Here is a 57,671-nt window from a genome sequence, read left to right as displayed (position 1 = left end):
GTATGGAAACCATGGTAGGTAGCTTTAGAAACACCACTGAAAGTTGGCTAGAGCAACGGTTAGCCGCTGATATTTATATACGTCCATCAATGAATATGGCACCACGTATCTCTAAGTGGTTACAAGACCAGCCAGAAGTTGCGCAAGTTTGGTGGAGCTGGCAAAAAGAAACGCCGTCTGACGCTGGTACTATTCAAGTCATGAGTATTGGTGATACTTCTGGCGAGAAAAAAGCGTTAGTCGTTAAAAAAACAGCTTATGACTATTGGAAGACACTGCATAAAAGCCGCTCGGTTATGGTGAGTGAGTCTATAGCACTTAAAAATCATTGGGATGTCGGAGATATCATTAATTTGCCCGCACCGATGAATAAAGGTTGGAAAATTGTCGGTATTTATTATGACTATGGTAACCCTTATGGTCAGGTATTAATTTCACAGTCTAAGTGGCAGCGTTTCTGGCCCCATTCAGGGCAAGTTGGATTAGCTATTCACCTTAATAAGAACGCAAACCCAGATAAATTACTTGCCGATCTTGGTGCTCGTTTCCGTTTACAACCTGAACGTATTCGTAATAATGCAGCCTTGATGAAAGAGGCGATGGGGGTTTTTGATCGCACGTTTGTTGTGACCTCAACACTGGGACATTTAACCTTGTTCATTGCGATATGTGGTTTATTTTTTGCCACAATAGCAGGGGAAGTATCACGTCAACGTCAGTTTGCGTTGCTACGTTGCATGGGAATGACTGGTCGAGAGCTGGCGTTACTTGGTGGTGGGCAGTTGCTGTTTATTGGCGTGATGACGTCGTTGATAGCATTGCCGCTAGGCTTGTTTCTTGCCCAGCTATTAATTGATGTGGTGCTTAAATATTCCTTTGGTTGGACAATGCCAGTGCAATATTTCCCTGTGGATTATTTGACGACATTGGGTACTGCCTTATTAGCCTTGTTGGTGGCTGGAGCGTGGCCTGTTTGGCGTTTGGTTCGTCGCTCTGCAATCTTGTCTTTAAGGGAGTCATTCTAATGAAGATGTCATTAATATGGCTCTGTCGCGTTGTAGTTACCCTAACGTTAGCGTTGCTTTTAAATGCTTGCGATAACCAAAAACCACCGAGCAAATCTGTGGAATCACTAACTCAATCAACCGACTATGTTTTTGAGCCTGTAGTGAAAGGTAACAAGCTGCAATTTCCTAAAGATTATGGTTCACATCCTGAATATCGTGCTGAATGGTGGTATTTCACCACTAACCTTGAATCTGAAAGTGGCAAGCAAATAGCGTTGCAATGGACATTATTCCGAATGGCGACGGGGGATGAAGAAACCAAAGGTTGGAAAACGCCACAAATGTATATGGCGCATGCGGTGATCACAACTGATAAGAAAACATGGCGAGCAGAGCGTTTTGCCCGCGGTGGAATAGGGCAAGCAGGGGTGGTATTAAACCCATTTCGAGCATGGTTAGATAATTGGACATGGCGCTCAAAAGATAATTCACCGTTTCCCGGTCGGCTTGAATTTGCTGATGATAATATGAAAGCAATTTTAGATATCACACAAGCGGGAACGATAGTTTTACAGGGTGATAATGGCTATAGCCGGAAACACCCACTGCTAGATATTGCCTCTTATTATTACAGTGCGCCCTTTTTGAATGTAAAAGGGATGCTAGAGCTTGATGGCGAAACCTATCGCGTAAAAGGCCAAGGTTGGTTTGATCGTGAATGGAGTAGCAGTATGCTTAGCTTGCAGCAGCAGGGATGGGATTGGTTCTCTATTCACCTTGATGATGGCAGTGCATTGATGGTTTCTCAACTACGTGAACACGGTGAAAAGCCTTACTTTTTTGGCTCTCGTTCTTGGAAAAATGGTAACGTGGTTAAGCTTGATAACCACCAGATCCGCATGAAACCGATTAAATATTTTTCCGTTAAAGGAAAGCAGTTCCCGTTAATATGGGAAATCGAGATACCATCACAATCCATAAAGATTAAAACAACAGTTGTTCGTCGAGAACAGTGGTTACCTTTTATTTTTCCTTATTGGGAAGGACCTATTCGGGTCAATGGTAGTCATAAAGGAAAAGGCTTTATGGAGCTTACCGGATACGAATAATATTGATAAAAGCCGACTCGTTCGGCTTTTTTCTTATCTGATATTTGTGAACAAGATCTAAGTTTAAATTCAGGGCACTGTTACTGTGATATTTTACTTGAAAGTGAGAGATTATTTGTGGAAATAAAAGCGCAATGCCAGTGTGGTCAGGTTTCTTATGTATTAAAAAATAAGCCATTAAAAGTCTTTGCTTGTCATTGCAAAGAGTGCCAAAAACTATCAACTAGCCCATTTAGTATTACAGCGGTGATTGCTGCAGAAGATATTACATTTAGTGGTGAATTAAAAATGTGGAGTCGTGAAGCCGATAGTGGCAACACCAATACGGCGGTATTTTGCCCTGAATGTGGTAATCGTATTTATCATTTTAACCCTGATGATCGCTCTACAGTTAAGCTTAAACTTAAGCCTGTTGCTTGCGTTGACGATGTTATGTTCAAGCCACAAATGCATGTTTGGGTAAGTGAAAAAGTGAGCTGGTATCAATTACCTGAAAATGTACCGTGTTATCCAAAGCAACCTCACTAAGCCCATTTAAAAGAGGTTTTAATGAATTTTACTTCTATTGATGATGGTGAAATCTTGCTGTTAGCAACACCTATAATGGATAACTTAATGGATGCGTCAACAAGGCAAGATCATTCAGCACACGTTCGCGATTTTACTCCGCGATTAAAGGCTATTGTGACGAAAGATTACCTTAAACAAGTGTGTGAACAGTACCAATCGGAAAAAGGCTTTTTTACTGAACGCTTTCCTGTTGCTGTGTTTAAAAGACCTGATTCTGTTGTTATTGTGTGGAAGCAATTTTTCAGCAAAGCAGAAGGTGAGTTTATGGCTGAAATGGTATTAGTTTGCCAAGAGGACCGTATTCTTTGCGACCATGTTATGGTGCTTTAGTCTCTCAATTTAAATCTTATCTGGCATGAGCAGTGAATGGTGCGTTTAGCGATATAATACGCATTCATTTAGTAATGTGTTGTATTCATGCCAAAATTTAACTTACATCGTCCGGATTATGTGACCTCCATGTTAGGTCAGCTTTCTTCTTCGCAATTACATCAACGCCTTGATCCCATAGTAAAACAATTAACAAAAAAGTTACCGCGTAACCCATATATCAGTGATCGTATCATCGCCAAACGCTGGGAAGTGTTGAATAACATTAACTCTCAAACTATTTTGTATGATACCGAAACTCAGCAACAACAGCATTGCTACGAAAAGAACATAGAAAACTTTATTGGCTCAGTAAAGTTGCCGTTAGGTATTGCAGGGCCTTTAAAAGTGAATGGTCTATTTGCTAGTGGTGAGTACTTTGTGCCATTAGCAACAACAGAAGCGGCATTAGTTGCATCTTATCATCGTGGGGCTCTTCTGATCAGTGAAGCAGGAGGAGCAAGTGCTATATTGTTAAATGAAGGCGTAACACGAGCACCAGGTTTTGCGTTTGAATCACTTGTACAGGCGAGCAAATTTATTACTTGGGTCACAACACAATACGATACTTTTAAAACGATTGCAGAATCAACCACGCGCTACGGTAAGTTATCAGACATTAATTTGAGCATGGAAGGTAATCATGTTTACTTGGTATTTGAATATCTAACCGGTGACGCATCTGGTCAAAACATGGTGACGATTTCAACTAATGCCGTTTTTGAATATATTCTTGCTAATACACCGATTAAACCTGTTGAAGCCTTTCTAGACTGTAATTTATCTGGTGATAAAAAAGCAACGGCACAAACGTTGCGTTCGGTTCGTGGGAAGAAAGTGACTGCTGAAGTACATTTAAGCCGTGAGCTAGTGAAGAAATATCTTCATACGACCCCTGAAAAAATGGTCGACTTTGGCAAAATGACCACAGTAGGCGGTGCGTTAAGCGGTACTATCGGTGTTAATGCACATTATGCGAATGCGCTTGCTGCATTTTATATTGCATGTGGGCAAGATGCGGCATGTGTTGCGGAATCTTCTGTTGGTATAACGCGAATGGAACTAAATCAACATGATGTTCTTTGCGTATCGGTGACATTACCCAATTTAATGGTAGGGACTGTAGGTGGAGGAACACATCTCCCTAGCCAAAAAGCGTGTTTAGAACTATTAGGTTTATATGGAAGTGGCCACTCTCAAGCATTAGCAGAAGTGTGTGCCGTATTATGTTTAGCCGGTGAACTTTCAATTATTGGAGCTTTTTGTTCAGGCCATTTTGCCAAAGCGCATCATCGGTTAGCACGATAAGCTTAATTAGATGGTATATTACATGGAGTATAGAATACTGTGTTACAAAAAAAGATAGAACAAATTAACTCGCAGAATAATTTCTTTTTTCTGACGATAGCTTTAATAAGCTTATTAATTAGTGCGTCACTAGAAAAAGTGATCCCGCATGGCATAGTTCAGTATGCGTTAGAGGCCTTTACTGTCATTACGTTTATTGTCTGCTTATTAAGCTTACGTTTTGATAGGTCATGGTTTCGTTTTTTAACATCTTTGGTCGGAATCTGGATTATGGCGATGATTGCTAGAATCCTATTAGGTATTGAAGAAATTGAAATTATTATGCTATCGCTGATGTTTGTATTCTTTTTTGGCACGTTTAAATCTATTATGCGTCAGATCCTGTTCACAGGCTCAATAAATACCAATAAGATCATTGGCTCTATGGCATTATTTTTATTGCTTGGATTAATGTGGGCGATTGCGTATTTGATTCTTGTTCGTGTTTTCCCCGATTCAATTCATGGTATCAATTCAGGGCCATGGCATGAAAATTTCTCTGATGCGGCGTATTTTAGTTTTGTTACCTTAACGACATTAGGTTATGGCGATATTTTACCGGTCTCTTCGATTGCGAAAGTTTTCGCATATTTAGAAGCTATTGTCGGCGTGTTTTATATGGCAATTGTAGTATCGAGTTTAGTCAGTTCTAGTGGCAGTAAGCATTTAGGTCGTGATGAGTAGTTAACTATCGTTTGATAAAAGCGATAGTCGTTGTTTTTGAACGTTATTGAGTATTTATAAACAATGAATCGTTTTTTCAAGAAAGTTTATGATTATATTAACCCAACGGTTAATCCAGAGCTTGAGCCCGCATTCGATGAATGGCAAAAGCATATTCCAACATTATGGCTTTTGGGTAAAACAGGTGCGGGTAAATCGACGGTTATTCAAACCATTACAGGAAGTAGTGCGGTTGAGATCGGTAACGGTTTTCAACCGTGCACACGTACTGCAGAAGTTTACCAATACCCAACAGATAGCCCATTAGTTCGTTTTCTAGATACCCGAGGTTTGGCAGAAGCTAATTATGATCCTGCTGAGGACATAGCGATGTGTAGCGGTAAAAGCCATGCACTGATCGTTATCATGAAAGCTGAAGAACCAGAACAATCATCGGTTCTTGAGGCGTTAAAAACCATTAAGCGTTCAGGCAAAATTAAACATTTATTGGTTGTTCACACGGCAATAAATAGCCTGAATGATAGCCAAGAACGCGAGCGAGCCATTTTTTATAATCATCAGCGTGTTATGGAAGTATGGGGTATTAAAGAGTCCGTATGGCAAGCGAAAAATACGGATGAACAATTAAATACTTATCAGCCAATTGGGGTTGATTTGATCCCTGATGAGCAACAGTACATCGGCTTAGATACCTTAAATGCTGTGCTTTCTGAAACGCTGCCTATGTTGAGCCTTCTCTCAAATAAACAGGCTCACAGTAATAGAGAAGAGCAAAACTTCGAGCGATTACGTAAAGAAGTCTTATGGTATGCAGGTGCTGCAGGCGCGAGTGATGCGATTCCAGCCATTGGCTTATTTACGGTTCCAGCTATTCAAGGAAAAATGTTACACAGCCTTGCCAATCAATATGGTGTGACGTGGAATAAGAAAGACTATGCAGAATTTATTAGTATGCTTGGATCGGGTTTCTTATTGCATTATATCTCCAAGTTAAGCGTTAATCAGTTAGTAAAATTTATTCCCGCTTATGGGCAAACTGTCGGTAGTGCGACGGCTGCCGCAATGAGCTTTTCATCCTCTTATGCGATTGGCCGTGCCGCCGCTATGTACCTCTACCACCGGAGTAAAGGTGAAACCGTATCGAAAGAGTTATTAAAGACAACGTATCAACAAGCGTTTAAATCAGTTAAAAAAGTGGCTGACCAGCAAGTTAATCAAAATAATCTTGATAGTAAGGATAGCCATGAAGCGCGTAAATAAGAGTTATCAACTTATTAGTCAGTTATCAGATGGTTTTATTCCGCTGGTGGCTGTTGCTATTTTATTGCCAGTTGTCGTGTTATCAGGCTTTGGTATTGTCGCATTAATCAATAATGGCCAATGGATACTGTTTTTCGCTTTAATTGCAATTTCGTGTTTGATTGTTTTTGTCCCTTATTGGTTTATTCGCCGAAAAAGAGTAGTGAGTGATGCTGTCAGTGATGATTTAGCCCCATTGCATGTGGAAGGTAATCCTCAATGGGGAGCGCATGAAAATCAGGTGTGGCAAGAAGTAACATTGATCATTCAGCAACAACTGAGTGATGCACCTGAGTGGGAGTCATTACAAGCGCATGCATATGTCTTAGTTGCAGAAGTCGCGGATCGTTTTAATAAAGGTAAATCAGCCCAACGCCTATCTTTTACTGCTCCTGAGTTTTTACTTATGGTGGAAGAAGTAAGTCGGCGTTATCGTTATTTTTTACAAGAGCATGTGCCATTTGCTGAGAAAATAACATTAAAGAGCCTTCAGCAAGGCTATCAGTTAAAGGATAAAGTGGGCTATGCGAAATCTGCCTATGATGTCTATCGATTATTTCGTATTGCAACACCAACAGGATGGTTAGCAGAAGCGCGCGGATTAGTGTTAGGTAAGCTGTTTGATGATGTCAGCTTAGAAGTGCAAACCAAACTAAAAATGACCTTGCTACAAGAAGTTGCCTCAGTCGCCATCGATCTTTATAGCGGTCATTTCAAACTTGATGATGCTTCCGTTCCGCACAGTAAAATGCATGACAAAGATCAACAGGCTGGAGCGGTTCCTATTGAACCACTACGTGTTGCAGTAATAGGGCAAATTAGTGCGGGTAAATCATCTGTGGTTAATGGTTTACTAGGGGAGATGTCGGCAGAAATTAGTGCGTTACCTTCAACAGATAAAGCAACAACCTATCGTTGCGAAGTCGAAGGAACCGATGTGATTAATTTAATTGATCTACCTGGTATTGACGGTACTGAAAGTATTAATCAAATGCTGTTAAAACAAGTTACGCAGAGTGATGTGGTGTTGTGGGTACTTAAAGCGAATCAATCATCGCGCCAAGCTGATATTACGTTAAAACAGATGATTGAAGATTTTTATACACAACCGAAAAATCAGCATCGTAAAGCACCAAAGATCATTGTTCTTGTTAATCAGGTGGATAAGCTGAAGCCTGTTGATGAATGGTTACCCCCTTATGATTTGAATGATATCCAAACCAAGAAAGGGGAAATCATTTTAGATGCCGTTAATTACAACCAAAACTTGATGAAAAGCGACACTATCATTCCATTATCTGTTAGTAGTGAAAGATTGACTTATAACTTAGATGTACTTCAAGAGACGATTCAAGAGGTGTATCAAGAGGGTATCAATACCCAGTTAAATCGTCGTCGTATTGATGGCGATCGTATTGATTATACCGAGCAAGCTCAACGATTGTATCGATTAGGCAAACTGGTTTTTGATGCTGCAGTAAAATAAAAATATGTAAATGAACAAAGCCCTCAAGTGTAAACGAGAGGGCTTTTTTCATGCTGTTAGCGAACTAATAGATACCCAAAAGGGAGTTTCCGTAAGAGCTTCACTAAGAGGAATGAAATGATAAAAGCAAAAGGTAATGCTAAAAAGCTGGATAATATCGGATTGATATTAAGCATGAAAACCAAATTAAAAAAGTAAATAACAATAAGTAAATGACAGAGGTATATACCTAAAATATCTTTACTAAATGCTGTTGGCTTTAACTGTTCTCCAAAATTAGACTTATCTTGAAGAAATAAGAAAATCCCTACAGCCCATACTGGTGAACTTAATAAGAAATCATGATAAAAGGCACCATTAGCAAAGAAATAGAGGTAATTTGCCTCTATTAAAAATACAGCAAAACCAATACTAGCAATAATTAAGCTTAGTTTGGTATTCAATGTTATCTGGCGACGATGTATTTCATAACCTAATACAACAAATAACGTACTAAAAAAGGGGCCGTTACGGGTTAAAATTGGTGCTTCTATATTTGTAATTGGAACATAGCTGCCTGCAGCACAACCATAAATGAATAATATTAAACCAACAGGTAATAGTAGGTTATCAAGGCGATATTTATGTAACAAGGTTATGATACTTATCGCGCAAATTAGAGCAGGGATGTACCACAAGTGTACAAGAGAACCTTCAAACAAAGTATTTATTGGGTTTGCAAGTAAACTATTCCAGTGATTACTGCGCTCGGCAAGGTAACCGTCACTGAGTAGTATCGAAAAGTTAAAAGGGATTATTAGAAAAACAACACTCCAACTTAACCACATAATGAGCAGAGGTTTTGCGTACTTTACTAAAACATCTTCTTTTGACGTGCTGGCGACTAATTTTGGGTAATAAAAATAACCTGCAATAATGAAAAATAGCGGCACAGCAAAACGACTCATTTGATTTAAGAACATCCCAATGAGGGGCTCTCCGAAAATCAACGGTGTTTTCATAAAGACTTGACTGTGTAAGCCTATAATTGCGAGTAAAGCAATGAGTCGCCCAGATTCAAAACTAGTAATACGCTTGTGTGTCATTACAGCATTCTCATCAAATAATTTCGCAAAGAAGGTAAACTTAAAAGTCTATTTTGTAAATTAAACTGAAGGGGAAAAGAGTGGTTAGCAGGAGGAATAGATATAAAATGTGACTAATATCTCACACCGATATTTGTTTTGAGAAAAGGCAATACATGAGAGTAATATATTGCCTATTAAATATTCATTAAAACCTATTAGATTAAATGCCTAGTTGATCAAAGAGATCTTGGTCGTTAATATCTTTTAACGTTTGATTTTTAGCATTTTCCTTTTGTTGTTCAAGCTTGGCTGATTCAAAAATGCTGTCGGTGTCTTGAGTGTCTTGTTCAAATTCTTCTAGTTGGATAAATTCGGTTTTATCCATAGCAAATTCAAGATAGAAAATGTTGTTCTTGGCTGTAGTAAAGCTAACACGACGAGCTTGAGGGCGATCTAAGTTGGTATCAACAGATAATAAGATTTGTTTGTTGAGTGCTAACATTTTTGGTTGGTTCTGAGTAATTGAGACTTTTAACTCACGTCCGATCTTACCCGTAAAATCCCCAACGACTTGATTCATTAATTCACCAAGAATATTCGCAACCTCATCAGAGGTATGATGTACAGCGAGCTCATCTTCAGAAATCCCCATACGTAGCATATATTCTTTATAAAGCTCCATTGCTGCTTGGTTGGTAAAGTTTGTAACGACTAAACCAGTAAAACCGCCATCAAATAGTACAAAGCAGCCAATATCAGGTTTTAAACTTGTTTTATTAATTTTTTGTACCATGGCGGAATAGGAAACGTCAGTTTCTGTTGCTTTAGATAAGACATCGGAAAGTGATTGGCACAGTTTTAATAGAATATCATCAGTAGTGACGGTTTTTAATTTTCTCATTGTACGTCCTGTTGTATCAAGATGTTGAAGGCAGCCACTAAATAGTTGCTTTAATAAAGTGGAGAAGATGCCGATAAAACAATAACGGTTGTTTATCGGCATCAAAAGAGGGAACTTTAGTCGTTGTTATTAAAAGGTTATTTGGGGAGGATTTTAACTCTGTAACCTAGCCATTAAAACGTTTTTGAAGATAGGCGATAATATCGCTAGACTCATACATCCATTCAACGCCGTCTTCTTTTTCAATGCGTAAACAAGGAACTTTGCGCTTACCGCCTTGTTCGATTAATTCTTGCTCCCAAGGTGATACTTTTGCATCACGTGTTTCTAACGGTAAGCTTAGTCGTTTAGCTTCGCGACGTACCTTTACACAAAAAGGGCATGCATCAAATTGATATAACTTGAGTTTAGCTACCGCTTTGTTGACCTCATTTTGCTGTTCGGAAGAGCGTTTTATCCCGCGAGGAGAAAAAATAAAATTTAGGACAAGAATAATACGCCCAAGAATCCAGCGAATAACCTTCATACTGACAAACCTTACATAATTAATATAGTGTTAATTTATTTTCATACATCCAAATGGACAGTATTAGAATACCGTGAAATTATGGTCATTTATAGTCATCTTATTATAACGGCAACATCACTTTACGAGTATAAATACAAGCTTATCCGAATATCATCGATAAACTTATCACTCTGTTGTAATGTAATTTTTGGAACCAAAGTCAAAAATTAGACCAATGTCACTTATCAACTAAATTTCATAACCAAATGATAGATATTTGTAACAATATCTCTATGATATTTTTATTAATGTTAAAAAGATCCTAATCTATTGTTATGGCGAAAAATATACTAATTTGTGATGACTCACCGCTAGTCCATAAATCAATGACGCGTTTGTTGAAGGATAGCTATGACATAAATTTATATTATGCTGAAAATGGTAGTGATGGCCTAGATAAAATAGCTAAAAATAATATTGATGTCGTTTTTCTAGATCTGACTATGCCTATCATGGATGGTTTTGAAGTATTAAAACGACTTCCGAGTTTCAGTTATAAGCCTACAATTGTGATTATTTCTGCAGATGTCCAAAAAGAAGCAGCAAGGCGTTGTTTGATGCTTGGTGCCGATTATTTTTTGTCAAAGCCATTTGACAAGAAAAAGCTCAAACAACTGCTATCGAATTTACAAATCACGGTGTTAACAAATACAACCGCGAACGATAACACTTTATCTGTTGATTATATTGAAGGTTTTAGAGAAATCGCAAATATCTCACTTGGTCGTGGTGCTGCAATTATTTCAGACCATCTTGGTGAGTTTATTAAAATGCCATTGCCATATGTCGCCACTATGCAAAGTAGCGATCTTGCTATGACAATTGCTGATATTCGTAGTGATCATCAATCAATTGCAATTGCTCAGCGGTTTGTCGGTGGTGGTATTCATGGTGAAGCTTTAGTTGATTTACGCGGTAAAGATATTCTTTCGTTTGGCGAAAAATTGGGTTTTAGTCAAACAAATGAAGATAAAAATGAAGTTGTTATTGATATTAGTAATATCATGGTTTCTTCTTTTCTCGTTGCTTTATCAGAACAAATAAGTATTCCATTCTCAGTTCGGCAGCCAATCATTTTAGAAGAATATATGAATTTGAGTCAGAAAGAGCATGAAGAGAGTGATTTTTTTACCGTGGAATACGTATATAAAGCTGAAACACTGGATCTTGAATGTGAAGTACTATTTATGATGGATAGTCACTCCACTAAAGTTATTCACCAGATTATGGAAACATTAAATTGAGTGATATTTCATTAGCTGATTTTCATTTAACCATGCAGGTCCTTGATCATTTGGATGCAGGGATTGTGATATTGGATAAAGATTACAATGTATATGCATGGAATACATTTATGCAGGCATATAGCGGTATATCAACCGATCAAATAATGGGTAAGCCTTTATTTGATGTTGTAGAGAATTTACCTAAGAATTGGCTAAAAAATAAAATATCATCAACATTTAAATTACGAATGCGCTCTTTTTCTGCATGGGAAGATCGTCCTTGGGTATTCAAGTTTAGTAATTTTAGTCCAATCTCTGGAGGTGCTGATTTCATGTATCAAAACATGACATTAACACCTTTGAAGTCTTTGACTGGTGAATATACTCATATCTGTTTAACGATTACAGATGTCACGGATATAGCTAAAAATAAAAACCACCTAAGGGAGTCAAACGAGCAATTAACTCATCTTAGTATCACAGATCGATTAACCCAGCTGTATAATCGTGGGCATTGGGAAAATTGTTTAGTTGAAGAGTTTGAACACTATCAGCAAATGCATCAATCGATGACACTAGTTATGTTTGATATCGATCATTTTAAAAATGTTAATGATACTTATGGCCATGTTGCTGGTGATGCCGTCATTAAAACGATTGCTGACATCGTTCGAAAAGCAAAACGGCAAAGCGATATAGCAGGGCGCTATGGGGGAGAAGAGTTTGGTGTGATTTTACCTGGAACTACGGCAGATATGACCAGCTATTTTACTGAAAGATTACGTAAAAAAGTAGAAAAGGCGAATGTTGTTGTTGATGGTAAGACAATTAATGTCACGATAAGTTTAGGTGTGTGCCAGTTACACCCAGGTATAACCAACTATGAATCATGGCTAGAACAAACTGATTCTGCTCTGTATGAATCGAAGAATAAAGGGCGAAATCAAACGACAGTAATGCAAGCGGATGGTAAATTTACTTCACTAGCGACAAATGTAAAAAATATCGATGAATTCAACAGAAATATTGGTTAATGAAAAAATAAAGAGTAAAGTATATAAAATTTTCTGATTATATATGGATAGTATTGTGGAAAATCTGGTCGTAAATACAGAAGGATATGAAGCTTTAGTTGAGTATTTAGCCTCAAGTTTAACCTTATTTGAAGGGTTATCCGTATCTGAAAAAAGCATTACTATAGAAGATGTCGTCACTGATTTAATCGCAACGCAATTGATGACCGTATTTTCGCAAAACCCTGATATTGAGCAAGATGTTCGTTTTCAGTTAATGCAAGAAGCTGATTTAGTTCTTGCTGATCTCAATCAAGTTCTTGAAGGAATTTGGTTATGTGAAGCTTCTGATGTGCAAATTAGTTTCTTAGAAGACTTTATTAGTTTAGTAAAAAACTTATTTGACTCAGCAATTTTAAAAATTTATTAAAAATTTTAATGTAGTTAATCCATTTAATAAATGCAGAAAAGGAATAAGGCATTTAATGTCATATTTTATTTCAACTTTATGCTGTATTTTGTCATATAAAAAACCATCAAAAATCCCTATATGGAATGTGAGTTAAGTAGAACTTAATTCATGTCTATTATCATTAAAAACACGAATATTAATAAAATAAATAATTGAAATATTTCTTTAACAATTAATTATTACCTTAATGCTCCATAGAGAGTATTCATAATATTAATAATTGGTAGTTAGCATTTTGCTTTTTACTTTTCTCTCTTAACAATGTTCTGAGGATAGGTTAATGAAGCAAGCACATCGCGCAAAAAAATTATCTGTTGTTTTAAGAATTCAGTTTGTTTTAGCAATACTGGTAACAATCAGTCTTACGCTTTCTTTTTCGGGTAATAATGGATTAAATAACATGACCCGAGAGTTTGATGTATTAAGCAACCAAGCGGTGCCAGTATCATTAAAAAACGCCGCGATTGTGACAAGTGCATTAGAAGTTGAGCAAAGCTTAAGTGATATGTTGATGAGTAATAATGAACAGTCACTGAATCAAACATTTGCTATTTATAAGAATATGCATAGCCAAGGTGAAGATGCAGGTAAAGAGTTAGAGATACTAGCAAAAACTTATAAGATAAACTGGTTAAAACAATATGCAGAAAAATACTTGTCTGAAGTTGAATCCATTAATCAATTAGCGTTTGATATTTATTCCATTCAAAAAGAAATTATTCTAAATAAAGAAAAGCTAGCAACTGAGCGCTCAACGATGAACTATGCGGTTTCATCTGTTCGTTCGGAAATGAGTCGTGTTGGTATAACGTTATATTCTGATAACGAGTATGCGATGAGTAATGTCACTAACTTTTTAAATCATGCTGTAGAGTTAAGCGGTAACTTGATGCTGTTAGTAACAGAACCTGATTTGGTTAAAGCAAAGTTGATAGCAAAAGATCTTAAACGTACGAATTTATCAGGGATGAAATATGCTTGGGGTGAATTGGTACGTGAAAATGGTGCGATAAATGATTTTTCAAGCCTCACTGTGCCATTTGAAATGGTAAAAAAGTTATTTGCCAAACAGGGATATATTGAACGTTATTTAAATGTATTGAAACTCAATGAAGAACAAAGCATTAAATATACCGAAGTTAAACACCAAACTAGTTTGATTATGGATTTACTCCAAGTGATTACCCAGCAATCACATGGCTTAATTAAAAATGGTGAAAATGGTTTTACACATGCAAGCAATGATGCACGACAAATGTTCCTAATTTTTAGCATCATTGGGTTAATTATTTCAGTGCTTGCAGGAACGTGGATAAGCCGCGTAGTGAAAAAGTCGATTGAACATATTAGTGACGTTGTAAATAAAATTAGTGAGGGGAATTTAACGGTTAAGGCAAATACTAATGCTGCTAGTGAATTTGCTCAGTTAGCACAAGTGCTCAACGATCTGTGTGAACATGATAGAGAATCACTACAGCAGTTAATTACTAACAGTAATGAGTTAACCAGTGCTGCTGAATTAAGCATGCACGCTTCTACAACTTCGCGTGTTGCGCTACAAAATCAAAGTGAGGAATTGGCTGTTGTAACAACATCGATGACACAACTTGAAGGATCTATTCGAGAGATCTCGCAAAGTAGCTCTGAATCAGAAAAACAAGCGCAAAAGGCTCAACAATTAGCTTTAAATGGTGTTGGGATTATTGAGTGCAGTACTCAAGGCTTATTAGCATTAGAAGAGCAATTCGCTATTAATGAAAAGCGAATGCAAGAGTTAGATAATTACGTAAAAGAAATTACAGAAGTCGTGGAGCTTATAAGTTCTATCGCGAATAACACTAACTTACTGGCTTTAAATGCAGCCATTGAAGCAGCAAGAGCGGGAGAACAAGGCCGTGGGTTTGCTGTTGTTGCAGATGAAGTTCGTCAATTGGCAAGTGAAACGAATCAACAAACAGAGTCTATTCGCAATACGATAGCCTCGCTTCATAAAGCGGCTGATGACGTCAATGAAGCGATGTTAGTGAGTCGTAAAGAAATGATGTCGTCTATTGAACGTAGCAGTGATGTGCAACAAGCTATAAATTTGATCAAAAATACTATTTCAGATATCAATCAACAAATGGTGACGATTGCCGTCGCGACACAACAACAAGAACGAGCGTCACAACATGTTGCCCAAAATTTGGAGCAGGTTGCAAGTCGTGCTCAACAAAATAATCACCAGCTTGATACGCTTGTTGATGAAGCTGAACGTGTCGCTGTCATCGCGCAACAACAACAAGGTATGTTGAGCCGTTATCATTTGGAAGATGAAAATGATCCCGTCTTAACATTTGAAACGCCAGTATCGACTAATTAATAATCAGAGACGAACTGGATAGAGTTAATTTTTGTATGTTGCGCATGGTATTCGGTAGAATGCGGCAGTTCATTTTGTCTCAGGTTATCCTTCATGCGCATACATGCTGTACATACTTTATATGACGAACGTTTAGCGCGTTCGACTCGTCCATTTTTAGCTCGCGGTTGTAAAGTTGAGCGTTGTCGTCAATGTATGCTGCGAACTCATCTTTGTATTTGTGAGTATCGACCATTAGCAACATCGAATGCTGCGTTTCTACTCATCATGTTCGATGACGAGATCTTAAAACCAAGCAATACAGGCCGTTTGATTGCTGATGTTTTTGAAGATACCTTCGCTTATATTTGGTCTCGTACTGAACCGAATACAGAGATGTTAGCACTGCTTAATGATCCACAATGGCAACCTTATGTGGTTTTTCCTGCTGAATATGCAGAGCCTGAACGTGTTGCCGAAAACGTTGAGCTGCCAGACGGCAAACGTCCATTATTTATCATGCTGGATGGTAGTTGGGCTGAAGCAAAAAAAATGTTTCGTAAAAGTCCTTACTTAAATAATTTCCCAGTCTTATCGATAAACCCTGATAAACCATCACGTTATAAAATGCGTGAGGCGTCTAAGGATAACCAATTAGGTACAGCAGAAGTTGCTGCTAAAATTGTTGATTTATTTGGTGAGCATGAAAATGCTGAAATGTTAGACCTGTGGTTTGATGTATTTCGTGAAAATTACATCACAGGTAAAATGAATCGACTATTGCCTGATGACTCTGCCTTAAAAACACTTCAAAGTTTTATGCTTGAGTACGGAAATTAAATGTAAACGTTACCTTGTCACTTGTTGTTAATGAGAGAGGTTGTCATTTAATCAGTGATGATTATGTAATTTAGCTAAATTTTTTCTTTAAACGAGATCTTTACACCTCATCATGAGGCTAAATTTGCTATTAGTCACAGATAGAGTGGTGCTTAGTGTGGATAATTTTCAAAGTAGTGAAAGTTTTGTACACTGGTCGGGTGTTGTTGAGCATTATTTGTGAGGTTATAGGATGTACTACGGCTTTGATATCGGCGGTACCAAAATTGAATTTGGGGCATTTAATGAAAAGCTTGAGCGTGTAGCAACAGAGCGTGTGGCAACACCAGGTGATGATTACAATAAGTTAATCGATATAGTTGTTACTTTGGTTCAACAAGCCGATGAAAAATTTGGTTGTGAAGGCTTGGTAGGCATCGGTATTCCTGGTATTGAAGATGCACGAAATGGCGTTGTATTAACGTCTAATATTCCTGCTGCAAAAGGGCGCACGTTACGTGCAGACTTAGAAGCGAAACTGGGTCGTAAAGTGGCACTTGATAACGATGCGAATTGTTTTGCATTATCTGAAGCGTGGGATGATGAACATAAAGATTCGCCATCAGTACTAGGTTTGATCCTTGGTACTGGCGTTGGCGGTGGTATGGTATTTGATGGCAAGGTGTTTTCTGGTCTAAACCATGTAGGTGGTGAACTAGGCCATGCTCGATTACCGTTAGATGCATGGTTATTTTTAGGTGAAAATGCACCGTTACTCGGTTGTGGATGTGGTCAAAAAGGCTGTATTGATAATTATCTTTCGGGTCGTGGTTTTGAATTGTTATACCAGCACTATTACGGTGAAAAGTTAAAAGCAATTGAAATTATTGGTCATTATCGTGAAGGTGAAGAAAAAGCAGTTGAGCATGTAGAACGTTTCTTAGAGTTGCTTGCTATCTGTTTCGCTAATATCTTTACTGGTTTAGATCCGCACGTTGTGGTACTTGGTGGTGGTTTATCTAATTTTGATGTTATTTACGATGAATTACCAAAGCGTTTACCTAAATATTTATTGTCTGTAGCTGTTGCGCCAAAAGTAGTGAAAGCAAAATATGGTGATGCGGGTGGCGTACGTGGTGCGGCATTCTTAAATATAAAATAATATTTTTTAGATTCAATCAAAAGGGCTCTTATAGAGCTCTTTTTTGTTAAACGAGCCTCATAATTTTACCTCTGTTTAAAATTCTTATTTTTAAATTGCTAGTATGGATATACTTTTATAAGGAAATGAATATGGATATTGCAGAGCTTGAGCAGGAATTAAAAAAAATCTCGCAGCCTTATGAGATAAAATCTTATGGTTTAGACATTAAGTTTGGCTTTCTATTAGGCCGTTTTTCAGTGTATTACGATAAGAAACGCGACGATTTACGATTTGGTTCGCCATTGAGGTGGATATTAGTTTTAATTTCATTCAGTGCATTAGGCTATCTTATGATGAGCTTCGACTATTCTCCACTAGGAGCATCTTTCCTGTTTATCACTGTGATTATCAATTTTGTTTTTGTTACTATCAGAGAACTGCGAATTTATAGAATAAAAAAACAGCTCTATATCCAATAACATCCTTTCTATAAATCTGCATTGTTGATAATTTTTATATATTGTTTCAATTGATAAAAGATCGCTTATTTCCTTTTATGGTAGACTCACGGTTCTTACTTGTATCGAAAGTTATAAGTGTTTTTACTGTTAGGAAATCATTATGTCGTTTCAATCCCTAAACCTTCATCCCAATTTGTTAAAAGCATTGACTGAATTAGGTTATTCAACACCTACAGATGTGCAGCAACAAGCAATTCCATTGGCATTGAAAGGTGACGATGTAATGGCAGGTGCACAAACTGGCACAGGTAAAACAGCAGCATTTGCACTTCCACTATTACAACGCTTAATGACGTTACCATCGCAAGCTGAGCAGGTGTCGACAGCGGTCGAAAATAATCAGAAGTCACGTAATAAAATTCGTGCTTTAATTTTGACTCCAACACGAGAATTAGCTCAACAAGTATTTGATAGTATTACAACGTATGCCAAATATACCGAGTTAAAAGTGGCGGTTGCTTATGGCGGTACGAGTATGAATGTACAAGTTAAAGCCTTAAATGCAGGCGCTGAAATTTTAGTCGCGACACCTGGACGTTTACTTGATCACGTCTTTAATGGTTCTGTCTCTTTATCTGAAGTTGAAACGTTTGTATTAGATGAAGCAGATCGTATGTTAGACATGGGGTTCATTGTTGATATTCAACGTATTATGAAGCGAATGCCGGCAGAACGTCAGACATTATTTTTCTCTGCTACTTTTTCAAAGCAAGTTAAAAAGCTAGCATTTGATATTCTTACCAACCCTAAAATGGTAGAAGTAACGCCAGCAAATACTGCTGCGGAAACCGTTGAACAAATGGTTTACCCTGTTGATAAACATCGTAAAGCTGAATTACTTGCGTATTTAATTGGTTCTCGTAATTGGCGACAGGTATTGGTTTTCACTAAAACTAAGCAGGGCTCTGATCAGTTAGCAAAAGATTTGGGTTTAGATGGTATTAAAGCGTCATCGATCAATGGTGACAAAAGCCAAGGTGCGCGCCAACGTGCATTAGATGATTTTAAATCAGGTAAGACTCGTGTATTAGTCGCAACTGATGTTGCTGCCAGAGGTCTGGATATTGAGCAACTTGAATATGTAGTTAACTTTGATATGCCTTTCAAAGCTGAAGATTATGTTCACCGTATTGGTCGTACAGGCCGAGCAGGAATGACTGGTCATGCAATTACTTTGATGAGCCTTGATGAAGAATGGGCATTAAAAGCGATTGAAGAGTTATTAGATAGCCGTCTACCACAGCAATGGTTAGAAGGCTATGAGCCTAATCCTGAATTAATAGAAACACAATCTGTTCACCGTGGTGCAGCAGCTGAAAAGCGACGAGCAAAGTCGAAAAGTAGAATCCACCAGAATAGAGGTAAGCATAGAAATCGTCGCTAATATACGGTGAGGCAATAATGATAAATTCAAGATAACTTATTGTTTTATTAGTGTTAATGCTTTGCACTGAAAGTATAATAAGGCTTACATATTAATGATTATTCTATTGTTATAATCGGTAAGCTTTGTTAGTTTTACTACTAAATTATATGCATATTTTTTTCTTTAATTGTCTCTGAGGTTTTCATGACAGGTTTAATAAAACCAGTCCGTTACACTATATTATTTCTAGTTATTTTTACCTGTATTGTTTATGGGTGGTTTATGCTTGGTGGCGCAAAGAAAGAGTACATTGTGTCTCCTGTAAATAGTACATACAAAATTATTGATGATAAAGGACAGAATGGTGCAACAGAATCGTCTTTATATATAGATAGGAATGGTGCATTACTTGAATGTGATATCGTTAATAAAGCGCAATGGCCTTTTTGTGAAATTGCGATATCACTAACAGACTCAGTTGATAAAGGTATTGATCTTAGTGATTATGATAGTGTTGGGATTGATATTGATTATGACAGCCCTTTAGAGGGAGAAAGAGTTCGTATTTATTTACGTAATTATGATTCAGCTTACGCGAAGTTATCAGATCCTATTTCTCTAAAGTTTAATGCAATTGAGTATGCCCCTGGAGAGGATAAAGGGCTAGTTGTATTTCCTCTTCGTTCTTTCCAAGTTTTATCATGGTGGATAGCTGATTACGAAGTGCCTGTTGATAAATCAAGTCGACAGTTTGATAACATTTCAATCATTGAAGTTGCTACAGGCAGTTATGTAAAAGAAGCGAATTATTCCATTAGATTAAATAAGCTGGTTTTTTATGGTGAAAGGATCACTGAACAAGCGTTAGTAAAAATATTGTTATCGCTTTGGGTAGTAACAGCAATATCTTTTATCATTATTGATCGCATTTATCTAAGAAAAAAGATTAAAGAAACAGAAGAACGTACACAACGTTTACGTGCTGCTAACCGTACTTTGTACGAGAAAAGCTTGGTGTTTGAAGAGTTAGCATTTACGGATCCCTTGACGCGAACTCGTAATAGACATGAAATTAATGAATGGTTAGCAGAGGTAACAACACACTCAATTGTTAATAATATTTCTTTTTCAATGATATTTATCGATATTGACTACTTTAAACAAGTGAACGATAAGTATGGCCATCGCTTAGGTGATGAAGTATTACGACGATTTGCAAGTTTGATCAATAAGCGTGTACGAAAATCTGATGTATTTGCTCGTTGGGGAGGAGAAGAATTTGTGATTTTTTGCCCAGCAACACCTTTAGGTGCTACCGCAGAACTGGCTGAATCAATACGTGAATGTATAGAGAGTGCTGTATGGGATAACGGTATGAAAGTTACCTGTAGTTTAGGTGTAGCAGAACTTGAGAATGAAGATTATAGCCACTTTATTGAACGTGCTGATGAGGCCTTAATGAAGGCTAAAGAGCGTGGTAGAAATCGTGTTGAGATAGCTTGGAATGAACGACAGTTATAAGTTAAACAGATGATGTGAAAAAAGCCGTGTTGATTTTATTAACACGGCTTTTTTAGTTGCAATTTAGATGACTAACTTTCCTGTTACAAGTAAGTAGATACCAAACGCTGAAATGGTAATAAGGAATAAAACAAAATAGATTTCTCTACCTACAAAAATAGGCTTATTTTGTTCTCGTTTTGCTTTAATAAAGAAAAACACTCCAGGTAAATACAAAATTGCAGACAACAGCAAATGGTGCAAACCAGATGCGTAGAGTAGCCAGATACCGTATACGGTTGCAAAGATACCAACCCAGAGTAAAGAACCTCTATTTTTAGTTTGTATCGCTATTTTTAACGTATAAGCAGCAACTAAAAAGTAGGGGATCAAAATCATTTCAGAGGCAATGACCAAAATGCTATTGTAGGTTCCACCTGCAAAAGTCACTACAAATAAAGATACCTGAATACAAATAGTCGTTAGGTTTAATGAAGTAACGGCAGTACCGGCTTCATTTTGTTTCTTATAAATTTTAGGAAATACATTATTATTAGCGGCAAGGAACGGTGCTTCTGTTGCTAAAACCGTCCAGCTAAGGAATGCACCACATACAGAAATAAGTAAGCCACAGCCAATTAGAACGGCTCCCCACGGTCCTAAAATGTGTTCTAATATTTTAGCCGTTGATGGATTTTGTAATTTTGCGAGTTCAGGAGTGCTGATAATACCCATAGAAAGAAGCGTTACAAAAATATAGATAATAAGCGCTGTTAATAGACCGAGAATAGTTGCTCGACCAATATCTTTCCGATCGCGAGCTCGTGATGAAACAACGACGGCACCTTCAACACCAATAAATACCCATACTGTGATTAACATAGTCGATTTTACTTGATCAAGTAGGTCATGTTTGGAACCAAACTCAATGCCAGTAAAATCAAAAATGAATGTGTGCCATTTGAAGGCAAGCATGGTAAAGAAGACAAATAAGAATAGAGGTACTAATTTAGCGATGGTTGTTACCATATTAATTTTTGCTGCTGTTTTAACACCTCGCAAAATTAAGAAGTGGACGAGCCATAAAATAATAGAAGCGCCAACAACAGATTGCCACGTATTACCAAGCCCAAAAATAACATCATTAGGTTTATCGAAAAACATGCCTAATGTGCTAAAGACAATCACTAAATATGAGACATTTGCTAGCATTGCACTTAGCCAGTAACCCCATGCGGAACAAAATCCGATGTAGTCACCAAAACCAGCTTGCGCATAGCCAAATACACCACTATTAATTTCAGGTTTTATAATTGTAAGGTATTGAAATGATAGGGCGAGAAAGATCATGCCAATACCAGTGATCATCCATCCTATCATTACAGCCGCTGGACTTGCAACGAGTGCCATATTCTGAGGAAGGCTAAATACGCCGGCACCAATCATTGAGCCGATCACGAGTGCTGTTAGCGCCCCTAATCCAAGCTTATTATCCATGTTGTAACCTAATCTTTAATTATCATATATATAAGATTATATGGTCTTTTTATGTACCTAAAAACCATTATCTTAATAAAATGATAGTTTGTATGTTTATTTGGGATGGAACAAGGGGAATTATTTAAACTTATTAACGTTATCCTCATTAAAATTACGTCACTGTAACCATTTTGTTACGATCTTAGTCCATGTTAATGCACAGTTAAGTGGGTTGTTGTATTTTTATTTAGTACAAATGCCATCGCATGTCCGCTGGTCGCTGCAGAGTATATAAGGGGAGTATCAAATTGTTCGATTTCACCAGCAACAATAACAGCACTGCAATTTCCCATTTCTAATGCCTTCACCATTAAATTATGTTTACTTTGATGAACAGGTGTTTTTAACAGCAAGACCTTGTTGATGTCGATACCTGCATTTTTCAATAATGACTTATCGATTAAGGCATCATAGCCAATAAACATGATCCAACGATTTTCACTATTCGCTTTTTTTAATAGTCGTAAGAAATAGGCTAATTGAGTTTGCTGCTCTGCACTATAACTCACTTCAATTGGTTGTCCGACCGCAGCAGAAAGAGGTTGCTGGGTTGAATCTGCTGCAAATGTTGACTTGTAAACTTGTGAAGCAGTAATTGATGAGTGGTAGTTCATTAGTGCTTTCCTCAACTAGTGGTTATATATACATACTGTATGTGTGTACAGTAGTTTTATTTAGCTCCTGATGCAAGTGTTTTTTGTGTGATCTTTTTATATCTTGTGTGGTTTTTTATAGGTGGCGTTCGAATTCAAATTAATTTAAATATCTGATTTTAAATGAATATTTAAGTATGTTTTATTTGTGTTATTTTGTTTTATGAAAACTGAAAATTATCAATAGTTAAAATATTGCGCTATGTCACAGGTGTTTATACAGTAATTCATACAGTGTTTTGTACAGTGGTTGGGTTAAAAACAGTTACAGTATTAAATCGGTTAATTGACTGTTGAGGCTGCTGTGGATGTTTAATCAGCGTAATTAATGTAGTAATGGGAATAGAAGATGGCTCTGTGCGCATTCGTCACGGTATTGCTTATAGCCGATGTATAGTTATGTGGATTGTTGGTTTGTTATTAATCTAGATAAAAGCATTACTGATAGGACATTTATGTGTATTTAGAAAGGCTTGCAAGAAGGTTAATAGGTTAATGAGATCTAATGCGGGAGAGGCGATTACTTACTTTTGTAGTCTCAGGTGATGGGAAAATAACATAGTTAGGATATGCTCTATGCATTTACCCTAACTATAATTATCAATTGAATTGCCAACATATTTTCAGATAAATAAAACAATAGTTCTTGAATAGAGTTGGCTTGATATGATGAGAGAATTAAGCACCTATTATTTAGATGCTTAATTCTAAAGTAACTAGACTATAAACAATATGCGACAATCGCTTTTTCGTAAGTAAAGCCTGTGTCATTTTCAACCCAGCACTCAATACAGCTACCTTCAATATCATCTGCCGTGATGCAGTCTTCAACAATACCGAACTTTCCATTCGTTAAGGCAACAACAATATCCATATTATACCTCTTAAATAACTGATAAAAATTAATGTTTGTTAACATATGTTTATCAAGTTGTATCGGTAATGGTCAATCATTTTGTTTGGTTTAATTGATACTGTGGGTACTAATCTTAGTGATATGTGATATTGAATACATATTTACTAGTGGATACTTTCATAGATGGCAATGATACCGCAAATTAAGCACAGGATAAGAGCAGCGTAGCGTATTTTTTCTTTCGGCAGAGACTGGGTAGTCTTGAGCGCTAACCAATATCCCAGCCATGCACTTGGGATTAAAGGGAGGGTGATCCAAAGTTTATCAAAAGAAAGAAAGCCGACAGGAATTTGTGCCGCTAAAGAAACAATAGAACTAAAGACAAAGAATGCTGATAGGTTACCACGTAATTGATTGGCTTCTTGATGTTGCAACAATATCGCCATTGGCGGCCCACCAATGGCGGAGCTTGTACCGAATAAGCCTGAGAAGAAGCCTGCAATAACCATTCTACGAGGCGTCGGTTCAATCCGATAAGGTAAGATACTCACAACCACTGCAAGTAGTACCAGTAAACCAATCCACAATGTTAGGACATGAGCCGAAACATAAACAAGTAAAGCCGCACCTGCAATAGAGCCAGGTACCCGCCCTAAAATGGCCATTTTTAAACCACCAAGTTCAATACTACTGCGATGTTTTAAGGCGTTAAGTAATGAGATAAATAATGCAATAAGGCAAATAGGGGCAGGGACGTATTGTGGAGCATAAACAATTAAAATAGGTGCAGAAACAATCGCTAAACCAAAGCCGATAGCTGTTTGGACATAAGATCCGACAAAGATTGCTGCAATCGCAAGTAAGGTGGTAGGTTCAATAGTCATTATATTTATGTAGTAGCTTGAATATGGGTGGTTACGGAGATTATGTAAATACTAAATCAAACTAATACTAATAATGCATAAAGTAAAATAGTAAATGAAAATATAGGTGGTTATCCAATTTTAATTAACTTTATGTCGCAAACGTTACTTTTAATGGATTTTTTTACTGATAAAATGTGAAAGCTATTATCAGAGGTATACATGCGTTATTTATCAAAAAAAATATCAAAACACATTATTGGTTCAGTATTAATGGGCTCTCTTTTGGGCTTTTCTAGCGTGAGCCTAGCGGAAAACATCACAGTTAATTCAGCAATTGAACATGCTGAAAAGCAATTAGGTGCAAGAATTGGTGTTTCAGTCGTTGATGGCAAAGGAAAGCAGTTGTTTGGCTATAACAGCGATCAACGTTTTCCATTAATGAGTACCTTTAAAACACTTGCTTGTGCAAAGTTACTACATGATAACCAAATCAATGATGGCATGATGGATAAAACCTATCTGATCAACGCCGATACAATTTTAGATTATGCGCCAGTATTTCAAGACAAAGTCGGCACAGAGGTGTCATTAAAAGACGCGTGTTTTGCCACCATGACAACCAGTGATAATTCAGCGGCGAATTTAGTACTAAGTCATATTGGTGGCCCAGTAGGCGTAACGACATTTTTAATTGATAGTGGTGACAATGTAACAAGGTTAGATCGTATTGAACCATTACTCAATGAGGCAACACCAGGTGATGAGCGTGATACCACTACACCTTATGCAATGAATAAAACGATTAGCAATTTAGTATTAGGTAATGCTTTAAATGCGTCTTCAAAACAACAACTGAAAGACTGGATGAAAGCCAATAAAGTTTCAAATGGCTTGTTGCGTTCAGTCTTACCAAAAGGGTGGGAAATTGCAGATCGCTCAGGCGCTGGTGGCCATGGTTCACGTGGTATTACTGCTGTGGTATGGAACGAACAAAAACAACCGTTAGTGATCAGTATTTATCTAACAGGTACTAAAGCGAGTATTCCTGAGCGTGATAAAGAAATAGCTCAAATTGGTCAGGCTATTTTGCAGCATTTTGGGGCTTAAAACACAGGAATACGAAAGCACAATGTAATTTATGTTGTGCTTTTATGATCTATTGATATTGCTAACGTTTTTCCAACACTTTGTTTGCTATTCATTGCTCAGTCAATAGGATGGAAATATACGACACAAAAAACTGATGTACATAAAGGATAACGATAGTGAAAATTAGAGGGTTTAGTCTTATTGAACTAGTTATCATCATCGTTATTGTTGGAATTATTGCTGTTTTCGTCGCCCCTAAGTTTTTAAATATCAGTAGAGATGCTCGCATTGCTTTATTAAAAGGAGTGAAATCTTCACTGATAACGGCAAGTGATTTTGTCCATACGCGCGCCATAGTTCTTGGTGTTGAGCATGATCCTAACAAGTCAGTGATAGATGCAGGTGATGTTGATATTGAAATTGTTATGGGTTATCCAACCGGGCATTGGATGCATAGCATGCGTTACTTATTGACCTTGAATGATGTAATGTATACCAGTGGTAGAGATACCCAATGTCAGGCTGAGTGGTGTGGTTTGGGTAATCAAGGTACAATACCTAGTGGTCAAATCTCAGCATTACCAGCAGGCAATACCACACCTAAAGTCGGTAAAATATTTCCTCGTGGTTTTAGTTATAACGATCAGTGTGGCGTTTACTTTGTAAATTATTACGATGGTGAACCACCTGTTGTCGGTATTGAAGATAAAGATTGTTAACCCAGTATTTTCCCTTTAAACAGCCACATAGATATTTCTCTTATTAATCTCCAAGCGGTTGTCTCTCTAAACCACCTCGATGAGCATCAAGGGCTATTTTTAATCGTCGCAGTTTGTCTCTTGAACGTCGTTTGTTTTTAACTGCAATGGCCATTGATATGACATCAACCAGTGCTAGCATGGCGTAGCGTGATGCTGATGGTTTATAGATAAAGTCTGTTTCTTGATGTTTAATTGGTAGCACTAAACTAGCTAGTTCCGCGAGTGGGGTATTATTCGGGGTTATAGCAATAATCTTTAAGCCGTACTCTTTGGCTAACTGCGCGGTTTCAACCACGATTGGTGTGTAACCGGTAGATGAAATCATCACTAAAACATCATTACTTTCGGCGGTTGCGGCTATCATTCGTGATAACAGCCCATCGTTGTAAGCCACAACAGGGTAGCCTAATCTAAATAGACGGTGCTGCATTTCTTGTGCGGCAATTGTTGAACCGCCGCCCATTCCAATAGCGATGATCTGCCGAGCGTTGTGTAACCAATCAGCAGCGGTATCAATATCTTTTTCGACAATTAAACTGCGGTTTACATCTAACGACTGTTTGATTGATTCATAAATACCTTGATAACCACTTTGATCCGGTGGCTCTAGAATAAATCGCTGACCGACAGATAAGCTTTGCGCGAGTTTAATTTTCATGTCACGCACGTTCTTACATCCAATCGCTTTAGCAAAACGAGTAATAGAAGCTTCACTAACATCAGCGCCTTGTGCTAATTCAGTAATACTGGCATTGGCTGCGCTTTGGATGTCATCCATAATCCATTGTGCGACCTTCTTTTCGGCATCACGAAGGGCATTATAACGCTCTGTTATTTGAGAAATAATATCGACATCTACACTCATATTGTTTTCCTCTTATTAATTAGTACGTTTAAAACCATGTTCTTACCCAGTGAGTGACGCGATCGTTATCATCAGATACTGCGACAGCACGCCATTTATCAAAGGTTAGGCAAGGGTGAGAAGTTGAAAATACGAGGACATCACCTACTTGTAGATCGCAATCACTTGAAACAGAGAGAAAAGCATGTTGATCCATCACAGCCGTTGTTTTTACCTGATCAAAAACAACAGGTTCACCATTACGATAAGCGCGTTCAAGAATAGGTAATCCTGCATCAAAAGCAGCATCACGCTTGCCAAAGCCGACAATCACTTTATTCGGCTCTGGTCGAGAGACCACATACGCCCAAAGCTCCAGTGCTGATGCTAAATCACCACCTAAATCACATGCTATTCCCTGATTTTTTTCAGCACGCTGCATGACTTGATGTTGCGCATCAAGATAAATGCCCGTGTCATGGATGGCATAACAACCGGGACGAATAACAGCCTCTAACTCTTGCTGCTTATTAAAACATTCAGCAACAATGTCATACCAAGCAGAGCCCGCACCTGTGACTAATGGCATTCCTTGAATGAGGTGTTCTTGCTGTAATTGGATGGTGATTGCAATAGTACGATTGAGAAAGTCTCTGACTCGTTGTTCTGCATCATCGCCATGAATAACCCCTTCGTAGACTTCAATACCTTTTAAGTTTAAGTGGGGGCTTTGGTGAATAAGTTGAGCTAACGCCATGACTTCTTGCGCTGTACGACAACCACAACGACCGCCATCAACACCCATTTCAATTAATATATTCAGTTTTTGATCATGGCTGGCAAAGAAGTCTTCCAAGGCTTCAACATTGCGTCTTGAGTCGACGCAACAATAAAAGTCTACATCATAATCTTTGATTAATTGTGAAATGATCATCATGTTTGCGCGACCCACTAATTGATTCGCCATAATGATATTTTGTGCCCCACTGAGTACGGCTATTTGGGCTTGAGCAGGACTTGCAATAGTGATGCCCCACGCGCCGTGTTCAAGTTGTTGGCGGAAAAAGGCTGGGGTCATGGTCGTTTTACCATGAGGTGCCAATTTCACGTTATGGTGATTCGCAAATTGTTGCATCCACTGAAGGTTATTATCCAGTAAAGAGGCTTTAATTACTGCTGCAGGTAAGGCGATTTCTTCATCAATAAGGCTGTAATTCCGATTTGACTCAGCCGTAATTGGTTGCGATTTATCACCAAAACTTGGCGTAGTAAAACAGTTATCATGATAGTTTTTATCGTATTCAAAGAGATTTTTATCCATGCATCACCTTTTCTAACATAAGTTAAGTTGTTGATACTTATTTTATAAATGTATAAAAGGGTAAGTTACGTGTTAGAAACTATCAAACAATTGTTACCTTTTTGTGTGTTTTATCACTGATTAAAATCCGCGTTTCTTTACTATGTCTACATCTTATAAATTTAGAGCGTGCTCAATATGCTGTGCGATACCATCATTAAAAAAGCAGTCATTGTTGACGGTACTGGCGCGGCATCGTTCATTGCGGATGTCGCTATTTGTCAGGATCGTATTCAAGCGATTGGTCAATTAGATGGTTATGACGCTAAGCAAATTATTCACGCTGAAGGATTGGTGTTGTCACCGGGTTTTATTGATGTACATACCCATGATGATACCAATGTGATCCGTGCTCCTGAGTGTCTTTCTAAAATTAGCCAAGGTGTCACAACCGTGATAGTGGGCAATTGTGGCATTAGTGCAAGCCCCACGATTTTGAAAGGAGAGCCACCGGAGCCAATGAACTTATTGGGAAAAAAAGACGATTTTCAATATTCAACCTTTGGCGATTATGTAAAGGCGGTGCAAGCTGCGGAGCCAGCAGTGAATGTTGCAGCCTTGGTGGGGCATACCACATTACGCAATAACGTAATAGATGATTTGCAACGTACTGCCACAAATGAAGAAATTGAATCTATGCGCGAGAGCTTAGCTCAAGCGATGAAGCAAGGTGCATTGGGATTAAGCTCCGGTTTAGCTTACCAAAGTGCAAAAGCTGCCACCGCAGATGAAGTCATGAGGTTGGCAACTGTGCTAAGTCAATATGGTGGTATATATACAACCCATATGCGTACAGAGTTTGAAGCGATCATCAGTGCGATGGAAGAAGCCTTTGAAACAGGAAAGCATGCGCAAGTACCTGTGGTTATATCTCACTTAAAATGTGCAGGAGCTGGTAACTGGGGGCGCACGGTAGAAGTGTTATCCTTGATGGATAAAGTCTCAGAATATCAAGATATTGCTTGTGATTGTTATCCATATTCAGCCAGTTCATCAACGCTAGATTTAAATCAAGTTACGGATGATTTTGATATTTTTATTACTTGGTCAGAACCCAAACCAGAACTCGCAGGTAAAACCCTAAAGGTGATAGCTGAAGAGCTGAATCTTTCATTATTAGAAGCAGCAAGAGCATTACAACCGGCAGGGGCTGTTTATCACTGTATGGATGAAGACGATGTAAAACGAGTTTTAAAATATAAATTGACCATGGTGGGGTCTGATGGCTTACCGAATGATCCGAAGCCACACCCTCGTTTATGGGGAACGTTCCCGCGAGTGTTAGGTCAATACTGTCGTGAAGAACAGTTATTTTCATTAGAAGAAGCGGTTCATAAAATGACGGGAATGTCGGCGAATCGATATCAATTAAAAGATCGTGGTGAAATAAAAATAGGGGCGTTTGCTGATTTAGTTTTATTTGATCCTGATACCATAAAAGATACAGCCACATTTCAAAACCCAATATCTATTGCTAAGGGTATAGAAAGCGTCTTTGTAAATGGACAATTAACCTATTCAAATGGCAACGTCAGTGGCACAAGGAAAGGCGTATTTTTATTTAGAAGTAGCACCCAAGAAAATAATTAAAAAAACATATTTAAAGAATAACTAGTTATCGGTGGAGAGTCGTATGTCAATCAAACGTTATGGTGTAGAAGGTGGGGTAGGTACTGGAGGTCAACACTTGCCATTTGCTCGCGCAACTGAGGCTGGAGGGTTTCTTTATGTCTCTGGTCAAACACCGATGATTGATGGTGAGGTAGTAGAAGGCGGAATCGTTGACCAGTCTCGTTTAGCGATCCAAAACTGTATCGATATCATGGACGAAGCAGGCTATACCCTTGCCGATGTAATGCATGTAAAAGTCGTGCTTACTGATGCTCGTTATTTCCAATCATTCAATAAAGTGTTTCGTGAATTTTTTGGTGAACATCCACCAGCACGTATTTGCATGGTGTGTGATTTGGTTGTTGATGTAAAAGTCGAAGTCGATGTGACTTGTTACCGAGAAGACCGCCGCTAACCCTAGATTTAAGCTTTATTTGGAGTGCCTAAATGCCATCTCTTCGATTATTTAGGCGCTCTTTTTTTATTTATATCATTACATATCGAGTTTTCAATTGATGCTTAACTCCGCTGAAACCAAGATTGCATTTTTTGGTGAGTGTATGATCGAACTAAGCGGCGATCCTATTCGTAAAAGCTTTGGTGGCGATACATTAAATACTGCGCTTTATCTTTCACGATTAACTTGCCAGCACTCAGTACATGTTTCTTATGCGACAGGATTAGGTGTCGACACATTATCTCAAGAGCTGCTGGAAACATGGCATCTAGAAGGAATCCACACCAATTTAGTTGAAATCTTCGCTCAGCAATTACCCGGTTTATACATGGTACAAACGGATAAAACGGGTGAGCGGAGTTTTCTCTATTGGCGAGATAACTCGGCAGCAAAACGCTATTTCTCAACCTCATCACTGAATAAATTAGAAATTGCATTACAAGATAAGCAATACGATTACTTTTACCTGAGCGGTATTAGTCTTGCCATTTTAGACCAAGCAAGCCGCTTACGACTTAAAAACCGGCTTGAAGCTTTTTCGCAAACAGGTGGAAAGATCATCTTTGATAATAACTATCGCCCTCAATTATGGTCGAGCGAAGAAGCGCAACATTGGTATAGCCAAATCTTACCGCTGGTTGATATCGCGTTAATCACACAAGACGATGATGTATTGGTGTGGGGAGATGATGAAAGCGTTGCTGCTCGTTGTTTACGCATGGGCTGTCATGAAATAGTGATAAAACGAGGGAGTGAACCTTGCCAGCTTATTTGGCGCCAAGATCAGCTTGTTCAGCGTGCTGATGTTGCGACAGAGCAGGTGAGCAATGTGATTGATACTTGTGCAGCAGGTGACTCTTTTGCTGCAGGCTATTTAGCTGGGCGAGTTACAGGGAAAAGCCATCAAGACTCAGCAAAGTTAGGACATGCTTTAGCGGCAATTGTGATCCAACATTCAGGCGCCATTATCCCCAACGATATAATGCGACATTTAATTTTATAATTACCTGAGATCATAAAAATGTCTTTCCTTGTTCCACGTTTCTAATGGTTGCATAGCAATGACGCCAAATAGCGATTTAAATTTAATGCCTTATCCACAGAGAGTGGAGCGTAAACAAGGCATAGTCACGTTGGATAAATCCTTTGCTATTTATATCAAAGGTTACGATTCGCCTCGTGTACAATTTTACGCCAAAAGAATCATGGAGCGACTTTATCGTCAGACAGGGTTGCCCATGTTGAACTGGCAAGCACAATCTGAACAAGACGCGACGTTAGTGATTAATATTCATCATCGCCCCAAATCGGATGTTCAGAACATTAATAGTGACGAGTCTTACACGCTTGATGTTGGCAACGGTAAAATTGTGATTAATGCAGCGCAGCATTATGGTGTATTTCGTGGCTTAGAAACTCTGCTTCAAATAGTTTCTACGGATGCTACTGGTTATTTTTTTCCTGCTGTTTCTATTCAAGATAGGCCACGCTTTCCTTGGCGTGGGGTATCTTATGATACATCAAGACATTTCATTGAGCTTGATGTGATCCTTCGTCAATTAGATGCAATGGCATCAGCCAAACTCAATGTTTTTCACTGGCATCTATGGGACGATCAAGGCATACGTATTCAACTCGATAAATACCAAAAACTTTGGCGTGACACGACCGATGGTGATTTCTATAGCAAAGCTCAGATTCGTCAGGTTGTCGATTATGCGCGTAATTTAGGTATTCGTGTTATTCCAGAAATATCATTACCAGGTCATGCATCTGCGGTGGCTCATGCTTACCCTGAATTAATGTCTGGCATAGGAAAGCAACAATACCCTCAGCAACGTGGATGGGGAGTATTTGAACCTTTAATGGATCCTACTAATCCAGAACTTTATGCAATGCTAGCGAGTGTGTTTGATGAAGTTGTTGCCTTATTTCCTGATGAGTATTTCCACATAGGCGGGGATGAGCCTAACTATAAACAATGGCGTGACAACCCGAAAATTCAGCAGTTTATTAAAGAGCATCATATTGATGGTGAACGCGGTTTACAGTCTTATCTTAATACTAAAGTAGAGCAGATGCTGGCAGAGCGCGGTAAGAAAATGATCGGGTGGGATGAAATTTGGCATAAAGAGTTACCCAAATCGATAGTGATCCAAAGCTGGCAAGGTCATGACAGCATAGGCCGTGCCGCAAAAGAAGGGTATCAAGGTATTCTTTCTACGGGGTATTACCTTGATCAGCCACAACCGACAAGCTATCACTATCGAAACGATCCTATGCCTAAAGGGAGCACGGTGGATGACAAACTTCGTCAAGGCGAGGTATTCGAGACTTATGATTGGGTAAAGCCAAGAAGCAAAGATGGCCCACGTAAAGGTAACTTAACTATTATTACCGCTGCTGATGGCAGTTATCGGGCGTTTACAGACTACAACGGTAAGTCTCGTGAAGAGGTATACATTCTTATGTATGTGCCAGGCGTTAAATTCCGAGGTTATTTCGATAACTTCATGTCATACACCGAATTTAATTACGATTTTTCCAATGACAAACTTGCAGACAGCAGTTATCAGTTAATCGGTAATGTGCGCTGGCCTGCAACAGGGCAACTTATTGCAAGTAGTGATATAAAAGGCAGTCAGATCCCAGAACCTAATGGGGGCTATCCAGCAGAATTAACTGAAAAAGAACAAGCATTGATTTTAGGTGGTGAAATCACAATATGGGGCGAAAACCTTGATTCTATGACGATTGAACACCGTTTATGGCCGCGAAGTTACGCAATTGCAGAGCGTTTGTGGTCAAGCCAAGCGTTAACTGATGAGCGCAGCATGTATAAGCGGATGAAAGCAATCGATACGTGGTCAGAGATATCTGTTGGGTTACGCCATCATGCAGATGCAAACATGATGCTAAAACGTCTTGCTAATGGTGCTGATTCAAGCCCGTTACAAACCTTAGCCAAGTACGTTGAGCCAGCCCAATATTATGCACGTCATTGGGAGAAGTGGAATTCGACACCAACGAAAGGCGATTTATATAACCAGTATGAGCGTTTAAATCGCTTTGCGGATGCATTGCCTGTTGAAAGTTTGGCAGTGTATGAGATGAACGATCTGGTTTCACGTATTAATAAGGGGGATATGTCAGCCCTTGCTACGCTAAATATGCATTACTTAACCGTTAAGTTAGCCGCGCAGCAAGCAAAACCAATTTTTGCTAACAATATTGCTGCTGTAAATACTCTGCCTATGACGGATGCTGTTATAGCGGTTGCAGAACTCGGTATGAACCTGATTGATAAAATAAAACAGGGATGTCAGTTATCAGAGCAAGAGGTAGCGGCTTATCATCAAATTATTGATAAAAATGCCGTCATATTTGACGAAACCATCGTTGCTATCGTCTCGCCAACTAAGCAGTTACTTCACATTTTAGAAAATCATTAAAAGAAGTCGTTGCCGTCTGTTTATTCAGGCGGCATTTTAATGATTGATAACGGATTTATTTATGAAGGTTTCCATGACAAAACAATCCCCCTTACATTTTTATGTAGGCACTTATACCGATGCACCAAGTGATAGTCATGGTGTTGTAGGCATTTCCCTTGATCCTCAATCTGGCGTATTAACGTTAAACAATGAGATAGTGCCAGATACGTTGCAACAACAGCATAATCCATCTTATCTTGCTTCGACTCAAAACGGGTTATATACCTTTAATGAAGTTGATCGACACAGCGGTGCACAACTTCATTTTTCTGATCATCAAGCGCGTTGTTCTTTAGCTATTGCTGGGGATTATCCTTGTCATATTGATGTAAAAGATAAGCTTTTGGCGGTGGCGAACTATGGTTCAGGTAATGTCACTGTTTATGGTTTAGATGAAGAAGGTCAACCGACAGAGTGTATCGCAGATTTATTTGTTGATGGCTGTGGACCAAATGTTGATCGTCAAGAAGCCCCTCATGCGCACCAAGTTACATTTCTAAAGCATACCAATCAGTTAGCCGTTGTTGATTTAGGCAGTGATTGCGTTTACTTCTACGATTATGACGTAAACACATTATCATTTGCCTTAAATCAAACACTAAACATGCCAGCAGGATCAGGTCCTCGACATCTTGTTTTCAGCCATGATGAATCAATCGGCTATGTTGTGTGTGAACTGTCTGAAACGCTTGTGGTGATCACAAAACAAAATGGCTGCTGGGAGCAAGTATCACAACAAGCACTGCTTGCTAATGAAGAAAATAAACAAGCGGCATCTGCTATTTACTTATCACCAGATGAACGCTTTTTATATGTTTCTTGTCGTGCTCAAAACAAGATTAGTTATTTTAATGTAGACGGTGAAAACGTCACTCAATTAGCCGCTGTTGATTGTGGCGGGGCATTCCCTCGTGATTTTGTGATTTCCCAAAATGGCGAATGGTTGCTGGTGGCGAATCAACATTCTAACGATATTGTTAGCTATCACCGTAATGTTGAGACGGGTGATATCACAGCAACAGGTTATCGTTGTAATGTCGGTGCACCTGTGTGCCTTGTCGAGATGCTTTCACGATAATCAAATTGATCTTAACGTCTTAAAAGCCATAGTGTTGACTGTGGCTTTTTTGTACCTTAAAAACGTATAACTTGTTGTTAAATGAATTTAGGAAACCACGATGGATTTGTTTGCTGATCAAGGGGAGTGGATAACAATCAACAATGGATTACTCTATTGGCATCCACAGTTTTTGAATTTACAGCAGTCTGAACAGTATTTTCAGCAATTGAAAAACGAACTGAACTGGCAACAAGAACACATAACGCTATTTGGTAGGTCAGTGCTTCAGCCGAGGTTACAAACATGGCTCGGTGATGCTGTTTATACTTATTCAGGGCTTACTATGCATCCACAACCTTGGACATCGGCAATATTAGATCTAAAAGCACAGTGTGAACAGCAAGCGAAAACGTCGTTTAACTCAGTGCTTGGCAATCTATACCGTGATGGAGAAGATTACATGGGGTGGCATCAAGACAATGAGCGTGAATTAGGTCATCAACCTGTTATTGCTTCTTTAAGCTTTGGTGCAACACGGCAGTTCGTGTTTAAACATAAAACCACTAAAGAGAAAATTGCCTTTCAATTAACACCGGGATCTTTGTTAATAATGGCGGGAGAGACCCAGCAGTATTGGCAACATGCACTCCCCAAGACTAAACGTGTCAATGAGCCACGTATAAACCTGACTTTTCGTTATATTAACCAGTAATTGTTGGTGTGATCACGTTCGATTGAAATAGCTATCATCAAAACGTTATATTTTGATAACTCATTCTAATTCATCAATTATTACAATCACTATCTCCACCTTCACAGGATAGGCTTATTAACAATAAGGGAGGGGGATATGTATTTTTTCAATTTAAAAGCCTTGTTGCTTGATTTAAAACACAATAATGTCACTGAGCGGGAATCTGCGTTGTATGTTTTGATTCCGATTATTTTGATGATGCTGTATTCGTATTACTTACCACAAACAGATTCATTAGAGTCACTTGCTGATGACGTAATGATTATAATTAACTTTATTATTTTATTTATCGTCAATGGCGGAAATAACGGAAAGAACTATTTAATTAAATACTTTTCGTTAAGCTGGGTTGTAACGTGGCGAGTTTTAATCTTTTACCTCGTTCCATTTACGTTTGTATTCTCGGGTCTTATGTATTTTGTTTTTCCCGATTCTTTAAAACATGATACCTACGGCTTATTATTATATGGTATTGCTTTTGAGATATTTTATCTGTTTTTTATGATTAAGGCATTTAAAGCAACGTTACAAACAACGAGTCCTGCTTATAGTTAATAGAGCAGATGAAAAAAAAGTTAGCCTTATGGCTAACTTTTTTTGATTGAATGAAACGCAACAGATTATTCGTAGCGTTGAGCTAATATACGATCTATACGGTTATTTTCTAATGTTAGAATGCGGAATTGCCAACCTTGCCAGCGAATACAGTCATCCAATTTAGGTAAATCATCTAATAGCCACACTAACATACCGCTAAGTGTGTGGTAACCGCCGTCTTCTTCGTCTGGCAGTTTATTAATATCTAATAGATCTTTAAATACAGTGATTGGCATCATGCCATCTAAATTCCAACTGCCATCTGGGTTTTGCTTTGACCAAACATCCTTTGGATTATCAGGGGTAAATTTACCGGCTAATGCCTCTAAAATATCTTGAGAAGTCACAATACCTTGAATATCACCATATTCATCAACCACGAAGGCAAAGTCTGTACCTGAGCTTTGGAACATTTCTAATAGCGTTGTACCTGTCCAGTTTTCTGGTACGAAAACGGGAGGGGTTAAGTAATCTAAAATTGATAGTGGATTTTCAGTCGTATTATCATTGATAAATTGTAATAACTGCTTGGCATTTAATGTGCCCTTTAAATCGCTGAAGCCGTTATTTCCAACAGGAAGGCAAGCATGCGTGCTTGAGAGTAATTTTTGTAAATAGCTCTCAGGCGAATAATTTAAATCAAGATACGCAATTTCATTTCGTGGCGTCATCATTGAAGATACTTTGCGGTCATCGAAATTGAAGACATTACGCACCATGTTATGTTCATGCTGGTGGATAACACCTGACTGAGAACCTTCCGCGATCACTGCACGGATATCATCTTCTGTTAGTGCTGAACTGTCGTCTTTTCCTTTGCCCAATAAACGCAACAGTAAATCGGTTGAGTTTGCCAATAGCCAGACAAATGGACGAGAAATAAAAGCGATAACTGCAATTGGGCGGGCGAAAAATACCGCAATAGAAACAGCGTTTACTTGACCTAATCGTTTAGGGACTAATTCACCAATAACAATCGATACATACGTTAAAACAATGACCGCAATTGCTGAAGCAGTAAAGCCAACGGATTTTGCAGGAAGGCCTAACTCAATTAACCAATGTGAAATAGGGCCAGCTAATGCAGCTTCACCAATAACACCGTTCAGAATACCAATAACAGTGATACCGATCTGCATTGTTGATAGAAATTGAGTTGGTGATTCACCTAGCTCTATTGCTTTTTGAGCAGAGATATTCCCTTCATCTGCTAATCGCTGTAACCGGTTTTTCTTTGCTGTGACAAGTGCTATCTCAGACATAGCAAATAATCCATTAATAATGATCAAACAGACCAAAATAATGATACTCATTTATTTCTCCTAGAAACTTCGAGTGCACCATAGGGTGGGAATAAAAATAGGTGCGTCTATAACATGAATAAAAGAAAGCCTATTCACACATTGTAGGTGATTATATCTATAGTATGCCTATAAGGTTAATTAAAAATTAACCTTTATTGCTTATTGATAAGAAATAAATTATGTATTCGTTTAGCCAATAAACAGAAGTGAAAATAATTAGTGATACTTGTTAGGGTAAAGAGGTGAAATTGTGAATTGGTTGTTGTTGGTTTGTGGTTGATGGATGTTAGCACTGTCTCAGCAATGCTAATTCATTGAACTTGTTATGTTTGATATAGTCTACGTAAAACTTTCTTTGTTATAGTGAACAAAGATCACCGTTCAGCGGAATACATGAGGATATCAGTGTGAAAAAAATTCAACTTGGCCTTGTTGCAGTTACAACGGCATTATTATTAACAGGCTGTGGGGAAGCAAAAATCACCGGTACGCCAATTAAGAATGTAGATTCTATCGCGGTGACGTCCGCAGAAGATATTGATGTGTTTTGTCCTACAGGTATTTGTACTTTTGAATTAACGGCTTCTAAACCTGTTACCGCAACTGTCACCATGCATTACGATTACACCAAGCTATATACCAAGATTGAAGGTGTTGACGTCATTGGGGAAGGGGCAAAAAATGCGAAAGTTGTTGATGACGATCAGTTTACTGTCGATATTAGCAGCGCAGATAAACCTGTGAAAATTCAAGTAATTGATTATTATCGAAACTAAATAAAACTCATCTGTTATCAAAAAGCAGCGATCATCTATCGCTGTTTTTTTAGGTAGCAATACTCTAAATATTTAAAGTGATGAGCCTTTACTGATAAATACTAGCCATTTGTTACTACAATTAACATGTTGACTGTTTTATTTATAAAAAGTCATGAAACGAAACATTTATGTACATACGGGCTATTTTCAATAGTTTCCTTCTTATATCGGTATTTCTTGTCATTACATTGATGTATGTTTTTTACACAGCAGTAAATGGGCTGATTATAAAGTAGCCAAGCCCTAAAGCGGACTTAAAAGTGAATGAAATATAAAAGTAAAAATATATTTTACTGAACATTTAACTTTTACTTGTTGTTTATTAACTCTTTCTTATTTTTCTGTTTGAAGTCATTGCTTGATTTAACGCTTTAACTTTTCTTTTATCATTAATTAAGTGTGTAATAGCCATTATTGGATGTTTATACATCATTTTAGGGCCCGAATAACGCATAATTGTTTGTGATTTGACCTTTTCTTGAACGTTGTAGCAATGAATAGGGCACTGTCGACATGTCGGCTTGTTGATACCATAAGGACAACGATCTAGCCTTTGTTTTACGTAGTTTTTGAAAGATTCACAGTCTTCACATAAATTAACTTTTTTACATTTTTCGTAATGGTGATGTGAGCAGTAAATTTCGATCATTGCTGAAATCGTCAAATATTCACGATTTAATTTACCTAGCAGCTTAAAGTTAGTGTTTATAGTCATCATTTTGTATTTCTTAATAGACTCTATCTAATACTGTCATTATACAAACATGCATATGAAATAACATTTAAGTTTTTAGAGGGTGAATATGAAATTAAATCGTGTTTTTAATGATAAATAGCATCATCTTTGTTACCAAATTGAAAAAAAGTATCAGTTTTTTAAAGAAACATAAGGCGATGGGTTGATTTAAATAGGCTAGAGCAGTAGTATCCACGCCTCGATTTTTATGGTGGTGTATATGAGCAGATTTGAGTGCCTTGAAAGAATTGTCGACGAATATCGTAAAAAAGTTCGTGACGCTGAGTTTAACCGTCAGAACGATAGCGAAGTTGCTAAAGTTCTTGTTTTACTAGTCGGTAACTCTATGTTCAGTCTGGCTGATGAATTTGCTGATTGGGTTAATCGTGGTGGCGATCGTAGCTACGGTGGTAAGTTTTTTGTTTCTAAGCAACTAATGACGTTGTTAGAGCCTGTAACTTTCCGTGGTGTAACAGTACGTCGTGATTCGATTAAACTATTCAGAATTTCGTAAGCTGAATGGATTCAATCGGTATTCCATGACTCCAATGTAGAATTGGAAAACGGATTTTTGATCTTGATGTTTATCGGGGTCGGCAGAAGGGGATGCAAGTGCATCCCTTTCGCTTTTCTGGCGTTATGTAATATCGGTTTTCACAAAGTCACTTTCTCATCTCAGTGGCTGAGGTCTAGATAAAATTAAACCGCTTTATTGAAAGCTTTAATCAAGACAGATGTATCCATTCTGCCTAGCCCTTCGTTTTGTAATAAGCCATAACGTTTATCTACTGCGTCCGTCAGTGGTAATTCAAGATCGTGTTTTTTCGCTTCATCTAAACAAAAGCCAAGATCTTTACGCATCCAATCAATAGCAAAGCCAAAATCAAATTTATCTTCAGCCATCGTTTTAGCACGATTTTCCATCTGCCAAGAGCCCGCCGCGCCATGCTTTAGTACGCTGACAACTTGTTCGATATCAAGGTTTGATTTTTGTGCCAGCGTTAATGCTTCACTCAATCCTTGTAGTACACCGGCAATACAAATTTGATTCACCATTTTACAGCGTTGACCTTGTCCATAACCGCCAACCAATACCGCTTGTTTCGCGTAGCTGTTTAAAATCGGTAATACGTTATCAAAAACAGCTTGTTCGCCACCGCACATGATAGTAAGTGCACCATTTTCAGCACCTGCTTGACCACCAGAAACTGGCGCATCAACAAAGTTAACGCCTTGAGCTAAGCATGCTTTCGCTAACTCTTCAGCAAGTTCCGCAGAGGTTGTCGTATGATCAACAAGCGTAGAGCCCGCTTTCATGCCTGCTAAAACGCCGTCAGCGCCAAATACAACGCTTCGAACGTCATTATCGTTACCAACACAAAGCGCAACCACATCTCGGCTCTGAGCAGCTTCACGCGGTGTTTCACTGTATTGTCCTGAAAACTCCGATGCCCATTGCTGTGCTTTAGAGGTCGTGCGGTTATACACAGTGGTGTCGAAACCTGAATTAAACAGGTGACGTGCCATTGGGAAGCCCATTACACCCAAACCAATAAAAGCGATACTTGTTGTCATAGGTTTCTCCTTACCAAATACAGTAAAATTGAGTTATGTCATTATGCGATATGTCGTCAGCAGGCAATGCCTTTATTCATAAACGATGGCGAGCTGAACGTTTGTTATTAAAGGTTGTAACTACCTTTGTAATGTCAGATTTTATCCATTTGTGCTCATTGTTAGCTAAATGGTTACCAAATGATGGTTAGTACACTAGGGGTTACATTGACATATGTCAATTTGTTTATTTAAGGTATCATTTTTGAGCTAACTTGGTTAAAGTTAGTTAAGTGATTGGTGATAATGATAAATATAGGATCAGACTGTGAGTGTCGCTAAATATAAACAAATAGCAAAAACAATAGAGGCACGCATAGACAATGGTGAATATCCGAAAGGGTTTAAATTGCCGACACACCGTGTACTTGCGGATGAATTAAACACCACTCCCGCGACGGTAGCTAAAGCATATCAGTTACTGGTAGATAAAAAACGCGTGGAATCGTTTGTTGGGCGTGGAACATTTGTATGCTCACCATCAAGACTCAGCGATGTCATTCAACCTGCTGATGATGAAACTGATTTTAACTTCTCTATCTTGCAACCTTGCTTGTCTCAAAACCTGTCTCCACTGCGTGATGCCATGATGAATGCGGCAGAGCAACTGAGTTGTCATTTAATGGGCTATACCGAACATTCAGGCCATGAAAGCCATCGTTTGGCTGCTGTAACATGGGCGAAAAAGTTTGGTTTGGAAGGGGGGAATGTTAAAAATACCTTGTTGACGAATGGCGCACAGCATGGCTTATCGTTACTTATTCATACGTTAACAGAGCCTGGTGATACCATCGCGGTAGAAGCCTTAACTTACCCCGGTATTATGGCGATCGCTCAAGCAGCAGGTCGTCATGTGGTTGGGGTCAAACTTGATGAGCAGGGAATGTGCCCTGATGATCTGCAACAGGTGATCACTCAACATCAGCCTAAATTAGTCATTGTCGTGCCATCTCATCAAAACCCAACAGGTATCACCATGCCGCCAATAAGACGAGATGCCATTGCAACAGTGATTGAACGCAATAATATTTGGTTAATTGAAGATGATATCTACGGCTTTTTAAATCCAGATCCTATCGCCGCGATCAGTAATCGCATTCCACTGCATAGCTTTCATATTTCAGGTTTATCAAAAGCCCTTAGTCCTGCTTTACGCTGTGGCTTTTTAAAAGTACCCGAATCACATATCGCGGTTTTACAGGCCACTATTCGCGCTAACATTTGGCTATCGTCACCGCTAAATTATATTGCGGCAACGCAGTTAATTGAGAGTGGTGAAGCCTTTGAGTTAGCAGAAAACCAGCGTGAAACTGCCTGTAAAAGGCAACAACTAGCCCGTGATATTTTAAGCCATGATGGTAATGAAACTGGTTTTCAAATCTGGTGGCCGTTGCCTCAACATTGGCAGCAGGAACGCTTTGTGATGGAAGCAAAAAACCAAGGGTTAATTGTCAGTAGTGGGCGTTATTTTAATGCAAATGGCGACGATCCGAAGCATATCCGTTTGTCTCTAATGGCTATTAATTCTGAGCAGCGGTTACAACAAGGTTTAACATTATTACGCGATTTAGCTCACTCTGAAGTCAGCAGCGTTATCCCGTTTTAAGCGCAAAGATAGCAAAATTGACAGTCACTGCGAAGTTATAAAAAGCGACTGTTAGCACTCTTTGAAAGCCACTGACCTATGTTATTATTTCAGCATTATTATTTTAATTAGAAAAAGTCGAGTCATAAAATGGATGCAGAATTTTGGCACTCACGCTGGGCAGAAAATCGAATTGGTTTTCACTTATCAGAGGTTAATCCGTTACTGATCAAGCATTGGTCGGCGTTAAATGCACAACGTGATGATCGCGTGTTTGTCCCTATGTGCGGTAAGTCGGAAGATCTTGTGTGGTTAGCACAAAAACATGACCACGTGATTGGGGTTGAGCTGAGTGATATTGCAGTTAAAGCCTTTTTTGCAGAAAACCTGTATACGCCGTTAGTGACAGGCGTTGGCCATCAACATCTTTACCAATTTGATGAGATTTCGATTTACCAAGGTGATTACTTCACGCTAAATATCGATCCTGTCGATGTGGTTTATGATCGCGCTGCATTAATTGCAATGCCAGAAGATATGCGACAAATGTACGTCGACAAACTGTTATCGTTGGTTAAAACTGGCGGTCGTATTTTGTTGGTGACGTTAGACTACCCACAAGATGAATTGGCAGGGCCTCCTTTCTCAGTGCCAAAAGCAGACGTTGAAGCATTATTTGCGGGTTGTAAAGTGACGCATCTTGAACGTGATGATGCCGATGAAAGTCATCCTCGTCGCCAACGTGGTTTATCGCGATTTGCCGAAGAAGTATGGTTAATTGAAGTATAACTTGTTGTTATAAAGTACAGATAAAAATAAAGGCATGGTTTCTTATTAGTGGAAACCATGCCTTTTTGCTGATAGAGAAATTGTAATATGCTGGGTTAAGCGTGGTTAATCGAAAATGACTTCAACATCACCAGCGGCATTGACGGCATCATTTACTGCGCTAACAATATCTTCTCGACGTGTAAGCGCGACACCTAAACGACGACGACCATTAATTTCAGGTTTACCAAATAATCGGATCTGTGTTTGTGGGCGAGAGAGTGCAGGTAACAGGTTATCGAAACGGATGTTTGATGATACACCTTCAGCAAGGATCACTGCAGAAGCTGATGGGCCATATTGGGTGATGTGTTGAATGGGTAAACCAAGGAAAGCGCGAACGTGAAGCGCAAATTCTGATAACTCTTGTGAAATAAGCGTCACCATACCCGTATCATGTGGGCGAGGAGAGACTTCACTGAATAACACGGTATCGCCTTTAATAAATAGCTCAACACCAAATAAACCAAAACCGCCAAGTGCGTTCACTACTTTTTCTGCCACATCCTGTGCCGCTTTTAATGCTGCTTCAGACATTTGCTGTGGCTGCCATGACTCACGGTAATCCCCATCTTCTTGACGATGACCAATAGGTGCACAGAAATGCACACCATCGACCGCACGAACAGTTAATAAGGTGATTTCGTAATCAAAATCAACAAAGCCTTCAATGATCACACGACCCGCACCAGCACGACCGCCTTCTTGTGCGTATTGCCAAGCAGATTCAATATCCGCCTCGGTTTTAATCACGCTTTGACCTTTACCTGATGAACTCATAATTGGCTTTACGACACATGGCATACCAACGCGATGTACCGCTGCTGAGAAATCATCAAATTGATCGGCAAATTCATAAGGTGATGTAGGAATCGATAAGGTTTCAGCGGCTAGGCAACGAATACCTTCTCGGTTCATTGTCAGTTTCGTCGCATTAGCGGTAGGCACAACGTTAACACCTTGCTGCTCTAATTCTACAAGCGTGTCAGTGGCAATGGCTTCAATTTCAGGAACAACGTAGTCGGGCTTTTCTAGTTCAATAATGTGTTTTAACGCCTCGCCATCGAGCATATCAATTACATGGCTACGATGTGCAACTTGCATTGCTGGCGCGTTGGGGTAGCGATCTGCGGCAATCACTTCAATACCTAAACGTTGGCATTCAATCGCGACTTCTTTGCCAAGCTCGCCAGAGCCTAAAAGTAAAACACGTGTTGCATTTGAACCATTAGCTGTACCTAACATTATTATTCCTTACTATTTATGTTGGATAGTGTTGGTTGGGCGTGATAATACCTTGTTTTTTTATTTAAGCAAACGTTTGCGTCGGGATTTAAATAGACTTTAATAGTAAATATTAGAAAAGCTTTAGAGCTTATAATAAAAAACCGCCAAGAAGGCGGTTAGTGAATCTTTTATGGGGTACGGTTGTTACTTGCTATTTTCGCTTTTCCCACTGGGTGATAAAGGCCACAGAAGCAATAATAATCGCCGCACCTAACCATAATCGACCCGGTGGTACCCAACCAAATACAAGCCAACCACCTAACACGTTTAGTGGTAATTTTGCGTGGTCGAATGGTTGAACAAATGACGCATCAGCGACGGCATAGGCTTTAGCAATCGCCCATTGTGCCAGTGCGGTTAACAGACCAGCAGCGATGATTAATGTCCATGTTGTGCCGCCTGTTGGCATAGTAAAATCAGGTAGAGCCAGTAACAAGTTAAATGGCGTGATCAGAATAAGTAAATACATCACAACAGTGGTTGGTGATTCTGTAGTAGATTGCTTTTTCACCATCAAAGAATAACCCGCCCAGAAAACCGCAGCGCCGACAGGTAATAATGTCGCAATACTAAATGAATCAGACCACGGCTCTAAAATGATCATTGCACCAATAAAGCCAGCAAGCGTTGCGCACCAACGTGCAGCGCCAACTTTCTCTTTTAGTAATACACCTGAGCCAATAGTTGCAAATAACGGTGAAGTCATAAGCAGTGCAATGCCTTGCCAAATAGGAACAGGATAGGCAAGTGCCCATAGCCAGAGTTGGATACCAATCACCGCAAGAAAGACACGGAAACAGTGCTGGAAGAATTGCTCTGTCTTTAGTGAACGGCGAATACCCATGGTTCTCAGCCATGGCAGCATAGCCACCAGTGCAACAAAGTATTGGATTAACGCAAAAGTAGTTGAAGAGACATGGAGCTTAATACTGAGAAATTGTGCAAGGCTATTTACAATCGCAAAGGCAAGGCCTGCAGAAAGCATCCATCCGGCACCTTGGACTGGGTTATGAACTGGGGTATGTGAATCAGACATTAAAAATTGGTTTCGTCAAAAAAGCATAGCGAGATAATACGCTTTTGTTTTTAGATAGCCAATATAACTGATTGTGTTGAATGCATTAGGCAATAAAAAACCGCCTATTATGGCGGTCTTACATCAACAGATATTGCTAGCACTAACGATTAGTAAGCAACATAAGTCATTTGAATATCAGGATTTAGTGCTTCTAGTAGTGCTTGAGTACGCGCTAATTGACTGATTAGGCTTTCTGCACTTTCTACTAATGCCGCTTCAACTAATTCAGATAGTTTGTAACCTGACATATTCATGTTGATTAGCGCAACTTGCAGCGGTGGTAGGCTTGGGTTAAATGCCGCATTTTCAGCATACATACCCACAAAAACACGACCATCTTTGGCTTTTAATGCAACACCACTGAAGTTCTTAGAGTACGGTGCATGAGAGCGGTTTGCAGCATCACAAGCAGCAACAGCAAGCTCTGATTGCTCAGCAATCGTAATACCATTATTAATGTCGCTTAATAGCGCATCTTTAATCCCAAGATCAGCAGGGCCGAAAGATTCAGGCAGGTATTGTTGCAGTGTCATTGGCTGACGTTCAGGAAGTTGAATAACTAAATCTTGCGCCGTATTCAATTCATTCATGAACTGACGACAGTGACCGCAAGGGCTGTAGTTAATCGTTACGTCTTTAATGCCTATTTCACCTTTGATCCAAGCATGGCTAATTGCAGATTGCTCAGCATGGATCGTACACGCCATACTTGCGCCTACAAATTCCATATTTGCACCGAAATATAGGCGACCAGATGTACCACGAACAATAGCACCAACATAGAAATTAGAAATAGGAACAACAGCGTAAGCAGCAGCAACAGGAAGGAGAGCAAGACGAAGATCAGTATCAGATAAATTAGTTTGGGAAACTAACTGTTCAAATTGTTCAGGACTAATTGTTGAATCAAAATCTTTATCTTCAATAATTGGTCGTAAAGCTGATGCAAGCTCTTTAGGTAATTGACCTAATGCATCCATAACTTTTGCGTGCATTGGTGTGTTACTCCGTATTGTTGATGGAGAAACATTCTAAGTTAATTGCCATTAATCAAGTGTGATTTGAGTCACATTAATAATGATAGCGCAGGATGGTGTACATTATCGAGAGCGAACTCACACATGTAAATGTAATTTTTCCTGTAATAAATAGTTATCAAAACATTATGAACTTAAAACTAATAAGAATTAGTGTTTAAGCTCATAACATGAGATAGGACTAACTTAGTGGAAAAACAGGTGTTCTAAAATAGGGAACATGATGGGAGCGAGTAACGTTGTCATGATCCCACAGATCACTAACGCTAATGAGCTAAATGCCCCTTCTTGATAATTTTCTTCGACAGCTTTTGCTGTACCTAAAGCATGAGATACCGTACCAATCGTTAACCCTTTTGCTAACGGATGGTAAATACGGACCAGTTTCATCACTGGATAACCTAACACCGCACCAAATAGACCAACAATAATCACCATTGCTGCTGTAATCGCAGGAATCCCGCCAATTTGTTGAGAAGCGGCCATCGCAAGTGGTGTGGTAATAGATTTAGGTAAAATACTGGCTGCAAGTTGAGCATCAGCACCCATTAAAAACGCAATGGAGGTACCAAATGTCATTGACAAGATACTACCAACAAAACAGGCACTTAAAATGGTTTTCCACTTACGCTTAATTAAAGGCAGTTGCTGATATAAAGGTAAGGCTAAGGCCACTACCGCAGGACCTAACAAATAGTTAATTATTTCGTTATCTGCAAAGTAGGTTTCATACGGCACCTGTAACCAATGCAGTGCAGCGATTAAAATAATCAGCGAAATGAGCAATGGATTAAAAAGTGGATTACGAATCTTCATTGCTAAATAGCGCATGCTGTAAAATACCACTAGCGTTGCAACTAACCAGATCATGACTCTTTTTCCTTATGATGAAGCGCAAGGCCGATCACAAGCAATACAATTAATGTGCTGCCTAATGTGCTCGCAAAGATGATAGTTGCATTGTGCTTAATTAAACCAAGGTAGTTTATTAAGCCAACTCCAACAGGCACGAATAGCAATGCCATGTGTTTGATGAGTAAATTACAGGTTTTATCGACCCATTTTGTTTTGCATATGCCAGTAACGAGGCCAAAGAACAGTAAAAACAAGCCAATAATACTGCCAGGGATCGGCAAATGAGTCAGATGTTGTATGCCTTGACCAAGTAAAAAGCAAAACATAACAATGGCAAAAGATCGAATGTAATCCATAGTAAAAAAAGTAATGCTAGAAAATTTTATTTATCATACAAATAAACGTGTTATTTGTCACACAAAAAAGAGCATTATTTAGATAATTCGTTAAAAAATGTAGATCGCGTGATATTTATTGATGCTTAATTCCACAAAAATAGACCAATGAGCGCGGCAAGTGTCAAAAGAATCGTCACTTTTAGCCAAATAAAATCAATTACCACATACTTAAACCATGCCTTATTGAATAACAATGGCTTTTTTTTAGAGGGGGTAGCACGAGGGCAAGGGCGGGTAGTAAAAGGCAGTCGACGTGATGTTTTCGAAGGTAATGGGACACGAAAGCCATAGTGAGGCACAACATGGATAGGTATCGCCATTACTCCGTTACATTGTAACTTCCCTGTAAGTGATACCAGTAGTAAGTTCAAGTCATAATTGTGATCACTGGTTTCTTCAAACGCATCTAATGATGTAAACGTTTTACGGTAGAGTGAATCGGCTCCAATCACTTCTCCAGCGCAGAGACATAACACTTCTAATAACCGAGATTCTTCTCGCGTTAATAACGTTTGCGTATGATCTTTCCATATCAATAGATGCTTTTCAGGAAAAAAATCTATTTTGTCGTAGCTATAACATTTCAATAGGGTTTGTGTTGTCATAGTGCACACCTACCGCTTAATAGATCTCGAGCGTCACGGTATCAATGATCGCTATTCCGTTATTAATAAACGCAAATCAGTGAGCCGTTTTATTGTTGTCTTTAATTGTTAACGTTAATGACGTAATCATCAAATAAATCACTACATAAAAATCTTAAAAAAAAGAAGCCTATTCGCGACATTCAAAAAGAAAGTCACGTAATAGGCTTCATTCATCGCTATCGTGTTAGTAAAAAGGCTTAAACCAATTTAGATATATAATCATAAAGTGAGTGTAAAACCTTCATCTTACTTTCGTCAGATTCATGTTCGTAGGCGACTGCCTCAAAGTTCTCCATATACTTTGGCATATTCACCTCAAAGAAATCCTGACAATGATGCTTCCAACGTATTTGCTCTTCATAACTTAACGTCATTGGGAAATTACGGGCACGATAGCGGAATAACAGCGGCTTAATACGCTTGTCATCGACATTGATTTCAAGGGAAGCTAACTGATCGGGCGCTGTTTCACGGATAATATCCATGGTTGAACGATCCGCTGTTGAGAAGAACCCATCGTAGAGCATCGCATCAACATTATCGTTAGCCGCATATTCACGTTTAACACTAAACATTTCGATTAACTTTTCACGAATTTCAGGGTGCCGTTTAATCAAGGCAAGGTTCTTTAAACATTGCTCTCTATCAATCCCTAAACGCGCGGCATCTTCAGCTTTTAATGTTTTAGCTGGAGCAAGAACAGGGCACTTATTCAAATGCACTTCTTTAACGGGCACCGGTAATTCATCTGGCGCTAAATCAACACGCTTAGTATATAAACGCTCACGCAGTTGGTCGGCATCAAGCTCAATTAATGGGGTAGGATCAAGTGCAAGGTTCACTGTAATAACAGCGTTCTTATTATCAGGGTGCCATGCTATTGGTACAATCCAACTCGTATTGCCAAAATCAGTACCAAACATGCCAGAGATATGCACTAACGGTGTTAAGTTAACAATATCGATTAATTCTTGTAGTTTGCGCTTATGACGTAAATCAAACAGGTAATCAAACAACTTAGGTTGATTCGTTTTAATGATTTTAGCCAGCTCGATTGTCGCGTAAACATCAGCCATTGCATCGTGAGCATTCGCGTGTTCAATACCATTGGCAACAGACAGCTTTTCAAGTTTAAAGCTAGGGCGATCTTCATCATCCAGCGGCCAGTTGACACCCTCTGGGCGTAATGCGTAACAAGTACGCATAATATCTAATAAATCCCAACGCGAGTTACCATTTTGCCACGCCCAACCGTATGGGTCGAAGAAGTTACGGTATAAGGAGTAGCGCGTTACTTCATCATCAAAACGAACGTTGTTGTAACCAATAACACATGTGTTGGGTTTTGACAGTTCAGCATGAATGGCTTCAATAAACTCAGGCTCTGATAAGCCTTTTTCCATCGCTTCTTGCGGTGTAATACCCGTGATTAGACACGCTTCAGGTGACGGTAAGTAATCTGCTGGTGGCTTACAGTAAATAACGAGTGGCTCACCAATAATGTTCATGTCCATATCAGTACGGACACCCGCAAACTGGCAAGGACGATCATTGGCAGGGCTTGCGCCAAACGTCTCGTAGTCAATCCAATAAAGTGTTGCTTGGTTCTTATCGTTCATAAATCATCCATAGCCATTACGGTTGTTATTATTACTCTTTATCTAAGCAATGGCTTGTTGTTAAAACCGCTTATAAATTCAGCAGTTTATTGTATTTAAGTCGTTAAACGCTTAAGAGTAAAACCCTAAGCACGCATAACATTAAGTATCCCGTATTTAAGGGCAAATAGGCAAGGCGAGACGCGGATAAATTAATCGTGGTGTTGAGATATAGGACTTCCAAAATACTGATGGCGTCACTATTTTATTTGCAGAGCAGTTAGAAAGCTTACTTAAAGATATTGCTGCTGGGTTTATTGGTTTGGATAGAAATTAATGTCTCGGTTCTTCCGAAAGAGCAAATTGCGCTAACAGCTCATGCTCTCAGGAGAATAAAATTTTTCTGTAAACCACCACCGAGGTGGGTGAATAAGACCTCGGTGGTGAAGGGGAGAGCGTGATGCGTAACGTTATAAAAAAGAGAAAATGCATTCAAATAAAAAGGGAGCCAAATACAGCAAATTATTAGTACCTTAAGCTTACATAACTAACGGTACTCGTATAAATACTTTATGTTATATATTCGGCTTCGTCGATCCCAAGTGACGGCAGAATATAATCGACGATCAGCTTAAAAGGGTAAGTATCATCTTGATCCATATACGCACCTGATGTGATAACAATCGTCAGTTGGAGCTGTGGAATGATAAAAACTTCTTGACCACCTGTACCTCTCATTCCTGCTATATCTATTTTTTTACCCTCTTTTTTTATTGTTGGAAACCACCAGTTATGGCCGTAAGCAATAGACTTATTAGGCCAAAATTTACCTTTAGGTTTTAAAGACTCTTGTGCCCATTGTTTTGAAAAAATACGCTGACCATTCCATACCCCTTGGTTTATATAAAGTTGTCCTAACTTCGCAAGATCTCTTGGACGTAAATATAAACCTGATGAACCTAAATAATCACCGGTCACTTCATGAGCAAACCAATCATAATGAGTGATACCTAGTGGTTGGAATAGTGCTTGATTGGTATATTCTTTAAGGTTCATCTTTGTGATTTTTTCTATTACTCCACCTAGTAATACACTCATAGCTCCTTGATAGACAAATGTTTTACCGGGCTGATCTTTAATACCTTTTTGGAAAATATATTGATAAGGGTCATCGGATAACCACATGGACATCGCATCGCTATGTCTTTCATGCCATTCTGCCCAATCAAGACCACTATTGAAATCTAAAGCATGTCGAAGTTTAATTTGCCTTTTCTTTTCAAAATTGGGGATATCTTTTTTATTAAAATAATCAAACAGCGAGACATCAGTATTGGCTATTTCTTTTTTATATAAAAGATGGCCAATTAATGTTGATGTGACCGTCTTGGTAACTGATTTTATATTGTGATACGTATCGGGTGAAGGTGGAAAAAAATCTGGCATTGGGGTGCCATCTCCAGAGTGCCTAACAGGGTAATATTGTTCAAAAATTAATTTATCATTCCGTGTTATCAGCAATGACTGCATCTTTTTTGACTTACGTAAGGTTACTTGTTGGTGAAGTTCAATTAGCTTATCTGGGTTAAAACCTTCTGCTTTGGGGGAGCTAACTTTCCAATCATTTTGTTCAGACGTTTGAGTCCAATTAAAATCACTCATGTCAGTTTTAGGAGGAAAGGTTATCATCCATAAGATAAAAATAGCAGGTGATAATAATAATCCGATTTTGATAATACGTTTCATCTTGGCTGCTTAAAATTTGTTCACTTAAAATAAATTAAACAATTTATTAACATGTCGGTAGGTTGAAAATCAATCTAATGGTTCTTAATTTACGTGTTGGAATTGATTTAATTTATAATGTGAAATAATTACATTTTGGATGAAAGATAACGGGAGTAAGCACAAGATTATTTGCAGATCAGTGAGAAAGTTTACTCAAAGATATGCTGCTTTAGTTAAAGTGACGTATCGCTATAAACACCTAAACGGTGCTGCTTTGCATGATACATTGCTTGGTCTGCTTTCTGAATGAGTTGATCTAAGGCTTGATTTTCTTCTGTTGACGTTGCGACACCAATGCTTACACCAAATCCTAAATCCAATATATCGGATGGTACTTTGGCCATAATAGCGTCGTGAAGTCGGTTTGCGACTTGAGTACCATCTCTTGTATGGGTGTTTTCCATTACGATAATAAACTCATCGCCACCAAAACGGGATGCAATATCACAGTCACGTACTTGTTGAGATATAACGTCTGAAACTAAAACAAGTAGATCATCACCAACTTTGTGACCCAAATTATCATTCACTAATTTAAATTTATCTAGATCGATAAATAACAGTGAGCTTTTTAAATTTTTTCGTAGGCACAGTGATAAAAATTTAGTTGCGACTTCATTTAAATAAGTACGATTATGAAGCTTGGTTAATTCATCATGTGTTGCGCTAAAGCGTAGCTGTTCTTCGAGTATTAATTTCTCGTAAGCGACTGATATAATGAGTGCTGCCACATTAACGATTTCTTCTTCAATGTCCGAAGGTGATTTAGGCTCGTTATGATAAATGGCGAATGTGCCTAATACATTTGAGTTTGAATCGGTATAAGGTACAGACCAGCAAGAATGTAGATTCGCTTTTTGTGTAACGGCTAAAAACGGCTTCCAGTTTGGGTGTTCATTGATATTGCTAGCAATGATTGTTTTGTTAAGAAAGGCAGCAGCACCACAACTTCCTACATTTTTTCCGATTTTGATACCATTAACAGCCTCATTATAAAAATCAGGAAGGTTGTTCTTTATCCCTGTATGTAAGGTGCCTTGTTGTTGATTTAAAGTGAGAATGGATACTTTACTGCCTGGTAAAAAACTTTCTACCATATCAACCATTTGCTCTAGGAAAGGTTCAATTTTTGAGCTCAGCACAAGGTCACTCAATAATAAATTGAATTTGCGATGTGCAGATAAAAGTATCGATTCTTTCTTCACAATAGGCATATCATTTTTAATAAATTTTCTTAATTTTAGCATTTATTTAACATTCGCGAAGTGGGAATACGTTATCTATTTTGTTTGTTAACAATTGCACTTAAGTCTTTTAATTTAAAAGCTATTAATTGTTTTTTAGTGATAACAAGTGTTTGTTAGAGAAGTGACTTAATTTTCTATAAGTGTGGTGTGATAGGTAATGTATCTGCCAATTTCTTTACTTATATCTAATGTGATACAACGCACGACTATGTGTATATATCGTTGTGGCACGTTTACCTTGCAAGGCTAGGTACGTAAGGTGCTGTTATAAATGTTGAACGGCATTGTGACGTGTCATCGCGCCTAAACTAAGATGGAGTAAATGTGAGCACTGCAGCGATATTTCTGATTATATATCTGATCCCCGTACTGTCTTTTGCGGGTACGATTGGTACTTATATGTTGCTTCATGGTGAGAGTCTTAGCCATCCTCTGATCAATGTTGTTTTGTTGATAGTCGGCTCTGGTTTTATCGTTTCATCTTATCTTTCTGTAAAGCTGATCTCTAAGCTGGTCAGCGAGAAAGTGATGTATTTGGGCATTGTTTTTACTGTATTAGCTTGGCTATTAGGCGTGATCGCGGTGGTGTTTTATCTTGTGATGTTTAAAGATCTCTTCAGCATTTAGGCAATAAAAATACCCAAACACAGGTAAATCGTATTTGGGTATATATTTCTTGCTAAATGTAAATTATAGGCAGCTTTCAAACCCTTCAAAGTTTGGTGCACCTAAGTAAATGTCTTTATTACCGCGAGCATTAGCATGAGCTTTACGGAATGCTTCTGATTGTGTCCAGTCTTCAAACGCTTGGCGAGAATCCCATACTGAGTGCGATGCAAACAGGGTGTACTCATCGCTTGATGCACCTTGAAGCAAGTTGAATGATTGAAAACCCGGTACGGTATCTAGGTAGGTATCGCGGTTCTTCCAGATATCGATAAATTCTTGCTCAGAGCCTAAACGGATTTTAAAACGGTTCATTGCAATATACATGATGACTTCCTTTACTAACTTCAGTTTTTATTTTTGTCTTGCCACTATTACAGTATTGGTGAATGCAAGCTAGCAGCAAAAATACAATATATGTTCTCTGTAACTTCCACTATAAAACATGGAACATAATGTACGCCCGTTGAATAAACCAAAAAGACGCCATGATCCCCATGGTATATAAAGGCACTTTTTGAAAGAACTTATGATGAAATACAGGCACTTTAGCGCACAACTTCAATAGCACGATAAGAAACGATAAGAAGATCAATTGCCCGATCTCAACACCAATATTAAAACAGGCGAGGGCTAATGGAATGCTGGTTTGGCTTAATCCTACTTCTTTTAATGCGCTGGCAAACCCCAATCCATGTAACAAACCAAAGGAAAATGAAATTATCCACGGAAATTTTCGGCTTAATGTTGGATGTTGTTTGTCATAAGGGCGAGTAAGCTCATAACACAAAAACAAAATACTCAGTGCAATTCCCGTTTCTACTGGCGGCTCTGGAATGTGTACCAGATTAAGCGCAGATAAACTTAACGTAATACTGTGGGCTAAGGTAAAACAGGTAATGGCCTTTAAGAAGGTTTTAAAATCGCGCGTAAATAACAATAAGCCCGCCACAAACATTAGGTGATCAATCCCCGTTAAGATATGGGTGATACCTAAGGTGACAAATAGCTTTATTGTTGTCCAAATCGAGATCTTATCGGTTAAGTGTAGGCTGTTATGCCCTTTATACAGCGCAAGCGTACTCACTTTCCCATCTTTTTGCGTTAACTGCGTGAGTAGCTGGCCTGTTTTTAGTCCGTTAAATACCAGAGTCGGTGATGATGTATTCGCTTTAAGTTGCAGCAAATAATCTTGTTCATCCATTCCGAAACCATTGTCACTTCGCTGTGATGACAATAAACGTACCGTGCCGCCATTAGTTAAGGTGGGTGTTATTTGTGTATGTTCACCTGCAATTACCGGTAGTTTTAACGCCAACTTATATTGTTGATTATCTAACTGTGTGATCAAACCCACTGAGGGCTGATAAGGATGCGCCATTGCCAGTGGTGCCATTACTACCGTAATCAGGGCGCCAACGACTGTGCCAACAACTAAGCGCCACATAAAATAAGAGATGTGCTTATACATTGTTTAATAGTGTCTTTGTGTTAACGGTAAAATCTGAACCTGCGGGTAGTGCAATGTGATATTGCTTAATAACGGCAGCTATTTTTTTATTAACATCATCACGGGCAAAATCTTGTGATAATTGTTGCTTGGCCTGCTTAAAACTGAGAACGCCTGCTTTTTGATAATCGAGTACCTTTACTGCTATCGCGCCAAAGGGAGTATCAATCGGTGTTGACCATTGGTTTGGTGCTAGTGCGGCTAATGCGTCTACTGTTTTTGTACCCAGCTTTGCCAATAATGCCTGCTTACTCACATCACTTAAACATTGTTGAGAATCCATCGTAGCAATAGGGTGTTGCACTTCTTGTGGCGTTAAAAAGTGATAGCACAATGAGTACATATCGGGATGCTTATAACGCGCTTGATGCGTTAAATAGTATTGATGTAATAAGGTTGTGTTGGTGGCATTGATCTTAGCTAACTGTGAAACATAGGACAGGTAACGTTGCATCAACATTTCATTTAAGTTTGGATCGCCTTTCTCCAAGCCTAATTTTAATGCCTGTTGAGATAGCATCTGTTTTAACACTACATGGTTAATGTCTTTGTTTAGTTCTGTGCTCGACGGGGGGGAACCAAAATAAAGCGTATCGTCTTTTTTTTGTTGCTCAACTTGTGACGGTGTCACTGAAATGGTGTTTACAGAAGTAGACGAGTAATACTGTGAATAACCAATAAACAGCACAGCACCCGCGATAAGGAAATGCGAAAAGGGATCTTGAATGAATCGCTTAAGCCAATAGCAGACTTTTTTTAACATGTTACGGGATCTTTTCTTATATTAAATAATGCCCTATAAGAATACCCATGCTAACTGTATGAGTGTTGAATGTTGACTGCATGTAGATTTTTACTTTTTGCGATGCTACGTTATTTATCAATAAGATAAGAATGTTTTAAAAGTCGCATTTTTATTAAGTATATGATTAAAACATTCGGCATGATGATATGGGAGTACCGTTTATATGGATATTAACGTTGAACTTAACGGCGAGATTGAAGAAGCCGAAGTTATCGCATTGTACCGTGCGAATGAATGGTCTTCAGCAGATAAGCCCAAACAACTCTTAGCTGCATTACGTAATTCTCATACTTTGGTTACTGCTCGTGCTAACGGTAAGTTAGTTGGAGTGGGGAACGCTATCACAGACGGTTATCTTGTTGTGTATTATCCCCATATGCTTGTTCACCCTTTACATCAGGGTAAGGGCATTGGTCGTAAAATGATGGAAGCAATGTTGTCTGTATACAGTGGATTTCACCAACAAATGTTGACTGCTGATGGTGAAGCCATTGCGTTTTATCAAGCGCTTGGCTTTGAACGAGCAGGTAAAACAGAATCAATGTGGGTGTATGAAGGCACAGAGCATTAATATTTTACGTAAGCGCTTTTATACAGCTAATATGAACGTTCAGTTTATAAGGGGATATTATGGTTGATTTACCTGATGAAAATCAGAAAAGGTATATTTCAGTTTTAAGTAAAAAAATGGATTTAGGGCGTACCTTAAATGTACTTGGGCATTTGAGTGTTGGTTTGTCTAAACAACTGTCTGAAGATGAAGGTGCTTATCTAGATTATGTTGATTTGGATGGCAATGTGCATCCGAGTTTATCGCATTATCCATTCATTGTGTTAAAAGCTGATAATTCAAATAAATTACGTAAAGTAAGAGAAGAGGCTTTGAGCCGTGGTATTAAATTCACTGATTTTACAAGTACTATGATAGATGGGGGATCAACAGAACAGCAGCTGAGGACGAAAGAAACAAAAGAAGCTGATTTGGAGTACTTGTGTAGTGGTCAACAAATACTAGCCACGGTTTTAGAGGTTAACCAATATAATCGTTCTGATTCATTCGGTGTTAATCCGCCATTATATTGATGTGGTCGTAATTGGCTGTAATAACCAATAATATATC

At 38.6% G+C, this 57,671-nt stretch carries 56 protein-coding genes and 1 pseudogene (1 of these 57 running past the window's edge); 33 read left to right on the top strand and 24 right to left on the bottom strand.

The features are described from left to right. The 8 genes from C9J40_RS18895 to C9J40_RS18860 form a co-directional block, all read left to right on the top strand. On the top strand, positions 1–1,025 hold the 3' end of the coding sequence (locus C9J40_RS18895; RefSeq protein WP_107208237.1) for an ABC transporter permease. It extends 1,435 nt beyond the left edge of the window; the window shows 1,025 of its 2,460 coding nt (coding positions 1,436–2,460); the start codon falls outside the window, past its left edge; its stop codon occupies positions 1,023–1,025. Next, positions 1,025–2,116, top strand: a complete 1,092-nt coding sequence (locus C9J40_RS18890; RefSeq protein ID WP_107247668.1) for a lipocalin-like domain-containing protein — start codon at positions 1,025–1,027, stop codon at positions 2,114–2,116. The genes C9J40_RS18895 and C9J40_RS18890 overlap by 1 nt, the downstream gene beginning before the upstream one ends. Before the next feature lie 117 nt (positions 2,117–2,233). Beyond that, positions 2,234–2,644 carry a GFA family protein gene (locus tag C9J40_RS18885; RefSeq protein WP_107208239.1) on the top strand — a complete coding sequence of 137 codons (411 nt, stop codon included), beginning with the start codon at positions 2,234–2,236 and terminating at the stop codon, positions 2,642–2,644. A gap of 21 nt (positions 2,645–2,665) precedes the next feature. Continuing rightward, positions 2,666–3,016: a hypothetical protein gene (locus C9J40_RS18880; protein WP_107208240.1), complete on the top strand. Its 351-nt coding sequence runs from the start codon at positions 2,666–2,668 to the stop codon at positions 3,014–3,016. 87 nt (positions 3,017–3,103) lie between these two features. Further along, positions 3,104–4,363, top strand: coding sequence for a hydroxymethylglutaryl-CoA reductase (locus tag C9J40_RS18875; RefSeq protein WP_107208241.1), 1,260 nt, complete (start codon positions 3,104–3,106; stop codon positions 4,361–4,363). Between the two features lie 39 nt (positions 4,364–4,402). After that, the gene (locus C9J40_RS18870; RefSeq protein ID WP_107208242.1) at positions 4,403–5,086 is read left to right on the top strand and encodes a potassium channel family protein; all 684 of its coding nucleotides are present in this window, start codon (positions 4,403–4,405) and stop codon (positions 5,084–5,086) included. Positions 5,087–5,149: 63 nt separating this feature from the next. Beyond that, positions 5,150–6,346, top strand: a complete 1,197-nt coding sequence (locus C9J40_RS18865; protein ID WP_107247667.1) for a YcjF family protein — start codon at positions 5,150–5,152, stop codon at positions 6,344–6,346. After that, on the top strand, positions 6,330–7,871 hold the full coding sequence (locus C9J40_RS18860; protein ID WP_107247666.1) for a GTPase family protein: 1,542 nt from the start codon (positions 6,330–6,332) through the stop codon (positions 7,869–7,871). The genes C9J40_RS18865 and C9J40_RS18860 overlap by 17 nt, the downstream gene beginning before the upstream one ends. 56 nt (positions 7,872–7,927) lie before the next feature. On the opposite strand, the gene C9J40_RS18855 is transcribed toward C9J40_RS18860, so the two are convergent. The 3 genes from C9J40_RS18855 to C9J40_RS18845 form a co-directional block, all read right to left on the bottom strand. Continuing rightward, complete coding sequence (locus C9J40_RS18855) at positions 7,928–8,956, bottom strand: acyltransferase (RefSeq protein WP_107247665.1); 1,029 nt, start codon at positions 8,954–8,956, stop codon at positions 7,928–7,930. Between the two features lie 202 nt (positions 8,957–9,158). Further along, complete coding sequence (locus tag C9J40_RS18850) at positions 9,159–9,839, bottom strand: DUF3334 family protein (RefSeq protein ID WP_107208246.1); 681 nt, start codon at positions 9,837–9,839, stop codon at positions 9,159–9,161. A gap of 166 nt (positions 9,840–10,005) precedes the next feature. Next, on the bottom strand, positions 10,006–10,365 hold the full coding sequence (locus C9J40_RS18845) for a glutathione S-transferase N-terminal domain-containing protein (RefSeq protein ID WP_107208247.1): 360 nt from the start codon (positions 10,363–10,365) through the stop codon (positions 10,006–10,008). Positions 10,366–10,682: 317 nt separating this feature from the next. Here C9J40_RS18845 and C9J40_RS18840 point away from each other — a divergent pair, with 317 nt between their 5' ends. The 9 genes from C9J40_RS18840 to C9J40_RS18800 all read left to right on the top strand — a co-directional run bounded on the left by C9J40_RS18840 (position 10,683) and on the right by C9J40_RS18800 (position 20,830). Continuing rightward, positions 10,683–11,651, top strand: a complete 969-nt coding sequence (locus C9J40_RS18840; RefSeq protein WP_107208248.1) for a response regulator — start codon at positions 10,683–10,685, stop codon at positions 11,649–11,651. Then, positions 11,648–12,667, top strand: a complete 1,020-nt coding sequence (locus C9J40_RS18835; protein ID WP_107247664.1) for a GGDEF domain-containing protein — start codon at positions 11,648–11,650, stop codon at positions 12,665–12,667. Before C9J40_RS18840 ends, C9J40_RS18835 begins: the two co-directional genes overlap by 4 nt. Before the next feature lie 64 nt (positions 12,668–12,731). After that, a complete protein-coding gene (locus tag C9J40_RS18830; RefSeq protein WP_158259295.1) occupies positions 12,732–13,076 on the top strand; it encodes a DUF3802 family protein in 345 nt (114 codons plus the stop codon). Positions 13,077–13,398: 322 nt separating this feature from the next. Beyond that, complete coding sequence (locus tag C9J40_RS18825; RefSeq protein ID WP_107247663.1) at positions 13,399–15,480, top strand: methyl-accepting chemotaxis protein; 2,082 nt, start codon at positions 13,399–13,401, stop codon at positions 15,478–15,480. 93 nt (positions 15,481–15,573) lie between these two features. Next, on the top strand, positions 15,574–16,299 hold the full coding sequence (locus C9J40_RS18820) for a tRNA-uridine aminocarboxypropyltransferase (RefSeq protein ID WP_107247662.1): 726 nt from the start codon (positions 15,574–15,576) through the stop codon (positions 16,297–16,299). Between the two features lie 232 nt (positions 16,300–16,531). After that, entirely contained in the window at positions 16,532–17,440 is a 909-nt protein-coding gene (gene nagK / locus C9J40_RS18815) for an N-acetylglucosamine kinase (protein WP_107208253.1), read from the top strand. A gap of 131 nt (positions 17,441–17,571) precedes the next feature. Further along, entirely contained in the window at positions 17,572–17,901 is a 330-nt protein-coding gene (locus C9J40_RS18810) for a hypothetical protein (RefSeq protein ID WP_107247661.1), read from the top strand. A gap of 142 nt (positions 17,902–18,043) precedes the next feature. Continuing rightward, complete coding sequence (locus tag C9J40_RS18805; protein ID WP_107247660.1) at positions 18,044–19,327, top strand: DEAD/DEAH box helicase; 1,284 nt, start codon at positions 18,044–18,046, stop codon at positions 19,325–19,327. A 186-nt stretch (positions 19,328–19,513) separates the two neighbouring features. Next, a complete protein-coding gene (locus C9J40_RS18800; protein WP_107208256.1) occupies positions 19,514–20,830 on the top strand; it encodes a GGDEF domain-containing protein in 1,317 nt (438 codons plus the stop codon). A 63-nt stretch (positions 20,831–20,893) separates the two neighbouring features. Here the strand turns inward: C9J40_RS18800 and C9J40_RS18795 are convergent, their stop codons facing one another. The 4 genes from C9J40_RS18795 to C9J40_RS18785 all read right to left on the bottom strand — a co-directional run bounded on the left by C9J40_RS18795 (position 20,894) and on the right by C9J40_RS18785 (position 24,741). Next, complete coding sequence (locus C9J40_RS18795; protein ID WP_107208257.1) at positions 20,894–22,306, bottom strand: basic amino acid/polyamine antiporter; 1,413 nt, start codon at positions 22,304–22,306, stop codon at positions 20,894–20,896. A gap of 194 nt (positions 22,307–22,500) precedes the next feature. Next, positions 22,501–22,962, bottom strand: a complete 462-nt coding sequence (locus tag C9J40_RS18790; RefSeq protein ID WP_107208258.1) for a SulA-like leucine-rich domain-containing protein — start codon at positions 22,960–22,962, stop codon at positions 22,501–22,503. Positions 22,963–23,722: 760 nt separating this feature from the next. Next, entirely contained in the window at positions 23,723–23,875 is a 153-nt protein-coding gene (locus C9J40_RS22175) for a hypothetical protein (RefSeq protein WP_199187151.1), read from the bottom strand. Positions 23,876–24,021: 146 nt separating this feature from the next. Further along, positions 24,022–24,741, bottom strand: coding sequence for a sulfite exporter TauE/SafE family protein (locus C9J40_RS18785; protein ID WP_107208259.1), 720 nt, complete (start codon positions 24,739–24,741; stop codon positions 24,022–24,024). 201 nt (positions 24,742–24,942) lie between these two features. On the opposite strand from C9J40_RS18785, the gene bla reads away from it, so the two are divergent. Both bla and C9J40_RS18775 read left to right on the top strand, forming a co-directional pair. Continuing rightward, positions 24,943–25,830: a class A beta-lactamase gene (gene bla, locus C9J40_RS18780; protein WP_107208260.1), complete on the top strand. Its 888-nt coding sequence runs from the start codon at positions 24,943–24,945 to the stop codon at positions 25,828–25,830. 158 nt (positions 25,831–25,988) lie between these two features. Then, entirely contained in the window at positions 25,989–26,531 is a 543-nt protein-coding gene (locus tag C9J40_RS18775) for a prepilin-type N-terminal cleavage/methylation domain-containing protein (protein ID WP_107208261.1), read from the top strand. A gap of 43 nt (positions 26,532–26,574) precedes the next feature. Here the strand turns inward: C9J40_RS18775 and C9J40_RS18770 are convergent, their stop codons facing one another. Continuing rightward, positions 26,575–27,438 (bottom strand): MurR/RpiR family transcriptional regulator, encoded by an 864-nt coding sequence (locus C9J40_RS18770; protein ID WP_107247659.1) that lies wholly within the window; start codon positions 27,436–27,438, stop codon positions 26,575–26,577. Between the two features lie 28 nt (positions 27,439–27,466). After that, on the bottom strand, positions 27,467–28,738 hold the full coding sequence (locus C9J40_RS18765) for an amino acid deaminase (RefSeq protein WP_107247658.1): 1,272 nt from the start codon (positions 28,736–28,738) through the stop codon (positions 27,467–27,469). A gap of 177 nt (positions 28,739–28,915) precedes the next feature. Between C9J40_RS18765 and C9J40_RS18760 the strand changes: the two genes are divergently transcribed. The 7 genes from C9J40_RS18760 (at position 28,916) to C9J40_RS18730 (ending at position 36,708) form a co-directional block, all read left to right on the top strand. Next, positions 28,916–30,367: an amidohydrolase family protein gene (locus tag C9J40_RS18760; RefSeq protein ID WP_107247657.1), complete on the top strand. Its 1,452-nt coding sequence runs from the start codon at positions 28,916–28,918 to the stop codon at positions 30,365–30,367. A 43-nt stretch (positions 30,368–30,410) separates the two neighbouring features. Next, entirely contained in the window at positions 30,411–30,803 is a 393-nt protein-coding gene (locus C9J40_RS18755; protein WP_005368015.1) for a RidA family protein, read from the top strand. Positions 30,804–30,903: 100 nt separating this feature from the next. Then, entirely contained in the window at positions 30,904–31,848 is a 945-nt protein-coding gene (locus C9J40_RS18750; protein ID WP_107247656.1) for a sugar kinase, read from the top strand. 58 nt (positions 31,849–31,906) lie between these two features. Further along, entirely contained in the window at positions 31,907–34,297 is a 2,391-nt protein-coding gene (locus C9J40_RS18745) for a family 20 glycosylhydrolase (RefSeq protein WP_233220335.1), read from the top strand. 73 nt (positions 34,298–34,370) lie between these two features. Continuing rightward, a complete protein-coding gene (locus C9J40_RS18740; RefSeq protein ID WP_107247679.1) occupies positions 34,371–35,417 on the top strand; it encodes a lactonase family protein in 1,047 nt (348 codons plus the stop codon). Between the two features lie 100 nt (positions 35,418–35,517). Next, on the top strand, positions 35,518–36,111 hold the full coding sequence (locus C9J40_RS18735; protein WP_107247654.1) for an alpha-ketoglutarate-dependent dioxygenase AlkB: 594 nt from the start codon (positions 35,518–35,520) through the stop codon (positions 36,109–36,111). A gap of 138 nt (positions 36,112–36,249) precedes the next feature. After that, positions 36,250–36,708 (top strand): hypothetical protein, encoded by a 459-nt coding sequence (locus tag C9J40_RS18730; protein WP_107247653.1) that lies wholly within the window; start codon positions 36,250–36,252, stop codon positions 36,706–36,708. Between the two features lie 65 nt (positions 36,709–36,773). Here the strand turns inward: C9J40_RS18730 and C9J40_RS18725 are convergent, their stop codons facing one another. Continuing rightward, a complete protein-coding gene (locus tag C9J40_RS18725) occupies positions 36,774–38,063 on the bottom strand; it encodes a hemolysin family protein (protein WP_107247652.1) in 1,290 nt (429 codons plus the stop codon). A gap of 398 nt (positions 38,064–38,461) precedes the next feature. Between C9J40_RS18725 and C9J40_RS18720 the strand changes: the two genes are divergently transcribed. Further along, a complete protein-coding gene (locus tag C9J40_RS18720; protein WP_107208269.1) occupies positions 38,462–38,830 on the top strand; it encodes a lipoprotein in 369 nt (122 codons plus the stop codon). A gap of 364 nt (positions 38,831–39,194) precedes the next feature. Here the strand turns inward: C9J40_RS18720 and C9J40_RS18715 are convergent, their stop codons facing one another. Then, the gene (locus C9J40_RS18715; protein WP_107247678.1) at positions 39,195–39,587 is read right to left on the bottom strand and encodes a nitrous oxide-stimulated promoter family protein; all 393 of its coding nucleotides are present in this window, start codon (positions 39,585–39,587) and stop codon (positions 39,195–39,197) included. 241 nt (positions 39,588–39,828) lie between these two features. Between C9J40_RS18715 and C9J40_RS18710 the strand changes: the two genes are divergently transcribed. Further along, positions 39,829–40,122, top strand: coding sequence for a hypothetical protein (locus tag C9J40_RS18710; protein WP_005367981.1), 294 nt, complete (start codon positions 39,829–39,831; stop codon positions 40,120–40,122). Positions 40,123–40,307: 185 nt separating this feature from the next. On the opposite strand, the gene C9J40_RS18705 is transcribed toward C9J40_RS18710, so the two are convergent. Then, entirely contained in the window at positions 40,308–41,183 is an 876-nt protein-coding gene (locus C9J40_RS18705) for an NAD(P)-dependent oxidoreductase (protein WP_107247651.1), read from the bottom strand. Between the two features lie 307 nt (positions 41,184–41,490). On the opposite strand from C9J40_RS18705, the gene C9J40_RS18700 reads away from it, so the two are divergent. Beyond that, positions 41,491–42,828: a PLP-dependent aminotransferase family protein gene (locus C9J40_RS18700; protein ID WP_107208271.1), complete on the top strand. Its 1,338-nt coding sequence runs from the start codon at positions 41,491–41,493 to the stop codon at positions 42,826–42,828. A gap of 129 nt (positions 42,829–42,957) precedes the next feature. Continuing rightward, the gene (locus C9J40_RS18695; RefSeq protein ID WP_107208272.1) at positions 42,958–43,596 is read left to right on the top strand and encodes a thiopurine S-methyltransferase; all 639 of its coding nucleotides are present in this window, start codon (positions 42,958–42,960) and stop codon (positions 43,594–43,596) included. A 105-nt stretch (positions 43,597–43,701) separates the two neighbouring features. Here the strand turns inward: C9J40_RS18695 and purT are convergent, their stop codons facing one another. The 9 genes from purT to C9J40_RS18650 all read right to left on the bottom strand — a co-directional run bounded on the left by purT (position 43,702) and on the right by C9J40_RS18650 (position 53,465). Then, positions 43,702–44,880, bottom strand: a complete 1,179-nt coding sequence (gene purT / locus C9J40_RS18690) for a formate-dependent phosphoribosylglycinamide formyltransferase (RefSeq protein ID WP_107247650.1) — start codon at positions 44,878–44,880, stop codon at positions 43,702–43,704. 193 nt (positions 44,881–45,073) lie between these two features. Then, on the bottom strand, positions 45,074–45,958 hold the full coding sequence (locus tag C9J40_RS18685; RefSeq protein ID WP_107247649.1) for a DMT family transporter: 885 nt from the start codon (positions 45,956–45,958) through the stop codon (positions 45,074–45,076). A 149-nt stretch (positions 45,959–46,107) separates the two neighbouring features. Continuing rightward, positions 46,108–46,995 (bottom strand): cytidine deaminase, encoded by an 888-nt coding sequence (cdd, locus tag C9J40_RS18680; protein ID WP_107247648.1) that lies wholly within the window; start codon positions 46,993–46,995, stop codon positions 46,108–46,110. Between the two features lie 228 nt (positions 46,996–47,223). Continuing rightward, complete coding sequence (locus C9J40_RS18675; RefSeq protein WP_107247647.1) at positions 47,224–47,907, bottom strand: CidB/LrgB family autolysis modulator; 684 nt, start codon at positions 47,905–47,907, stop codon at positions 47,224–47,226. Further along, positions 47,904–48,248 (bottom strand): CidA/LrgA family protein, encoded by a 345-nt coding sequence (locus tag C9J40_RS18670; RefSeq protein ID WP_107208276.1) that lies wholly within the window; start codon positions 48,246–48,248, stop codon positions 47,904–47,906. Before C9J40_RS18670 ends, C9J40_RS18675 begins: the two co-directional genes overlap by 4 nt. A 125-nt stretch (positions 48,249–48,373) precedes the next feature. Next, positions 48,374–48,895: a hypothetical protein gene (locus C9J40_RS18665; protein WP_107208277.1), complete on the bottom strand. Its 522-nt coding sequence runs from the start codon at positions 48,893–48,895 to the stop codon at positions 48,374–48,376. Positions 48,896–49,134: 239 nt separating this feature from the next. Next, positions 49,135–50,556 (bottom strand): exodeoxyribonuclease I, encoded by a 1,422-nt coding sequence (gene sbcB / locus C9J40_RS18660; RefSeq protein WP_107247646.1) that lies wholly within the window; start codon positions 50,554–50,556, stop codon positions 49,135–49,137. 549 nt (positions 50,557–51,105) lie between these two features. Next, positions 51,106–52,281, bottom strand: a complete 1,176-nt coding sequence (locus tag C9J40_RS18655; RefSeq protein ID WP_107247645.1) for a serine hydrolase — start codon at positions 52,279–52,281, stop codon at positions 51,106–51,108. Positions 52,282–52,496: 215 nt separating this feature from the next. Then, entirely contained in the window at positions 52,497–53,465 is a 969-nt protein-coding gene (locus C9J40_RS18650) for a sensor domain-containing diguanylate cyclase (protein WP_158259561.1), read from the bottom strand. Positions 53,466–53,894: 429 nt separating this feature from the next. Here C9J40_RS18650 and C9J40_RS18645 point away from each other — a divergent pair, with 429 nt between their 5' ends. After that, entirely contained in the window at positions 53,895–54,197 is a 303-nt protein-coding gene (locus C9J40_RS18645; RefSeq protein WP_107247643.1) for a hypothetical protein, read from the top strand. Between the two features lie 63 nt (positions 54,198–54,260). On the opposite strand, the gene C9J40_RS18640 is transcribed toward C9J40_RS18645, so the two are convergent. From C9J40_RS18640 to C9J40_RS18630, 3 genes are all read right to left on the bottom strand, one after another. Next, positions 54,261–54,563 (bottom strand): antibiotic biosynthesis monooxygenase, encoded by a 303-nt coding sequence (locus C9J40_RS18640; protein WP_107247642.1) that lies wholly within the window; start codon positions 54,561–54,563, stop codon positions 54,261–54,263. Positions 54,564–54,672: 109 nt separating this feature from the next. Next, positions 54,673–55,707, bottom strand: a complete 1,035-nt coding sequence (locus C9J40_RS18635) for a HupE/UreJ family protein (RefSeq protein ID WP_107247641.1) — start codon at positions 55,705–55,707, stop codon at positions 54,673–54,675. Next, positions 55,700–56,509: a peptidyl-prolyl cis-trans isomerase gene (locus C9J40_RS18630; protein ID WP_107247640.1), complete on the bottom strand. Its 810-nt coding sequence runs from the start codon at positions 56,507–56,509 to the stop codon at positions 55,700–55,702. Before C9J40_RS18630 ends, C9J40_RS18635 begins: the two co-directional genes overlap by 8 nt. 205 nt (positions 56,510–56,714) lie before the next feature. Between C9J40_RS18630 and C9J40_RS18625 the strand changes: the two genes are divergently transcribed. Continuing rightward, a complete protein-coding gene (locus tag C9J40_RS18625; protein ID WP_107208118.1) occupies positions 56,715–57,122 on the top strand; it encodes a GNAT family N-acetyltransferase in 408 nt (135 codons plus the stop codon). 59 nt (positions 57,123–57,181) lie between these two features. Then, positions 57,182–57,544, top strand: a pseudogene (locus C9J40_RS18620) (DUF2000 domain-containing protein); the annotation flags it as partial. Positions 57,545–57,671: the final 127 nt, after the last annotated feature.

The organism is Photobacterium sp. GB-72 (genome assembly GCF_003026095.1).
Taxonomy (GTDB): Bacteria; Pseudomonadota; Gammaproteobacteria; order Enterobacterales; family Vibrionaceae; genus Photobacterium.
Note: the sequence above shows the minus strand (reverse complement) of the source record. Positions and strands in the feature narration are given on the sequence as shown.

What these genes read in the sequence shown, in the direction of transcription:
- C9J40_RS18890 (WP_107247668.1), top strand. Translation starts at nt 1,025, where the DNA reads ATGAAGATGTCATTAATATGGCTCTGTCGCGTTGTAGTTACCCTAACG.
- C9J40_RS18880 (WP_107208240.1), top strand. Translation starts at nt 2,666, where the DNA reads ATGAATTTTACTTCTATTGATGATGGTGAAATCTTGCTGTTAGCAACA.
- C9J40_RS18875 (WP_107208241.1), top strand. Translation starts at nt 3,104, where the DNA reads ATGCCAAAATTTAACTTACATCGTCCGGATTATGTGACCTCCATGTTA.
- C9J40_RS18865 (WP_107247667.1), top strand. Translation starts at nt 5,150, where the DNA reads ATGAATCGTTTTTTCAAGAAAGTTTATGATTATATTAACCCAACGGTT.
- C9J40_RS18860 (WP_107247666.1), top strand. Translation starts at nt 6,330, where the DNA reads ATGAAGCGCGTAAATAAGAGTTATCAACTTATTAGTCAGTTATCAGAT.
- C9J40_RS18855 (WP_107247665.1), bottom strand. Translation starts at nt 8,956, where the DNA reads ATGACACACAAGCGTATTACTAGTTTTGAATCTGGGCGACTCATTGCT.
- C9J40_RS18850 (WP_107208246.1), bottom strand. Translation starts at nt 9,839, where the DNA reads ATGAGAAAATTAAAAACCGTCACTACTGATGATATTCTATTAAAACTG.
- C9J40_RS18845 (WP_107208247.1), bottom strand. Translation starts at nt 10,365, where the DNA reads ATGAAGGTTATTCGCTGGATTCTTGGGCGTATTATTCTTGTCCTAAAT.
- C9J40_RS18840 (WP_107208248.1), top strand. Translation starts at nt 10,683, where the DNA reads ATGGCGAAAAATATACTAATTTGTGATGACTCACCGCTAGTCCATAAA.
- C9J40_RS18825 (WP_107247663.1), top strand. Translation starts at nt 13,399, where the DNA reads ATGAAGCAAGCACATCGCGCAAAAAAATTATCTGTTGTTTTAAGAATT.
- C9J40_RS18820 (WP_107247662.1), top strand. Translation starts at nt 15,574, where the DNA reads ATGCGCATACATGCTGTACATACTTTATATGACGAACGTTTAGCGCGT.
- nagK (WP_107208253.1), top strand. Translation starts at nt 16,532, where the DNA reads ATGTACTACGGCTTTGATATCGGCGGTACCAAAATTGAATTTGGGGCA.
- C9J40_RS18810 (WP_107247661.1), top strand. Translation starts at nt 17,572, where the DNA reads ATGGATATTGCAGAGCTTGAGCAGGAATTAAAAAAAATCTCGCAGCCT.
- C9J40_RS18805 (WP_107247660.1), top strand. Translation starts at nt 18,044, where the DNA reads ATGTCGTTTCAATCCCTAAACCTTCATCCCAATTTGTTAAAAGCATTG.
- C9J40_RS18800 (WP_107208256.1), top strand. Translation starts at nt 19,514, where the DNA reads ATGACAGGTTTAATAAAACCAGTCCGTTACACTATATTATTTCTAGTT.
- C9J40_RS18795 (WP_107208257.1), bottom strand. Translation starts at nt 22,306, where the DNA reads ATGGATAATAAGCTTGGATTAGGGGCGCTAACAGCACTCGTGATCGGC.
- C9J40_RS18790 (WP_107208258.1), bottom strand. Translation starts at nt 22,962, where the DNA reads ATGAACTACCACTCATCAATTACTGCTTCACAAGTTTACAAGTCAACA.
- C9J40_RS22175 (WP_199187151.1), bottom strand. Translation starts at nt 23,875, where the DNA reads ATGGATATTGTTGTTGCCTTAACGAATGGAAAGTTCGGTATTGTTGAA.
- C9J40_RS18785 (WP_107208259.1), bottom strand. Translation starts at nt 24,741, where the DNA reads ATGACTATTGAACCTACCACCTTACTTGCGATTGCAGCAATCTTTGTC.
- bla (WP_107208260.1), top strand. Translation starts at nt 24,943, where the DNA reads ATGCGTTATTTATCAAAAAAAATATCAAAACACATTATTGGTTCAGTA.
- C9J40_RS18770 (WP_107247659.1), bottom strand. Translation starts at nt 27,438, where the DNA reads ATGAGTGTAGATGTCGATATTATTTCTCAAATAACAGAGCGTTATAAT.
- C9J40_RS18765 (WP_107247658.1), bottom strand. Translation starts at nt 28,738, where the DNA reads ATGGATAAAAATCTCTTTGAATACGATAAAAACTATCATGATAACTGT.
- C9J40_RS18760 (WP_107247657.1), top strand. Translation starts at nt 28,916, where the DNA reads ATGCTGTGCGATACCATCATTAAAAAAGCAGTCATTGTTGACGGTACT.
- C9J40_RS18755 (WP_005368015.1), top strand. Translation starts at nt 30,411, where the DNA reads ATGTCAATCAAACGTTATGGTGTAGAAGGTGGGGTAGGTACTGGAGGT.
- C9J40_RS18750 (WP_107247656.1), top strand. Translation starts at nt 30,904, where the DNA reads ATGCTTAACTCCGCTGAAACCAAGATTGCATTTTTTGGTGAGTGTATG.
- C9J40_RS18745 (WP_233220335.1), top strand. Translation starts at nt 31,907, where the DNA reads ATGACGCCAAATAGCGATTTAAATTTAATGCCTTATCCACAGAGAGTG.
- C9J40_RS18740 (WP_107247679.1), top strand. Translation starts at nt 34,371, where the DNA reads ATGACAAAACAATCCCCCTTACATTTTTATGTAGGCACTTATACCGAT.
- C9J40_RS18735 (WP_107247654.1), top strand. Translation starts at nt 35,518, where the DNA reads ATGGATTTGTTTGCTGATCAAGGGGAGTGGATAACAATCAACAATGGA.
- C9J40_RS18730 (WP_107247653.1), top strand. Translation starts at nt 36,250, where the DNA reads ATGTATTTTTTCAATTTAAAAGCCTTGTTGCTTGATTTAAAACACAAT.
- C9J40_RS18725 (WP_107247652.1), bottom strand. Translation starts at nt 38,063, where the DNA reads ATGAGTATCATTATTTTGGTCTGTTTGATCATTATTAATGGATTATTT.
- C9J40_RS18715 (WP_107247678.1), bottom strand. Translation starts at nt 39,587, where the DNA reads ATGACTATAAACACTAACTTTAAGCTGCTAGGTAAATTAAATCGTGAA.
- C9J40_RS18710 (WP_005367981.1), top strand. Translation starts at nt 39,829, where the DNA reads ATGAGCAGATTTGAGTGCCTTGAAAGAATTGTCGACGAATATCGTAAA.
- C9J40_RS18705 (WP_107247651.1), bottom strand. Translation starts at nt 41,183, where the DNA reads ATGACAACAAGTATCGCTTTTATTGGTTTGGGTGTAATGGGCTTCCCA.
- C9J40_RS18695 (WP_107208272.1), top strand. Translation starts at nt 42,958, where the DNA reads ATGGATGCAGAATTTTGGCACTCACGCTGGGCAGAAAATCGAATTGGT.
- purT (WP_107247650.1), bottom strand. Translation starts at nt 44,880, where the DNA reads ATGTTAGGTACAGCTAATGGTTCAAATGCAACACGTGTTTTACTTTTA.
- C9J40_RS18685 (WP_107247649.1), bottom strand. Translation starts at nt 45,958, where the DNA reads ATGTCTGATTCACATACCCCAGTTCATAACCCAGTCCAAGGTGCCGGA.
- cdd (WP_107247648.1), bottom strand. Translation starts at nt 46,995, where the DNA reads ATGCACGCAAAAGTTATGGATGCATTAGGTCAATTACCTAAAGAGCTT.
- C9J40_RS18675 (WP_107247647.1), bottom strand. Translation starts at nt 47,907, where the DNA reads ATGATCTGGTTAGTTGCAACGCTAGTGGTATTTTACAGCATGCGCTAT.
- C9J40_RS18670 (WP_107208276.1), bottom strand. Translation starts at nt 48,248, where the DNA reads ATGGATTACATTCGATCTTTTGCCATTGTTATGTTTTGCTTTTTACTT.
- C9J40_RS18665 (WP_107208277.1), bottom strand. Translation starts at nt 48,895, where the DNA reads ATGACAACACAAACCCTATTGAAATGTTATAGCTACGACAAAATAGAT.
- sbcB (WP_107247646.1), bottom strand. Translation starts at nt 50,556, where the DNA reads ATGAACGATAAGAACCAAGCAACACTTTATTGGATTGACTACGAGACG.
- C9J40_RS18655 (WP_107247645.1), bottom strand. Translation starts at nt 52,281, where the DNA reads ATGAAACGTATTATCAAAATCGGATTATTATTATCACCTGCTATTTTT.
- C9J40_RS18640 (WP_107247642.1), bottom strand. Translation starts at nt 54,563, where the DNA reads ATGTATATTGCAATGAACCGTTTTAAAATCCGTTTAGGCTCTGAGCAA.
- C9J40_RS18635 (WP_107247641.1), bottom strand. Translation starts at nt 55,707, where the DNA reads ATGTATAAGCACATCTCTTATTTTATGTGGCGCTTAGTTGTTGGCACA.
- C9J40_RS18630 (WP_107247640.1), bottom strand. Translation starts at nt 56,509, where the DNA reads ATGTTAAAAAAAGTCTGCTATTGGCTTAAGCGATTCATTCAAGATCCC.
- C9J40_RS18625 (WP_107208118.1), top strand. Translation starts at nt 56,715, where the DNA reads ATGGATATTAACGTTGAACTTAACGGCGAGATTGAAGAAGCCGAAGTT.